Origin of the sequence: Alloalcanivorax marinus (genome assembly GCF_016906305.1) — a bacterium.
In the GTDB taxonomy this organism is placed as follows: domain Bacteria; phylum Pseudomonadota; class Gammaproteobacteria; order Pseudomonadales; family Alcanivoracaceae; genus Alloalcanivorax; species Alloalcanivorax marinus.
Genome location: NZ_JADDOL010000004.1, coordinates 1 through 54,568, shown reverse-complemented (window position 1 = coordinate 54,568; position 54,568 = coordinate 1). Strand labels below are relative to the sequence as shown.

At 61.8% G+C, this 54,568-nt stretch carries 56 protein-coding genes; 31 read left to right on the top strand and 25 right to left on the bottom strand.

Annotated elements, in window-relative coordinates; all coding sequences use genetic code 11:
• The first annotated feature begins 209 nt into the window (after positions 1 to 209).
• The 9 genes from IM760_RS04655 (at position 210) to IM760_RS04615 (ending at position 9,846) form a co-directional block, all read left to right on the top strand.
• Positions 210 to 425 carry a hypothetical protein gene (locus IM760_RS04655; protein WP_204427381.1) on the top strand — a complete coding sequence of 72 codons (216 nt, stop codon included), beginning with the start codon at positions 210 to 212 and terminating at the stop codon, positions 423 to 425.
• Positions 422 to 1,945 (top strand): DNA cytosine methyltransferase, encoded by a 1,524-nt coding sequence (locus IM760_RS04650; RefSeq protein WP_204427380.1) that lies wholly within the window; start codon positions 422 to 424, stop codon positions 1,943 to 1,945. Before IM760_RS04655 ends, IM760_RS04650 begins: the two co-directional genes overlap by 4 nt.
• Complete coding sequence (locus tag IM760_RS04645; protein WP_204427379.1) at positions 1,914 to 3,635, top strand: McrB family protein; 1,722 nt, start codon at positions 1,914 to 1,916, stop codon at positions 3,633 to 3,635. The genes IM760_RS04650 and IM760_RS04645 overlap by 32 nt, the downstream gene beginning before the upstream one ends.
• A gap of 4 nt (positions 3,636 to 3,639) precedes the next feature.
• Positions 3,640 to 5,289 carry a DUF2357 domain-containing protein gene (locus IM760_RS04640; protein WP_204427378.1) on the top strand — a complete coding sequence of 550 codons (1,650 nt, stop codon included), beginning with the start codon at positions 3,640 to 3,642 and terminating at the stop codon, positions 5,287 to 5,289.
• Positions 5,290 to 5,294: 5 nt separating this feature from the next.
• On the top strand, positions 5,295 to 5,750 hold the full coding sequence (locus IM760_RS04635) for a very short patch repair endonuclease (protein WP_204427377.1): 456 nt from the start codon (positions 5,295 to 5,297) through the stop codon (positions 5,748 to 5,750).
• Between the two features lie 53 nt (positions 5,751 to 5,803).
• Positions 5,804 to 7,603 carry a hypothetical protein gene (locus IM760_RS04630; RefSeq protein WP_204427376.1) on the top strand — a complete coding sequence of 600 codons (1,800 nt, stop codon included), beginning with the start codon at positions 5,804 to 5,806 and terminating at the stop codon, positions 7,601 to 7,603.
• Positions 7,600 to 8,346 (top strand): hypothetical protein, encoded by a 747-nt coding sequence (locus IM760_RS04625; protein ID WP_204427375.1) that lies wholly within the window; start codon positions 7,600 to 7,602, stop codon positions 8,344 to 8,346. The genes IM760_RS04630 and IM760_RS04625 overlap by 4 nt, the downstream gene beginning before the upstream one ends.
• Positions 8,347 to 8,362: 16 nt before the next feature.
• Positions 8,363 to 9,079, top strand: coding sequence for a hypothetical protein (locus IM760_RS04620; protein WP_204427374.1), 717 nt, complete (start codon positions 8,363 to 8,365; stop codon positions 9,077 to 9,079).
• Between the two features lie 305 nt (positions 9,080 to 9,384).
• Entirely contained in the window at positions 9,385 to 9,846 is a 462-nt protein-coding gene (locus IM760_RS04615) for a DUF488 domain-containing protein (protein ID WP_204427373.1), read from the top strand.
• Here IM760_RS04615 and IM760_RS04610 read toward each other — a convergent pair.
• Entirely contained in the window at positions 9,818 to 10,546 is a 729-nt protein-coding gene (locus IM760_RS04610; protein WP_204427372.1) for a site-specific integrase, read from the bottom strand. The genes IM760_RS04615 and IM760_RS04610 overlap by 29 nt on opposite strands.
• A 61-nt stretch (positions 10,547 to 10,607) precedes the next feature.
• On the opposite strand from IM760_RS04610, the gene IM760_RS04605 reads away from it, so the two are divergent.
• The 4 genes from IM760_RS04605 (at position 10,608) to IM760_RS04590 (ending at position 12,551) form a co-directional block, all read left to right on the top strand.
• A complete protein-coding gene (locus IM760_RS04605; RefSeq protein WP_239549616.1) occupies positions 10,608 to 10,934 on the top strand; it encodes a HigA family addiction module antitoxin in 327 nt (108 codons plus the stop codon).
• A gap of 97 nt (positions 10,935 to 11,031) precedes the next feature.
• Positions 11,032 to 11,694 (top strand): nucleotidyltransferase domain-containing protein, encoded by a 663-nt coding sequence (locus IM760_RS04600; RefSeq protein ID WP_204427371.1) that lies wholly within the window; start codon positions 11,032 to 11,034, stop codon positions 11,692 to 11,694.
• The gene (locus IM760_RS04595; protein WP_204427370.1) at positions 11,642 to 12,061 is read left to right on the top strand and encodes a hypothetical protein; all 420 of its coding nucleotides are present in this window, start codon (positions 11,642 to 11,644) and stop codon (positions 12,059 to 12,061) included. Before IM760_RS04600 ends, IM760_RS04595 begins: the two co-directional genes overlap by 53 nt.
• Positions 12,062 to 12,314: 253 nt before the next feature.
• Positions 12,315 to 12,551, top strand: a complete 237-nt coding sequence (locus IM760_RS04590) for a hypothetical protein (protein ID WP_204427369.1) — start codon at positions 12,315 to 12,317, stop codon at positions 12,549 to 12,551.
• Between the two features lie 51 nt (positions 12,552 to 12,602).
• Here IM760_RS04590 and IM760_RS04585 read toward each other — a convergent pair whose 3' ends face one another.
• Positions 12,603 to 13,511, bottom strand: coding sequence for a LysR family transcriptional regulator (locus IM760_RS04585; protein ID WP_204427368.1), 909 nt, complete (start codon positions 13,509 to 13,511; stop codon positions 12,603 to 12,605).
• A gap of 116 nt (positions 13,512 to 13,627) precedes the next feature.
• Here IM760_RS04585 and IM760_RS04580 point away from each other — a divergent pair, with 116 nt between their 5' ends.
• From IM760_RS04580 to IM760_RS04565, 4 genes are all read left to right on the top strand, one after another.
• Positions 13,628 to 14,044 carry a VOC family protein gene (locus IM760_RS04580; RefSeq protein ID WP_204427367.1) on the top strand — a complete coding sequence of 139 codons (417 nt, stop codon included), beginning with the start codon at positions 13,628 to 13,630 and terminating at the stop codon, positions 14,042 to 14,044.
• Positions 14,045 to 14,055: 11 nt separating this feature from the next.
• Positions 14,056 to 14,649, top strand: coding sequence for a glutathione S-transferase family protein (locus tag IM760_RS04575; RefSeq protein ID WP_204427366.1), 594 nt, complete (start codon positions 14,056 to 14,058; stop codon positions 14,647 to 14,649).
• A 157-nt stretch (positions 14,650 to 14,806) separates the two neighbouring features.
• Entirely contained in the window at positions 14,807 to 16,525 is a 1,719-nt protein-coding gene (locus IM760_RS04570) for a tannase/feruloyl esterase family alpha/beta hydrolase (protein ID WP_204427365.1), read from the top strand.
• A 132-nt stretch (positions 16,526 to 16,657) separates the two neighbouring features.
• Positions 16,658 to 17,059 (top strand): GNAT family N-acetyltransferase, encoded by a 402-nt coding sequence (locus IM760_RS04565; protein ID WP_316252374.1) that lies wholly within the window; start codon positions 16,658 to 16,660, stop codon positions 17,057 to 17,059.
• Positions 17,060 to 17,090: 31 nt separating this feature from the next.
• Here the strand turns inward: IM760_RS04565 and IM760_RS04560 are convergent, their stop codons facing one another.
• Both IM760_RS04560 and IM760_RS04555 read right to left on the bottom strand, forming a co-directional pair.
• Positions 17,091 to 18,977, bottom strand: a complete 1,887-nt coding sequence (locus IM760_RS04560) for an amidohydrolase (protein WP_204427363.1) — start codon at positions 18,975 to 18,977, stop codon at positions 17,091 to 17,093.
• Between the two features lie 149 nt (positions 18,978 to 19,126).
• Complete coding sequence (locus IM760_RS04555; RefSeq protein ID WP_204427362.1) at positions 19,127 to 19,744, bottom strand: glutathione S-transferase family protein; 618 nt, start codon at positions 19,742 to 19,744, stop codon at positions 19,127 to 19,129.
• A gap of 177 nt (positions 19,745 to 19,921) precedes the next feature.
• On the opposite strand from IM760_RS04555, the gene IM760_RS04550 reads away from it, so the two are divergent.
• A complete protein-coding gene (locus tag IM760_RS04550; protein WP_204427361.1) occupies positions 19,922 to 20,518 on the top strand; it encodes a hypothetical protein in 597 nt (198 codons plus the stop codon).
• A gap of 204 nt (positions 20,519 to 20,722) precedes the next feature.
• Here IM760_RS04550 and IM760_RS04545 read toward each other — a convergent pair whose 3' ends face one another.
• Positions 20,723 to 22,552 carry a 5'-nucleotidase C-terminal domain-containing protein gene (locus tag IM760_RS04545; RefSeq protein ID WP_204427360.1) on the bottom strand — a complete coding sequence of 610 codons (1,830 nt, stop codon included), beginning with the start codon at positions 22,550 to 22,552 and terminating at the stop codon, positions 20,723 to 20,725.
• 223 nt (positions 22,553 to 22,775) lie between these two features.
• Between IM760_RS04545 and IM760_RS04540 the strand changes: the two genes are divergently transcribed.
• Complete coding sequence (locus IM760_RS04540) at positions 22,776 to 23,471, top strand: DUF3592 domain-containing protein (RefSeq protein ID WP_204427359.1); 696 nt, start codon at positions 22,776 to 22,778, stop codon at positions 23,469 to 23,471.
• Between the two features lie 91 nt (positions 23,472 to 23,562).
• Here the strand turns inward: IM760_RS04540 and oadA are convergent, their stop codons facing one another.
• A complete protein-coding gene (oadA, locus tag IM760_RS04535; protein WP_204427358.1) occupies positions 23,563 to 25,386 on the bottom strand; it encodes a sodium-extruding oxaloacetate decarboxylase subunit alpha in 1,824 nt (607 codons plus the stop codon).
• 16 nt (positions 25,387 to 25,402) lie between these two features.
• A complete protein-coding gene (locus IM760_RS04530) occupies positions 25,403 to 26,821 on the bottom strand; it encodes an acetyl-CoA carboxylase biotin carboxylase subunit (RefSeq protein ID WP_204427357.1) in 1,419 nt (472 codons plus the stop codon).
• Between the two features lie 137 nt (positions 26,822 to 26,958).
• Between IM760_RS04530 and IM760_RS04525 the strand changes: the two genes are divergently transcribed.
• The 3 genes from IM760_RS04525 to IM760_RS04515 all read left to right on the top strand — a co-directional run bounded on the left by IM760_RS04525 (position 26,959) and on the right by IM760_RS04515 (position 29,662).
• Positions 26,959 to 27,867: a LysR family transcriptional regulator gene (locus tag IM760_RS04525; protein ID WP_204427356.1), complete on the top strand. Its 909-nt coding sequence runs from the start codon at positions 26,959 to 26,961 to the stop codon at positions 27,865 to 27,867.
• Between the two features lie 80 nt (positions 27,868 to 27,947).
• Entirely contained in the window at positions 27,948 to 28,475 is a 528-nt protein-coding gene (locus IM760_RS04520; RefSeq protein ID WP_204427355.1) for a TetR/AcrR family transcriptional regulator, read from the top strand.
• A complete protein-coding gene (locus IM760_RS04515) occupies positions 28,475 to 29,662 on the top strand; it encodes an MFS transporter (protein ID WP_204427354.1) in 1,188 nt (395 codons plus the stop codon). Before IM760_RS04520 ends, IM760_RS04515 begins: the two co-directional genes overlap by 1 nt.
• On the opposite strand, the gene IM760_RS04510 is transcribed toward IM760_RS04515, so the two are convergent.
• From IM760_RS04510 to IM760_RS04490, 5 genes are all read right to left on the bottom strand, one after another.
• Complete coding sequence (locus IM760_RS04510; RefSeq protein WP_204427353.1) at positions 29,647 to 30,465, bottom strand: ABC transporter ATP-binding protein; 819 nt, start codon at positions 30,463 to 30,465, stop codon at positions 29,647 to 29,649. The two genes, IM760_RS04515 and IM760_RS04510, sit on opposite strands and share 16 nt — an antisense overlap.
• Positions 30,462 to 31,247, bottom strand: coding sequence for an ABC transporter ATP-binding protein (locus IM760_RS04505; RefSeq protein WP_204427352.1), 786 nt, complete (start codon positions 31,245 to 31,247; stop codon positions 30,462 to 30,464). The genes IM760_RS04510 and IM760_RS04505 overlap by 4 nt, the downstream gene beginning before the upstream one ends.
• The gene (locus IM760_RS04500; RefSeq protein WP_204427351.1) at positions 31,244 to 32,254 is read right to left on the bottom strand and encodes a branched-chain amino acid ABC transporter permease; all 1,011 of its coding nucleotides are present in this window, start codon (positions 32,252 to 32,254) and stop codon (positions 31,244 to 31,246) included. Before IM760_RS04500 ends, IM760_RS04505 begins: the two co-directional genes overlap by 4 nt.
• Positions 32,254 to 33,129, bottom strand: coding sequence for a branched-chain amino acid ABC transporter permease (locus IM760_RS04495; protein ID WP_204427350.1), 876 nt, complete (start codon positions 33,127 to 33,129; stop codon positions 32,254 to 32,256). Before IM760_RS04495 ends, IM760_RS04500 begins: the two co-directional genes overlap by 1 nt.
• 77 nt (positions 33,130 to 33,206) lie before the next feature.
• Positions 33,207 to 34,364 (bottom strand): ABC transporter substrate-binding protein, encoded by a 1,158-nt coding sequence (locus IM760_RS04490; RefSeq protein WP_239549615.1) that lies wholly within the window; start codon positions 34,362 to 34,364, stop codon positions 33,207 to 33,209.
• A 257-nt stretch (positions 34,365 to 34,621) separates the two neighbouring features.
• Here IM760_RS04490 and paaX point away from each other — a divergent pair, with 257 nt between their 5' ends.
• The gene (gene paaX / locus IM760_RS04485) at positions 34,622 to 35,548 is read left to right on the top strand and encodes a phenylacetic acid degradation operon negative regulatory protein PaaX (protein WP_204427349.1); all 927 of its coding nucleotides are present in this window, start codon (positions 34,622 to 34,624) and stop codon (positions 35,546 to 35,548) included.
• Here paaX and IM760_RS04480 read toward each other — a convergent pair.
• Positions 35,545 to 36,147 (bottom strand): phenylacetic acid degradation protein PaaY, encoded by a 603-nt coding sequence (locus IM760_RS04480; protein ID WP_204427348.1) that lies wholly within the window; start codon positions 36,145 to 36,147, stop codon positions 35,545 to 35,547. The genes paaX and IM760_RS04480 overlap by 4 nt on opposite strands.
• Before the next feature lie 292 nt (positions 36,148 to 36,439).
• Between IM760_RS04480 and paaG the strand changes: the two genes are divergently transcribed.
• The 4 genes from paaG to paaK all read left to right on the top strand — a co-directional run bounded on the left by paaG (position 36,440) and on the right by paaK (position 40,344).
• On the top strand, positions 36,440 to 37,240 hold the full coding sequence (gene paaG / locus IM760_RS04475; protein WP_204427347.1) for a 2-(1,2-epoxy-1,2-dihydrophenyl)acetyl-CoA isomerase PaaG: 801 nt from the start codon (positions 36,440 to 36,442) through the stop codon (positions 37,238 to 37,240).
• A gap of 68 nt (positions 37,241 to 37,308) precedes the next feature.
• Positions 37,309 to 37,770, top strand: coding sequence for a hydroxyphenylacetyl-CoA thioesterase PaaI (paaI, locus tag IM760_RS04470; RefSeq protein WP_204427346.1), 462 nt, complete (start codon positions 37,309 to 37,311; stop codon positions 37,768 to 37,770).
• Positions 37,767 to 38,975 (top strand): 3-oxoadipyl-CoA thiolase, encoded by a 1,209-nt coding sequence (gene pcaF / locus IM760_RS04465; RefSeq protein ID WP_204427345.1) that lies wholly within the window; start codon positions 37,767 to 37,769, stop codon positions 38,973 to 38,975. Before paaI ends, pcaF begins: the two co-directional genes overlap by 4 nt.
• A 61-nt stretch (positions 38,976 to 39,036) precedes the next feature.
• Positions 39,037 to 40,344: a phenylacetate--CoA ligase PaaK gene (paaK, locus tag IM760_RS04460; protein WP_204427344.1), complete on the top strand. Its 1,308-nt coding sequence runs from the start codon at positions 39,037 to 39,039 to the stop codon at positions 40,342 to 40,344.
• 134 nt (positions 40,345 to 40,478) lie between these two features.
• Here paaK and IM760_RS04455 read toward each other — a convergent pair whose 3' ends face one another.
• Both IM760_RS04455 and IM760_RS04450 read right to left on the bottom strand, forming a co-directional pair.
• On the bottom strand, positions 40,479 to 41,096 hold the full coding sequence (locus tag IM760_RS04455) for a hypothetical protein (RefSeq protein ID WP_204427343.1): 618 nt from the start codon (positions 41,094 to 41,096) through the stop codon (positions 40,479 to 40,481).
• A 2-nt stretch (positions 41,097 to 41,098) separates the two neighbouring features.
• Positions 41,099 to 42,142, bottom strand: coding sequence for a DUF262 domain-containing protein (locus IM760_RS04450; RefSeq protein ID WP_204427342.1), 1,044 nt, complete (start codon positions 42,140 to 42,142; stop codon positions 41,099 to 41,101).
• Positions 42,143 to 42,417: 275 nt separating this feature from the next.
• On the opposite strand from IM760_RS04450, the gene IM760_RS04445 reads away from it, so the two are divergent.
• The 3 genes from IM760_RS04445 to IM760_RS04435 all read left to right on the top strand — a co-directional run bounded on the left by IM760_RS04445 (position 42,418) and on the right by IM760_RS04435 (position 43,164).
• Entirely contained in the window at positions 42,418 to 42,696 is a 279-nt protein-coding gene (locus tag IM760_RS04445; RefSeq protein ID WP_204427341.1) for a SymE family type I addiction module toxin, read from the top strand.
• Positions 42,697 to 42,808: 112 nt separating this feature from the next.
• The gene (locus IM760_RS04440; RefSeq protein WP_204427340.1) at positions 42,809 to 42,952 is read left to right on the top strand and encodes an addiction module protein; all 144 of its coding nucleotides are present in this window, start codon (positions 42,809 to 42,811) and stop codon (positions 42,950 to 42,952) included.
• Entirely contained in the window at positions 42,949 to 43,164 is a 216-nt protein-coding gene (locus IM760_RS04435; RefSeq protein WP_204427339.1) for a type II toxin-antitoxin system RelE/ParE family toxin, read from the top strand. The genes IM760_RS04440 and IM760_RS04435 overlap by 4 nt, the downstream gene beginning before the upstream one ends.
• A gap of 266 nt (positions 43,165 to 43,430) precedes the next feature.
• Here the strand turns inward: IM760_RS04435 and IM760_RS04430 are convergent, their stop codons facing one another.
• Complete coding sequence (locus IM760_RS04430; protein WP_204427338.1) at positions 43,431 to 44,336, bottom strand: LysR substrate-binding domain-containing protein; 906 nt, start codon at positions 44,334 to 44,336, stop codon at positions 43,431 to 43,433.
• Positions 44,337 to 44,497: 161 nt separating this feature from the next.
• Here IM760_RS04430 and IM760_RS04425 point away from each other — a divergent pair, with 161 nt between their 5' ends.
• Positions 44,498 to 45,211, top strand: a complete 714-nt coding sequence (locus IM760_RS04425; protein ID WP_204427337.1) for an FMN-dependent NADH-azoreductase — start codon at positions 44,498 to 44,500, stop codon at positions 45,209 to 45,211.
• A 42-nt stretch (positions 45,212 to 45,253) separates the two neighbouring features.
• Here the strand turns inward: IM760_RS04425 and IM760_RS04420 are convergent, their stop codons facing one another.
• The 9 genes from IM760_RS04420 to IM760_RS04380 all read right to left on the bottom strand — a co-directional run bounded on the left by IM760_RS04420 (position 45,254) and on the right by IM760_RS04380 (position 54,490).
• The gene (locus tag IM760_RS04420; RefSeq protein ID WP_204427336.1) at positions 45,254 to 46,114 is read right to left on the bottom strand and encodes a putative RNA methyltransferase; all 861 of its coding nucleotides are present in this window, start codon (positions 46,112 to 46,114) and stop codon (positions 45,254 to 45,256) included.
• A 362-nt stretch (positions 46,115 to 46,476) separates the two neighbouring features.
• Positions 46,477 to 46,677: a hypothetical protein gene (locus tag IM760_RS04415; RefSeq protein WP_194297389.1), complete on the bottom strand. Its 201-nt coding sequence runs from the start codon at positions 46,675 to 46,677 to the stop codon at positions 46,477 to 46,479.
• Positions 46,678 to 46,685: 8 nt separating this feature from the next.
• Positions 46,686 to 47,108 carry a PH domain-containing protein gene (locus IM760_RS04410; RefSeq protein ID WP_204427335.1) on the bottom strand — a complete coding sequence of 141 codons (423 nt, stop codon included), beginning with the start codon at positions 47,106 to 47,108 and terminating at the stop codon, positions 46,686 to 46,688.
• Positions 47,109 to 47,221: 113 nt separating this feature from the next.
• Positions 47,222 to 48,124 carry a DMT family transporter gene (locus IM760_RS04405; protein WP_204427334.1) on the bottom strand — a complete coding sequence of 301 codons (903 nt, stop codon included), beginning with the start codon at positions 48,122 to 48,124 and terminating at the stop codon, positions 47,222 to 47,224.
• 76 nt (positions 48,125 to 48,200) lie between these two features.
• Entirely contained in the window at positions 48,201 to 48,713 is a 513-nt protein-coding gene (locus IM760_RS04400; RefSeq protein WP_204427333.1) for an aromatic-ring-hydroxylating dioxygenase subunit beta, read from the bottom strand.
• An 11-nt stretch (positions 48,714 to 48,724) separates the two neighbouring features.
• Positions 48,725 to 51,577 (bottom strand): FAD-dependent oxidoreductase, encoded by a 2,853-nt coding sequence (locus IM760_RS04395; protein WP_204427332.1) that lies wholly within the window; start codon positions 51,575 to 51,577, stop codon positions 48,725 to 48,727.
• A gap of 73 nt (positions 51,578 to 51,650) precedes the next feature.
• Complete coding sequence (locus IM760_RS04390) at positions 51,651 to 52,931, bottom strand: TRAP transporter large permease (RefSeq protein ID WP_204427331.1); 1,281 nt, start codon at positions 52,929 to 52,931, stop codon at positions 51,651 to 51,653.
• 23 nt (positions 52,932 to 52,954) lie between these two features.
• Positions 52,955 to 53,455 carry a TRAP transporter small permease gene (locus tag IM760_RS04385; RefSeq protein ID WP_204427330.1) on the bottom strand — a complete coding sequence of 167 codons (501 nt, stop codon included), beginning with the start codon at positions 53,453 to 53,455 and terminating at the stop codon, positions 52,955 to 52,957.
• Between the two features lie 21 nt (positions 53,456 to 53,476).
• Positions 53,477 to 54,490: a TRAP transporter substrate-binding protein gene (locus tag IM760_RS04380; RefSeq protein WP_204427329.1), complete on the bottom strand. Its 1,014-nt coding sequence runs from the start codon at positions 54,488 to 54,490 to the stop codon at positions 53,477 to 53,479.
• Positions 54,491 to 54,568 lie beyond the last annotated feature (78 nt).

Sequence of the window (54,568 nt, the reverse complement as noted above, 5' to 3'; positions counted from 1 at the left end):
TTTTGACGATGCTGCTTGCGGAGCCTGGCTGTAGAGATATACTGTCCAAATGGCCAGTTTCTTTTGGTCGGTGTTAAGCTTTCCAAAGGGAAAACTGAGTTATATCAGTGAGATAGGGAGCCTCAGGTAACTGCTTTTCAGGATATGGTGCATAGTGGTGCAAAGTGGTGCAGAATGCACCTCAAAGCAGACCGACTTGGGAACCCTCTATGTCCAGCCCCGTAGCAGCGTCTGACCGAAAGACGGTCAGAACATCTGTGATTCTTCCGGAAGAAGCCCATAGCCAAGTGCTGGCTCTCGCCAACGCCAATCGTGTGTCGACCGCCTGGGTGATCAGGATGGCGGTGCAGCGTCTTCTGGATGAACAGCAGGGGCAACTTGAGCTGCCGTTGCCCCTCTCTTCGAGAAAGGGAACCAACCAATGAATGAAGCGTTGATTCGCCACAAACTCGGGCGCCTTGATAAAGCGGGTGCAAAGCCGCGCGTACTGGATCTCTTTGCCGGGTGCGGCGGTCTGTCGCTGGGGTTTGAAGCGGCGGGATTCGATATCCGAGGAGCGGTTGAGTTTGACCCCCAGGCGGCGCAATCTCATGGAATTAATTTCCACGGCGGCGCCCCGGAGCATTGTGATGCTATCGATATCACCAGCACCTCGCCGGAGCAGCTGTGCCAGAAGCTGAAGCTGGATAGCGTGGAAGACGCTTTCGATATTATCGTGGGCGGCCCGCCTTGCCAGGCCTTTGCCAGAGTCGGGCGATCCAAGTTGCGGGAGATCGAGGCGCACCCCGAGGCGTTTATCCGCGACCCTCGTGCTCAGCTTTACAAGAAATACCTGGAATATGTGGATGCATTCAGGCCGCTCGCGGTTCTGATGGAGAACGTGCCGGATATCCTGAACCACGGCGGCCAGAATATTGCGGAAGAGACCTGTGAAGTGTTGCAGGACAAAGGCTATGTCTGTGGCTATACGCTGTTGAATTCCGCTTATTTCGGCGTCCCGCAGATGCGCGAAAGGATGTTTCTGGTGGCCTATCGTAAAGAAGTGGCGGACGAGGTTGTCTTCCCTGCGCCGACTCATTGGGTGGATCTGCCGTCCGGGTACGAAAGTTCTCGCTCCGTGGCTACCAAAACGTTACGGAGCCTGTTCAACGAAGCGCATTGCTATGTGGAACCGACGGTGGCCAAGACGTCGCTACCTGCCGCTGTTACTGCAAAGGAAGCATTGAATGATCTGGCTCCGATCTACGCTCGTGAACTGCTCGCCAATGGTGAAATCAAGCGTGGTGCGAGACGCTTTGTGGCGCCGGTGCGTTATAGCCGTCGCAAGCCGTCTTCCTATGCTTTGCTGATGCGCTCCTGGCAAGGCCATGAGGCGCCAGAGGACGGGGTTCGGGATCACGTTATCCGTTACCTTCCCAGAGATTATGAGCTGTTTGCCCGGATGAACCCGGGTGATCAGTACCCCCAAGCCTATGAGCATGCCGTCGAGATGTTTCAGGAGCGCTTACAGGCGGAGCGGGAAAAAGGTCAGAAAATCTCTGAAAAATCCGCTAAGTATAAAGCGCTGTGGGATTCTATTGTGCCGCCCTATGATGCAAGCAAGTTTCCTAATAAATGGCGTAAGATGTGGGCCGATCAGCCCGCGCGTACGTTGATGGCGCATTTGGGTAAAGACGGCTATAGCCATATTCATTACGATAGTAACCAGGCACGTACGATTTCCGTTCGTGAAGCGGCCCGGCTTCAGTCTTTCCCGGACGGTTTTCAATTCAGCGGCACAATGAACCCGGCTTTCAGGCAGATCGGGAACGCCGTGCCGCCTCTTCTGGCGAAGGCGTTGGCGGCCACAATGATGCAGACCTTGCGGGCTTCAGCTTTTCGAGGCGCGCCAAAAGTACAAGGGGAAGTGAGGGATGACAGTCAAGCAGCGCTTTCAGCAGTTTGAAGCGGCAATAAACCAGCTGCCAGGAATAAACCCCAAGGCCTATAAAGCGAGAGGGTTTGGTTTTTCAAACAGCGCGCGGCTTGTAGAAAGTGGCCTTTTCGCCGGCACAAGTAATCTTGAAACTTATTCAAGAAAGCTCAACGCCGGCGATGAGGCACCGCTGGAACAGTTCGTGGTTTTGTCTGTGCTTAACTTCCCTCCTCAGGACGAGGTCCATTTCGCCATTGTAGTAAGTAAGGAAGCCGCTCTCCTGAGTAACGGCTTGCTAAAGCTTTATACTGAGGGTGAGGCGCTGAATAAAGCTGCTATCGAGGCAGGGAAGAAGCCGGGAAAGATCAGTAATAATGTTAAGTTTTACGTCACCGAAGACGGGTATCTCTTTTTTCAGAATGACGGCTTTTTCCTCTCTTTGAGTGATGACCCTGAAGGGAAAGAGATAGACTATGGGTGTGCAGCGAAAATAGATTCTATCTATTTTTCAATATGGCCACCGGGCCCTTCTGCCCACCGGAGTCTCATCGCCAGGGAGTTTGTGGGTTATCTCGGCACGCTTATCGGGCGAGAAAAAGTCCATGAAATCCGGGCCTGGGAAGAAGGACAGACAGTCAGCCCCGAAATGCAACGAATGCCTGCGTCAGTGCCCATCGCTGAAATAGAGAAGGGCGTTTCGAAGCTCGGCGGCCATTACCCTCATGGTGAGGTCAGAAATTACCATGCTGCAATGAATTTCCTGCAGCATAAGCACTTTTCGATTTTGTCCGGGCTGTCAGGAACCGGGAAAACCCGTCTGGCACTGAATTATGCTAAAGCAGTGCACGGAATTACGGAGCCGGACACTGAAGATCCGTTTCTCGTGGTGTGCCCGGTCAGGCCCGAGTGGACCGATCCCTCAGGGTTGACTGGATATCATGATGTCCTGTCAGATCGGTATGTTGTCCCGCCGTTCCTGGAGGCAGTCTTCCTCGCTACTGCTCATCGATACACCCCGGTATTTGTCGTTCTCGATGAGATGAATCTGGCAAGGGTGGAGTATTACCTGTCAGATATTCTTTCGTCGATGGAGGCGGGGGAGCCGCTACGGTTGCATTCGAGTAGCGTTCCGCTGGAGGGCTCTACAGGTATTTCTGTTCCCGCCTCTCTTCCTCTGCCTCATAATCTTTTCATTACGGGCACCATCAATGTGGATGAGACAACGCACCCGGTCAGCGACAAGGTGCTGGATCGCGCCGTAATCATCGACATGACAAAGATCGACCTGGATGGATTTATCGACAAGCTTTCTGAGCGCTTTCCTGAACTGGAGAGCGCGTGTCAGGCCTGCAAGGCCCCGCTAGGCGAGGTTTATCTGGCTCTCTCTGAATACGGCCTGGGGTTCGGTTATCGGGTCGCGGAAGAGGTCATACGTTACTATGCCTTTCACAAAGATTATCTGGCGGCGGCAGGAAAAGATGTTAAAGATGCAGCGGCTGCGCCTTACGACTCTGGGCCGCTTTTCGAGAAAAAAGCTGATATGGCAATCGATGATCTGATGGCGCAAAAAGTCCTGGTCAAGCTGCGTGGTTCGGAGCGTGAACGTAAGTTGCTGGATCAGCTCAGAAGTATTCTGAAAGGCATGAGCAAATCACAGTCTCTTCTGGATCGCCTCCTTGACGATCTGGACGAGTTCGGCTCCTTCCAGGCCAGCAGGTAAAGCTATGGCGGCGCTCTGGCTTCTTGAGGAATATGGGGCGGGACGACGCTGGCAGGTGTGGCCAGAGAAAGAGGATATCCCTCCCGGTCGCGTCCACGAAGCCGGCAGCTATCTGTTCTTGCTTGAGGATTGTCCCGAAGCCTCTCGAGCTGAACTACACCTGGATGATGTCGCGCTTGAACCGTTAAGAGTATCAGATAGCGATTCAGCCAGGTGGCGTTGGACTCCGGGGTTCCAGTCCGGCCTTGTGCTGCTTTCGCTTAAGATTCCGGGTGGGCCGAATCCTTCAATTGAGGTTGCGACGGATCCTGACCTGAGGAAACTCACTCGGGGCGACTTCGATACAATGGTTCGGGAAATACTCGAAGACACCAGCGCGCTCTTTGCCCTGAGCAGTTTCTATAAGGGACTCTCTGCAGGACCTGGAAGGAAAGTACCTCCGATCGCGAGGTTGCAGTTCATCCTTTCCCGTATGGTCGAACTTGAACAGGTGATCCTAAGAATCAACGCCCGGCCTCGCCATCGCCTTAAGGCAGATCAGAGGGTACTGCCCTGGCATCAAGCCAGGAAAGTGACCGGCCAGGAAATTCTGAATTCTTATAAATCCGGACCTGTCCTTCGGCAAGACATGGCGAGGTCGCGGTTGCCGGCTGCCCTGGAAGGGGCGCTGCCAGCCAACATCCGGATTCGTAATAAAGTCGGCTCGCTGGACATTCCGGAGCATCGTCAGATGTGGAGTTGCCTGAGGAGCTGGTCTTCCTGGCTGGCGGCGGTGGCGTCGCGGATAGAGCGTGCCGCCGGTGGCCCTGACCAAGAGGCGCGTGCTGCTGCCAGAACCTGGGCCCGGCGATGCCGAAAGGCGGCCGTGCGGACCACCGGATTGCTCGCTCTCCCCCTTTTCGCTGATATCCCGAAGGAACAAGTCCCGGTAAGAACATCTTCTACCTATCGAAACGATCCCTTATACCGACAGTTCTATCGTATCTGGCAGGATATGAACCGCGGACTCAGTGCGGTGTTTGGTGATTTTCTGAATCTGCCCCTTTCTCGTACCTGGGAACTCTACGAACTCTGGTGCTTCCTGCGCCTGGTCCGAGCGGCCTCGGAAGAATTTCCCGGCGATAAACCGCACACGGACGACCTGTTCTCCAGGTCATCGCCAGACGGCATTACTCTGGCTTCGCACAGTTTGTCCGTCAGTTTTTCCTCGGGCAAAGAGATTGCCTTTCAGAAGAATTTCCAGGAGTTCTGGAAAAGCGAAGATGGCGTGGGCTCTTATTCTCGAACGATGGCGCCCGACATCACGGTCGGGACTGTAGAAAAAGATAAGAGCGTTGGTCTGACCGTATTGGACGCGAAATACCGCATCGATGCCGGTCTTGGGGATGCGATCAGCTCCATTCATACTTATAGAGACGCACTGGTCCGGACGGATTCTTCCCGGGGAATTGTGCCGGTTACGAAGAACGCGTTTTTGATTTCACCGCACGTACCGAGTGCGGGTGACACCAGTAGCTACCACACATCAGGTATGCCGGACCGACTGTTCAGCGATGACTACCAATCTTCTTTCGGGTTTGGGGCTCTGACACTTAAACCGGGAATGCCATTGCATGAGATCCGAAGTCTTGCCCGGCGTTTGATGTCTGGTTGAAGAATATGGATGTTCTGACTGAAAAGCAGAGAAAGCTGAACATGCGCAGGATCGGGCCCAAGAATACCAAGCCCGAGATGCTGGTGCGCCGGGCTTTGCATGCTCGCGGGTTCAGGTATCGACTACACGACAAGAAATTGCCCGGGAAGCCCGACCTTGTGTTTCCTCGATATCGTTGTGTAATCTTTGTCAATGGCTGCTTCTGGCACAATCATAATTGCTCGTTATTTAAGTGGCCGAAGACGAACCGTCAGTTCTGGATGGATAAGTTAGAAGGTAACAGACTGCGGGATCAGCGTAAGAAGGAAGAGTTGATAGAATCGGGGTGGCGTGTACTCGTGATATGGGAGTGCGCGATAAAAGGCGTTAACCGCTTATCTGTCGATGATGCGCTGGAGCGTGCGACCACCTTCATTCGGTCGGGATCCGGATATAGAGAGATTGGAGAAAAAATGCCTTAGCCTCATAGGGGGGGGATATGGATCTTTGTTTTACAAAGCTTAGAGACGGAGATATGGATAAGCCTCCAACTCAAAGAGATCAGTTTAACAATGACGATGTAAAGCTGGTCGATGCTTTGATTCGTGAGGCCGTACAGAATTCTCTGGATGCTAAATCAGACAACGGAAGCAAGGTTTTTATTAAAATAAAAATATTGGAATTTGAAGAAAAAAAGATTCCCGATCTTCATGAATTTTTGAAGAAAGATGAGCTTAAAAAGCATTTGGAAGCCTCGAGGCTCGACGGCGATGTCTTCAATGCCCGGCCCGTAAGGGCCCTGCTGATCGAGGATTATGGTACCAGTGGCCTGACTGGTAGCATTGACCTGAAAGATGAGAATCCTTTCTCTGATTTTTGGCGATGCATAGGTGTCTCTCATAAAGGGGGGCGAAATCTGGGGCGTTGGGGTTTGGGCAAGCTTGTATTTTCCGGCGTATCCTCAATCCGGACTTTCTTCGGAGTCACCAAACAGGAGGGCGGGCATCCTGAACCGCTTCTCATGGGGCAGGCGGTGCTGTTGAATCACTCTATTGATGGTGACCGCTACGATTCGCATGGCTTTTATTCTCAGAAAGTTGAAGAAAATGGGGGTTTGCAAATTCCGGTAGTTGACCCGCAAGAGGTTGGGCGATTTTGTGACTTTTTTGGTGTGGAAAGAGCGGAAAAGAACGGCCTCTCAATTTTGATTCCCTATCTTATTGAGGGTGTGGACGAGAGAAAATTACTAGATGCTCTTATAAATAATTATTTTTTCCCGATTCTTTTCGAAAAGCTGGTGGTAGAAATCAATGATAAGTTGGTGGATTCCTCCAGTTTTTATAAATATGCAAAACTGCATGGAGGCAATAACTTCTCAGAGCAAATGATAAGCTTTGTAAAGGAAATGAAAGAAATTCAGGGATCAAGCACGGTCGGGTTGGATCTGACCAGTCGCTCGATGCGAGAGGGACTGGGGGGTGCGGTTTCGAGTGAAGAAGGAGACGAGCTTAGAAATAAATTGAGCAGTGGCGCTCTTGTTGACCTGAAATGGCCAGTCTTACTGAAAAACAAGAAAGGTGAAGAGTTTTTTACTCATTTCAGTATTTATATGAAAAAGGCATCGGATGGGGGTGGAGGTGCGCTGTTTGTTCGCGACGCAATAGTACTTACTGCTGAGAAAAAACACTTCAGGGGGCCTGGAGTTTTTGCAGCTATGGTCGCTGATGATGCATCTATTTCTGATTTTCTCGGTGATGCAGAGAACCCGGCTCATACAACCTGGTCCGGTACGGCAGAAAAAGTCTCCCGGAACTGGAAGTCGGTGTCAGGAAAACTTAGAGAGGTACGCCGGGCTCCGCAGGAGCTTTATAATTTTTTGTTTGGTGCGCTTGAGCACCGGGATGACAATGCTCTTTTAGACCTTTTCTCTCTGGAAGGTGAAGAGAAGGGCAAGATAGCAGAGGGGCGGGGAAGAGATAAGACTGGAAAGCCTGCCAGTATTCCACCACCAAGAGCCAAATCATACCGGGTTAGTCGGCATGCCGATGGGTTTTCTATATCTGGAACAGGGAAGCATTCACGCGAAGATGGAATCCTGGTTTTAAAAGTACGAATTGCTTATGACGTACTGAGGGGGAGTCCTCTCTCGAAGTTCAGTGACATGGACTTTGATTTGAGAAAGGGAGCAATAAAAATAAAGCCCGAAGGCGCGACTTGTTCTGTCGAATCAGCGAATAGCTTCGTTATTGAGGCTGGTGCTTCAGACTTCAAAGTGGTTGTGACGGGGTTCGATACAAATCGCGATTTGTTCGTTTCCGCAATGAGGTCGTCATGAGTCACAGGATTAACCATACCGGGCGTCGCAAGTTACGCCACGAGGGGTTGAATATAACCCTCGTGGAGACTTCCGATGGTAAGCCGCTATCGTTCAATGCGGATCTTCGCATTCCTGAAGATTTGCAAATCGTACAGAATCACAAGGTGTACGTCGAGGCTTATGTGAAGGCGTCTTGCAAGCGTTTTGACTTCGGCGTCGCCAACCGGATAACACCTCCTACTGATTTGTCTTTGTCAGAGTTGGATTCCGGAGCCAATGTTCTGTTCCGAGTGAAAGTTGTCGATGAATCCGACGGCGTAGCGCGGATAGCTGCGCTTGCTGATAAGGTCAGGCCTAAGAATGAAAGTGACGATAACAATCGCAAACCCCTGCTGCCGCTGGTGTCTAAAGATCTGGGCGAACAACTATGGGTGTTGGCAAAGGATGAGGGTGCGGAGCCGATATTAAATATCAGTAACGCTATACCTGACTTTAAAGACAGGATTGTTAACGATCCTTTGCTGAGAGCGGCGATATTTCCTCATGTTATAAGAGAAATTGCATTTATTTTGTATGGCGATGAAGGGGAGGAGGATGGATGGGTAGAAAGGTGGAAGGAATGGTTCAGAATTAGTCTGGCGGCTGATTTTGATCACGACCTGGATGAAGAGGAAAGGAAGACTGCTGTAGAACAGATCGTTGATCGGTTTTGTGAAAAGAAAAGGTTTGTTAGCTCTGCCAAGGCACTTATAGATAAGTAAAGATCGGGGAGGGTATATGGATGTGATCCGCACTCTCAATGAAGAAGGCGTCAAGAAGTTTTCAGATTACCTTGATCGGTTAACGAGCGATCCGGAAGCGTCGCCGCCGCTGAATCTTCTTAAAGATGGGGAATTTTCTGAGCCTTTTGATACTCGGGTTTCGATAGAGGCGCAGTCATTCGGTGATGCGTATGAATTCGGTGAGTACTTGAGCCAGGTTCTTGAGCCAGCGAATACGTCCGCGATTTCACTGGATAGCGGGCTTTGGAGTTGGCTCGCTCTTTATTATTTCGATTTTTTATGTCCCAGAGATGATTTGGGAAGGCGGAGGCCTTTGGAGAAATCATCTTATGTTCTTGACTCTGATTTCAAGTTCAGGAGGTACTATCGTCACGCCGTTCGCACGCCATGGCTCGCTGTCGAATTGCACGGCGAGAAGGCGAAAGTGCTGTTGATAACGTCAGGGAAAGGCCGCCGAACGGATATTGCTGAACAGCTTGGTGCGTATCAGGAGATATTTGCTTCAAAGACGATTATTAAGGCGGCCTATAATATGTACTACGATAACGAGAAAGGGATGCTTAAACGCGGGGCGGGCGGAAAAGGTCCAGGATCCCCAAGGCGCCTTTCCGCTATCGTCCGTCAGCTTCAGTTAACCTATGACTTGTATGACTGCTCTGTGCCGAATTTCATGTCTATGCTTCCCTCAGAGTTTGGTCGATGGGCGAAGTGAACATTTCGGAGCGGATAGAAAGTTTCTTTCTGGTTTAGTTGTTTTCTCTTTAAGGTTACTGCGTGGCTGATGGCGGTCCGGGCCACCCTGAAAATGTGGCTACTTTGTAGGGATGCCGTAAGCTTTAATGCCCGTCTGATACGGATTGCAAAAGCTGCTGAGGGAGCCTCGTAAACTTCGCAGAGTCCCGGCTCGTGAGCGTAAATCTCAGGCGGCTTGCGGGGTAAGAGATCGGACATGGACAGGGGCCGTTGGCCCATGGACAATGCTCTGCCAGAAGTGCTGTCATTCCGCAGGTAAATACTATGTTGCTCTACACCGCCGGTTATGAAGGTGTTGATATCGAGGCCTTCGTGCAGGGTCTCAGAGAGGCCGGTGTCGACCAGATCATTGATGTGCGCCAGTATCCGATTTCCCGTAAGCGGGGCTTTTCGAAGACGGCGTTCTCCGAGAAGCTGGCTGAGGCCGGTATCGCCTACCGCCATATCCGGGAGCTGGGGTGCCCCAAGCCGATCCGGGAGCAATACAAGCTTGATGGCGACTGGCCCCGGTATGAGAAGGACTTTCTGCGTTACATCAAGAGCCAGGAGGCAGCCCTGAATCAAGTGGTGGATCAGTCACGTGCTACGTATTCCTGCCTGATCTGCTTCGAGGCGGACGCCACCTTCTGCCATCGTCGCCTGGTGGCAGAGGCGAGCCAGAAGATTCAGCCTCGCCTCACTATCGATCATCTGTCGATCAGAAAAGAGCCTGCTGCGGCTCTTTAGGTGGATAGATCAGGCTGACGATCAGCCACTGATGCCTGTGCCGGTGCATATTGCCCATTAGAAAGAGCAAGTCGGTTTCCCCCATTTGGCGTATTAGCTTATCCCGGAACGGTGCTTGCCAGCCTTGTGGGCCGTGTTGTGCGATGAGTTTTCGATACAGGGCGCAGGCTTCCCAGTCCACGATTTTGTTCTTATAAATTTGTGGTCCCGCCGGGGTTTCGCACTCGTAGTGGTAGTGAAAATCAAAGGGGATCTTCTGTAGAACACGAACGCTGCTTCGGGTCTCTTGAAAAAGCTCACCTTGTTTCTGGAGCTGCATCAATTTATCCAGCTCCTCCTGGGTCCAGCCCTTTTCCTTGGTGGGGTTAATTTCCAACTCCACCAATTTCTTGGGGCGGAGTAAGCCGAGTGAGATGTCTTGTTCTACTCGGGCGCCCTCCAGATCATCGAAGCTGCTAAAGATGGGGATTGATTGTATCGCTTGCCGGCGTTCTAGCCAGCCTTGGCGTGTAGAAAGCGGCTCTTGACGCTCCAGGTCGTCGACGTAGATGCGGTGACTTTCCGGGCGATGATCGTCCTTGGTCTTCTCAATCCTTGCGTTGATCCATTGCCATTTTCTGAATTTCTGCTCCTCGGTGAGGAACCGGAAAGGAACGGGATAAAGCCGGATCAGGCGCCCGGTCTCTTCCATGCCGGCCACGCAGGATGTTTCAGCGTATCGCTTGCTCGGTGATGGGTAGGTCTTGCACAGAATAAGAATATTGGCCCTTCGAGTAGCCATAACATCCCCCAACTTCTCCTTGTCAGTGTTGTTTTTATCCCTTTTACGATATCGCTATTGGGTAAGCAATAATTTGTGTCTCTTCCGCAATAATCGCCTCGCCAAGGAAATCGGCGTACCTGCGCAGCACATCGGCGATATCGTCGCCGGCAAGTGCGCCATCACCGCGGATACGGATCTGCGGCTGTGTCGTTTCTTCGGCCTGTCCCGTGGTTATTGGCTGCGGGCGGAGGTGGCGCACGATACCGAGGCGACCGAGCGTGAGCCGATTGTCCTTTGTACTGGAAGTAGGCGGGGCGGTGTTTGAGCGCTGTTGCTGGCTGGGTACCCAATTTGGGGTTCTGGGGACTCGATATGAGTTTTCTCATATGAAGATACTCATATTGGGTTTATAGTTACCCATTATGGGTATAAATCACAGTATCGAAACCAATCCCGGCCGCCTCTCCCTGGCCGACGCCTTGTTCTCCAGCACCCAGCAGCGGGTGCTCGGGCTGCTGTTCGGCCAGCCGGAGCGGAGCTTCTTCGGCGCCGAGGTGATCGGCCTGCTGGGCATGGGGTCCGGCGGGGTGCAGCGGGAGCTGAAGAAGCTGGCCGATAGTGGGCTGGTCCGGGTGTTTCGGGTGGGGAATCAGAAGCACTACCAGGCCAATCCGGAATCGCCGATCTATGCCGAGCTGGTGGGGCTGATTCGCAAGACCGTGGGGCTGGTAGGGCCGCTGCGGGGGGCGCTGGCGGCCTCTCCGGAGGCCGTCGATCTGGCGCTGGTCTACGGCTCGGTGGCGAAGGGTGGGGCGACGGCGGAGAGCGATATTGACCTGCTGCTGGTGTCCGATACCCTGACTCTTGAATCGGCCTACGGGATGCTGGCCGATGTGGAGAGCACCTTGGGGCGGCCGGTCAGTCCGACGTTGTACACCAACGCGGAGTTCGAGAAGCGGCTGCGGGACGGCAATCCGTTCCTGCACAAGGTGCTTTCGGGGGACACCATACTGTTGCAAGGACGCTTACCCGATGACTTCCGATCCTCTGGAGAATCTGGCCCGCACCGGCCAGCTGAAACCTGAACCACCCGCCCAGGCCGAGCTCAACGGGCTGTTCCTCTCCGGCCAGCGCCGGCTGGCCGACGCCGAGCAGGAAAGTCTGAGCCTGGAGAGCCGTTTCGATCTGGCCTACAACGCCGCTCATGCCCTGGCGCTTACCGCCCTTCGCTTGCAGGGCTACCGCTCGGAAAGCCGCTATCTGGTCTTTCAGTGTCTCAAGCACACGGCGGATTTGCCGAACGCTCAGTGGCGGGTGCTGGACCAAGCCCACCGGAGACGCAATCTGGCTGAGTACGAAGGCCATCTGGAAGTTGACGAATCGCTGGTGGCCGCGATGATTCGGGTGGCCCGCGATGTCGAAGCCTCGGTTCGGTTGCGCCTGCAAGGTTGACGACTGGCAGGAATCAGGTTTAACGGCTCAGAACACAGAAAGCGAGAAGCCCCGGTGCATCCACCGAGGCTTTAACGCCGAACTCGTCCGGCGTCCCACTCCATGTCCAGTTATGTCGCCGGCCCAAGCCGCCCGCGCCGCCGCCTTGCCGGGCGGCGGCTTTAGCATTGGGTGTAAGTGTGTGGTTACTCAGGTCTGCAGCTCTACTTCGGTGGTGTGATAGTCTGACGGTCTGCTTAGGAGGTGCTTCACGATGGCAACGATACTGAGCCCTGAAGATTGGCAAGAGCGTGCGAAAGCCGCTGGTACGAGCGGTGCTATGAGTGTTCGCGAAGAGAAGGCGAAGTACTCATCGGCCGAGGAAGAGGAGTCGCTGGTTAAAACCACCCTTCCTTTGGAGCGCCGTACCGTCAGCGATGAAGCGTATCGCAGGATCTATGAGCAAGCCGCTCGCGATCTAGAGCTGATTCGTCACGGTCAACATGGATGATTTCGCACGCCTGAGCGATGACCTCACGATCGTAGCACTTCCCGCCCCGCGCTAACCCTCATCCCCGACCGCCTCCGCCAACCGCTCCCTCAACGCCCCCTCCACCGCCTCCATAAAATGCCGCACCCGCGGCGACAGCAGCCGGCTGTGCGGAAACACGAACTGCACGGGCATGGGCGGCGGATTGTAGTCGCTGAGCACGGGCACCAGGGTGCCGCGTTCGAAGTCGCGTTGGGCCTGGTAGCTGAGCACGCGGCAGAGGCCGAGGCCGTCGCGGGCGGCGGCGAGTTGGGTGCCGACCTGGTTGGCGCGAATCAGTGGGTCGATGCGTTGGGGCCAGGGTTTGCCGTCCACCTGGAAGTACCAGGTGCTGCCGGCGGGGGCGAAGCAGACGGTGGGCCAGTGGGCGAGGTCCTGGGGGTGTTGGGGGTGGCCTCGTTGTTCGAGGAGGTGGGGGCTGGCGCAGAGGACGTAGCCGGTGTGGCCGAGCGGGCGGGCGATGAGGGTGCTGTCGGCGAGGTGGCCGATGCGCAGGGCGAGGTCGAAGCCTTCTTCGAGCAGGTCGGTGACGCGGTCGAGGAGGGTGAGTTCGGCGCGCATGTGGGGGTGTTGTTTGAGCCAGTGGTTGAGCAGGGGCGTGAGGTGGAGGTGGCCGAACATCACCGGGGCGGTGATGGAGAGGGTGCCGGCGGGTTCGGTGCGGTGGCTGTCGAGGCGGGCTTCGGCGGTGTGGATGTCGGCGAGGATCTGGCGGCAGTGTTGCAGGTAGTCGCGGCCTTCGTCGGTGAGGGCGAGGCGGCGGGTGCTGCGGTTGAGCAGGCGCACGCCGAGGTGTTGCTCCAGGCCGGCGAGGGTGCGGACGATGGCGGCGGGGGAGCGGTCCAGTTTGTCGCCGGCGGCGGAGAGGCTGCCCTGGTCGACGATGGCGACGAAGGTGCTCATGGCTTTGAGTTTGTCCATGGGAGGCGCGCGGCTCCATCTTTGCGAAAAGCTGAATAAAGCTAACAGGTTGGCGCCATTTATTGAATCCAGTGTTTGGCGTGTACTGGGCTCCCCGTTTCGCAGAGGAGCCAGTGATGAAACAACCGCAGCCCATTCGCGAGTACGACCATGTGGGCATCCGGGTCAGCGATCGCCAGGAGGCGGTGGCGTTCTACGAGCAGCTCGGGTTCACGGAGGTGCGCCGCTTCGAGCGGTTCGAGGCCAACGAAATGGAGACGCCGGGTGGTGTGCGCATCAATCTGATTTTCAACGGCACGCGGTTGCCCCATGGGCGCAACGTGCTGCTGGACGAGCCGGTGAAGCTGCCGGGCGTGACCCATCCGGCGTTCGTGGTGGACGACCTGTATGCCTTGAAGGATTGGCTGGATCAGGCGGGCATCGAGATCACCGAGGGCATCCATCGCCTGGGTCCGCGCCGCATCACCCTGTTTATCCGCGACCCGGATCGCAATGTGCTGGAGTTCAACCAGCTGCTTCCGGAAGCCGAATAAGGAGTCTCGCCATGAAACTGTACGATATGGAATTGTCCGGTAACTGGTACAAGGTGCGCCTGTTCGCCGCTCTGGTGGGCATCGAGCTGGAGCTGGTGCCGGTGGATCTGGCCGCCGGCGAGCACCAGCAGTCGCCGTTCATTGATCTGAACCCCTGGGCCCAGGTGCCGGTGTTGCAGGACGGCGATGTGGTGTTGCGCGATTCCCAGGCGATCCTGGTTTATCTGGCGCGCCGGTACGGCGGGCACCAGTGGTGGCCGGACAGCGCCGCCCACCAGGGCGAGGTGATGCAGTGGCTGTCCACCGCCGCCAACGAGATCCACGCGGGCCCCAATGTGGCGCGGTTGATCGACAAGTTCGGTTACCCGCTGGATAAGGCGCGGGCCCTGGCGGTGAGCGACCGGGTGTTGCCGCTGATCGAACGGCACCTGAGCGAGCATCGCTGGCTGGCCCTGGGCCGGCCGACCCTGGCCGAGTGCGCGGTGTTCCCCTACATCGCCCTGGGCTGGGAAGGCGGCGTGAGCCTGGAGCCGTACCCGGCGATCCGCGCCTGGATCGAGCGCATCAAGGCGTTGCCGGGGTTCGTGGCGATGCCTGGCGTGTAACAAAGGGCGATAGCCGAAAAGCACCTTTATGTTTATTCACTAACGTTCGAGTGAATATAGTCGCCGGCCGTCCTATGATGCCAGAACACCGTGCCCGCTCCGGGCACGGTGCCAAGACAGACAACCCGACCAATAACGACAACACCGGGAGAGCATCATGAAAACAACAAACGGCCTGCAACGGCTGGGCATCACTCTGTGCGGTTTGTCCGCCCTGGCCCTGGTGGGCTGCGGTGGCGACAGCGACCACGACGACGTCGAACAACCCCAACCCCGATCCTTAAGCTGCGAGCAGTTGCCCGGGCTGGCGATTCCCGCCGATGCGTTCGCGCTGGCGACCTCCGGCGGTGAGGTGACGGCGGCCACGGTGGTGGCCGCCAGCGGCAGCGGCGCGGCGGCGTTGCCGGAGCACTGCCTGGTGGAGGGGCGCATCGCGCCGGTGGACCCGGCGGCGCCGGACATTTTGTTCAAGGTGGTGTTGCCCGCCGACTGGAACAAGAAAGCGCTGATGTTCGGCGGCGGCGGTTTCAACGGTTCCATCCCCAATATCACCGGCAATATCGCCCAGGGTGCGGTGGACCAGCCGCTGCCGGTGGCGCGCGGCTACGCCACCTTCGCCAGCGACTCCGGGCACCAGGCCAATGCGCTCGGGTCCCAGGACGGTCGCTGGGGGCTGAACGACGAGGCGGTGGACAACTTCGCCGGCGATGCGCTGAAGAAAACCCGCGATGCGTCGGTGTTCATTATCAAGCAGCGCTACGGCAGCGCGCCGGCACACAGCTATTTCGCCGGCGGTTCCACCGGCGGACGCGAGGCGCTGACCAGCATCCAGCGCTGGCCGGACGATTGGGACGGGGCCATCGCCTGGTACCCGGCCTGGAACGACGCGGAAGCGCTGCTGGCCGGCCAGCATTACAGCCGCGCCCTGTCCCAGCCCGGCGCCTACCCGAGCTTCGCCAAGCGGCAGTTGCTGCTGGACGCGGCCCTGGAAGCCTGCGACGAGCTGGACGGGCTGGCGGACGAGTTGATCAATGACCAGCGCCAGTGCAACGCCATCTTCGACCCGTCCACGGCCATGGTGAACGGCAATCCGCTGCGTTGCCCGGGTGGCGGCGACGACGGCGACAGCTGCCTGTCCGACGCGCAGATCAACGCTCTGAAAGCCATGGACCAGGGAGTGACCTTCAACTTCCCGCTGGCCAGCGGCGAGACCGGTTATCCTGGCTCCAATGTGTGGGGCGCGGACCTGGGCATCGACACCAGCACGCCGATCGGCAACACCATCACCTTCCTGAACTTCGGCTACACCGCGCCGGTGTTTCCGAACATGCCGCAGTACGCGCCCTACCTGAGCGTGCTGGTGGATCAGTGGGTGAAGTACTCCGTGGCCCGGGACGCCTCGTTCAACTCCTACAACCTGGACCCGATCAATCCGGCGCCCCAGTACGCCCAGCGCATCAGCGAACTGAGCGTGGGCCTGAACGCGGGCACCAATATTTCCGCGTTCCAGGCGCGCGGCGGCAAGCTGCTGCTGGCCCACGGCATGTCGGATGTGCTGGTGAGCACCCGCGCCACCGAGATGTACTACGGCCGGCTGCTGAATCAGATGGGCGCGGAGAAAGTGGATTCGTTCGTGCGCTTCTATGAAGTGGCGGGCTTCGGCCACGCGGCCAGCCTCAGCTTCAACGCCACCTGGGATTCGCTCACCGCGCTGGAGGACTGGGTGGAAGACGGCACCGCGCCGGAGAATCAGGTGACCACGGACACCGTGGGTGCCCCGGGCCGCACCCGGCCGCTTTGCGATTACCCGGCCTGGCCGCGCTATATCGACGGCGGCGATCCGATGGAAGCGGCTTCCTTCGAGTGCGTGGAATAGCCGCGTTTCCCGTGGCGTACGCCGGGGCGGCCACCGGGCATATGGCCATCCGCCCCGGTTTTCTGACATGCTTCGGGGATGCTGACGTTCAAGAGTGTTTCACCGGACGCCGTCCCTTTACCGTTGCTTCTGGTGGCGGATCCGTCCGAAGAGCGCATCCGGGATTACTTGCCGGGGGCTTTGTGTCTGGTCGCCGAGGAGGCCGACGTGGTGGTGGGCGCCTGTGTGCTCAACCGCCTGGACGACGCCACCCTGGAGCTGTTCAACATCGCCGTGGACCCGGCGGATCAGGGCCAGGGCATTGGCGCGGCGTTGTTGCGGCGCGCCCTGGACGAAGCCCGGGCTCGAGGCTTCCGTCGCGTGGAGCTGGGCACCGGCACCTTCGGTTACCAGCTGACTTTTTATCAGCGCGCCGGTTTCCGGGTGGAGGCGGTGGTGAGGGACCATTTCCTGACCCACTACGACGAGCCGGTAATCGAATCCGGCCTTCAGCATAAGGATCAGCTGCGGCTGGGCCTGGCGCTTCAACCTTAGTGTTGACCCCGGCGGCGCCGGGGTCCCGTGTTCAGTGCCGGGCGCCGGTGAGGCGCTGGAAGATCACTTCCAGACCCGGGGCGAAGCAGCCGTCACCACCAAAGTGGCCTTCCCCGCGGTGGGCGTGGTCATGGGCCGCCAGGGCCGGGGCCAGGCCGAGTGCCGGGGGCGCGTTGAGAGCCGTGCCGGCTTCCCGGCGGTAGAGGCTTTCCCCTTCCTTGATGGTCTCTTCCACCCTCAGGTCGATCAGCGTTTCCGGCTTCACGGTTAAAGGGTTGTCCGAGAGCACCACGAAGTCCGCCAGCTTGCCCACTTCGATGGAGCCCTTGCTGGCTTCCTCGAAGTGCTGCCAGGCGGACCACAGGGTCATCGCCTTCAGCGCCGTCATCACGTCCACTTTCTGGTTCTCGCCCAGCACCCGGCCGCTGCGGGTGGTGCGGTTCACCGTGGCGTCGAGCACGCGCATGGAATCCGGCAGCGCCACCGGGGCGTCGTGGTGGGTGGTGAAGCGCATGCCCCGCTCGCGCAGCCAGCCGGTGGGGGAGATGTTCTCCGCCCGCTCCGGGCCGAGCACGGAATCCCGGTGCCAGTCGCCCCAGTAGAAGGTGTGCATGGGGAACAGGGACGGGAAGATGCCCAGTTCCTGGAGTGCCGGGATCTGGTCCTTGCGCAGGGTCTGGCCATGAATCAGCACCGGGCGCACGTCCACGCCGGGCACCCGGGCCTCGGCTTCACGCCAGCCCATGATCATCTGGTCGATGGCGCGGTCGCCGTTGGCGTGGGTCAGCGTTTGCCAGCGGTTTTCCAGGGCTTGCGTGTAGACCTCCACCACCTTGTCGTCGTCCACCACGCCGTAGCCGGCGTAGTCGGCGCCCTTGCCTTCCGGCGGCTGGTAATAGGGTTCGGTGAGCCAGGCGGTCTTGCCCTGGGGCGAGCCGTCCAGGGTCAGCTTGATGCCGCCGATGCGGAAGTGGTTGTGGTATTGCGGCGTGCTCTCCACGTTGTGATAGAACGGCGGCACCATCAGCTCCGCCACCCCCGGGTTAAGAATGTCCGGGTAGGAGACGATGTCCGCGCGCAGGGCGCCGGCATTGGCCGCCGCTTCGGCGATCTTTACGTGCATGGGGGCGCTGCGGCCGTCCTGCAGCGTGGTGTAACCGTAGCGGGTGTAGAGCTTCTCGCCTTCCTGCAGCATGGCGATGGCCTGCTGCGGGTTCATTTTCGGGAACAGTTTGCCCAGCGCCATGAAGAAGGCGTTCTCTTCCAGCAGGCCGGTGGGTTCCCCGGTGGCTGGATCCTTGACGATCACGCCGCCCTTGGGGTTGTCGCTGTCGGCGGTGATGCCAAGTTGCTTGAGGCCGGCGCTGTTGACCACGCCGAAGTGGGCGGACTGATGAATCACCAGCACCGGCTGATCGGTGCTCACCCGGTCCAGCTCTTCCCGAGTGGGATGGCGTTGTTCGGTCAGTTGCGAATCGTCGTAGCCGAAGCCGTAGATCAGGCCGAATTGTTCACGCAGCACCGAGTCCTTCGAAAAGGTCTTCAACGTTTCGACCATGGACGCCACATCGGTGACGCCGCCGTCCGGCGGCGGCAGCAGGTTGGCGCTCATCGCCTGGAAGCCGACGAAGAACACATGGCCGTGGGCGTCCACGAAGCCGGGCAGCAGGGCGCGGCCTTGCAGATCGTGGACGGCGGTGGCCTCGCCCTGGTAGCGCAACACCGCCTTGCGTTTGCCCACGGCGACGATGCGCCCGTCGCGCACCGCCACGGCTTCCGCCTGAGGGTGCGCGTCGTCGATGGTGATGATCGGTCCGTTCAGCCAGATGGCGTCCGCCGGCTCAGCCGGCGGTGCGTGCTGGCACCCCACCAGGGCCGCCAGGCCAATCGCCGGCAGCAGTCGTTTGAAGAAAGTCATGGCTCTCCCTCTTTCGTTATCGTTGTTTTCGGTCGGGCGTTTTTGTCCCGCCCGGCCTTATCATACGCCCTCGTACCGGGTTGCGGTCGGCTTCACGTTGCGCGCCGCCTGGATTGCGTGCGCCGGGCTGTCGGTCCGCACATGAGTATTCAGGTCAGAGGCGTCATTACCGCGCTCTGGAAGGCCGGGCGGCCACAAAGGCGCTCGTACCAGGCAGTGAGGTGGGGCAGGTCCGGGCGTTCGATGGGCATCGTGAACCAGGCGTAGGCCAGACACCCCAGCGGGATGTCGGCGATGGTCAGGTCCTCGCCGGCCAGGAACGGTCGGTTGCTCAGCGCCTCGTCGGCGATCCGCATCAGCCGCTCGCACGCCAGCCGGCCCTGCTCCATGGCGGCGTTGTCCCGTTCCTCCGCCGTGCGGCGTACGCGGTTCCAGAACAATTGTTTAAAGGGTTCGGCGAACGAGAGCGAGGCCCAATCCATCCATTTTTCCGCTTCGGCCCAGGCGACGGCGCTGTCGGGCAGGAACGGCGGCTGGCCATGGCGGCGGGCCAGGTAGCGCACGATGGTGTTGGATTCCCACAGCACCAGTCCATCGTCCTCCAGGCAGGGGACCAGGCCGTTGGGGTTCATGGCTTTGTATTCCGGGGTATCCACGCCCCCAAAGGCGCCACCCACTTCGATGTGTTCCGGCTTCAAGCCCAGTTCCGCCGCGCACCACAGTGCTTTGCGTACGTTGGTGGAGTTGGCGCGCCCCCAGAGTTTCATGGTGTTTGTCCTGATCATGAAGAAGGAACGCAGAGGCTACCATGCAAGGCGAGGCGCCGCCTGTCCCCCGGGACCGCTTCACGATTCGAAGTCGGCTTCGTTGCCTGAGCATCGCCGCTTGGGTAGGTTGGCCCTTCCTTTTTAGTGTTTGCTCAATGGATAGCGGTGGAGTACGGGATGTCGTCGTTCGGTCGTTGGTTGGCGTTGTCGGTGATCGGTGGCGTGGCGTTGCTGATGGCGGTGGCCCGCTGGGGCGAGCCGGCCCGGGCGGAGGAGCGAAGCGGCTGGTTGTACCAGCAGTTCGGCGATCAGGGCGTGGTGCTGGGGATGCTGGCCATGGGGCTGGTGTTCCTGGTGCTGGGGCTGATCGGCATGGCGCGCTCCGGCCGCGCCCTGTGGCGCCACCGGCAAGCGGGCAGTCCGTCTTCGCCGCCCAGCGCCGCGACGCCCGGTGGCGTGCGTCTGGCCGGCGGATTGCTGCTCACCGGCGGCGTGCTGTGGACGGTGTTTTACCTGGGTGGCAAGGCCCGCGCCCTGGCCACCGGCGCGGCCGCCGTGGAGTACGGCTATCTGGCGGTGCTGGTCGGGCCGCTTGCGGTAGCGCTGGGGCTGTTCTATCTGCTGGTGCGGCCCGGCACGCTGCAGGGCGTGCAGGCCATGAACCGGCGCGAGCGGCTGTGGTTCCTGGTGTTCCTGGCCGTCGGCATACTCGCCGGCGTGGCGCTGGGCGTCGGCCTGCCGGCCTGGGCGCCGATGCTGGCGGGCGGTCCCTGAGCGCGGTGGGGTTCCCGTGGATTTGGTAGGAGCGACTTTAGTCGCGATTTACCGCGGTACTATTTTCATCGCGACCAAAGCTTCATCGCGACTGAAGTCGCTCCTACACCAAGGCCTTCAATTAGGGAGCCACGTCCTGTCGTGGTCGGCGGGCAGCCCATAAAAAAGCCGGGCGGAAACCTCCGCCCGGCTTGATCGCTCTGGCTAGCGCAGGTCGGTGACGGACTTGAGGCTGTACTGGTTCGGGTCCAGGGCCGGCAGGGTCTGGTCCGGCAGCTCTTCGCGGAAGTACTCCAGCAGGGGCACCACGTAGGTGACGTTGGAGTTTTCGAAGGCGTCCGGGTTCGCCGTTTGCACCTCGCCGAAGGTGACGTAGCCGTCCTTGCCCTGGCCGGTGAAGGAGTTGGTGGCCACCGAGTAGGTTTCGCTTTCCACGATGGGCGCCCAGTTGCCGTTGTCGTCGCGCACTTCCACGTTTTCAATGCCGGTGCCTTCCGGGGCGCCGAGCGTCACGTCGTAGCGCAGGCCGGCGGCGTAGGGGAAGGCGCCGGTGGAGGCGGAGATGCCCTGGGCGTAGTCCAGGCCTTCGTTGAGCACCTTGACGATCTGCGCGCCGGTCATGTCGATGGTGACCACGGTGTTGGAGAACGGCAGGATGTCGTAGGCGTTGGCCACGGTGAAGGTGCCGTCGTTCAGTGGCGCGCGCACGCCGCCGGCGTTCTGGATCGCCACGTCGGCCTTGGGCAGATACTTCAGGAAGGCGTCGGCCACCACCCAGGCGGTGTAGCTGCCGGTGGGCGTGTCGCCGGCGTTGAACGGCGCCGGGATGCGCTCGAAGGGCATCGGCTCGGTAACCTGGCCCAGGGTTTCCTGCTTGAAGCTTTCCATCTGCTCTTTATAGGGCGCCAGGATGTCCAGGATTTGCCGGGATTCCTCGGCGGTGCGGATGGTGGTGAGATCGTCGATCACGCCGTTGATGCGGGCGGTCTGGTCCGCGTCGGCGGTGACCCAGGCGCCGCCGGCGTCCTGCACCTGGTAGGGGCCGCCCACCAGCAGTTCCATGTTGCCGTCGATGTCGGTGACCACGCCGTCCGCGTCGAAGTCGATGTTCAGCCGCCCGAGGCCCTTGGCGTATTCCCAGGCTTGCACGATGTACACCGGCTTGCCGTCCGGGTCCTGGACCACGGTGGGGTAGTCACCGTCCACCTCCAGGCCCATGGCCGCCAGTTCGCCGGTGGAGTCGAGCACGTTGTGGGTGTCGCCGCCAATGATCACGTCGATGTCGCGCACATTTTCCGCGAGCACCTGGTCGAACTCATAGCCCAGGTGGCTGAGCACGATGAACTTGTTGATGCCCTGATCCTTCAGCGCGTAGATGTGGTCGCGCACGGACAGGATCTCGTCGTCGAATTCCACCGCGTCGGTGACCAAGGAGGACTCCCGGGTCTTCTCCACTTTCAGCACGCCGATCACGGCCACCTTCTCGCCGTCGATCTCCTTGACCACGTAGGGCTTGATGTCGCTGTTGAACAGCGGGCTGTCCACGGTGGGGCGGATGTTGCCGGTGATCACCGGAAAGTTGGCGGTTTCCAGCAGGTCGCGCAGGTGCGCTTCGCCTTCGTCGAATTCGTGGTTGCCGAGCTGGTAGGCGTCCAGGCCCAGGGTGTTGAACACCTTGAAGTCCACTTCGCCCTTGAACAGGCTGAAATAGAGGGTGCCATTGAGCTCGCCGTTGTTGAGCACCAGGGTATGGTCGTTCCGGTAGTCGTTCATGGCGGTGATGATGCGCGGGAAGCCACCCAGGCTCAGCCGAACGGGTTCGCCGCCGGGCTGGTTGGCGTCGTAGTCCAGGTTCAGATCGTAGCTCTGGCCTTCGAAGTAAGAGTGATGGTCGTTGGTGTACAGAACCTGCAGGTTCAGGGGTTTGGCGGCGTCGGACGTGCCGCCGTGGTGGTCATCATCGCCACCGCAGGCGGCGAGAAAAAGTGACAAACCGGTGACGGCAAGGGCGGAAAAACGGAATTGGAAAGGCACGGTCGGCTCCCATGGCTTCTGCGTGGAGGATCAGCGCGGGAGGTTAGTGGGGCCGTGTGACAGGCCGGTGGCAGTTTCTTTGCCGTGGCTTTCGCGTCCTGCTTCGCGGCGCGTTTTCGTGCGTTACCGCTCGGCACCCCGCGGGGTAAGCCGGTAAAGTGCCGCGCTCGAACCACCAGGGCAACGAGACAAAGCAAGGCATGAATGGGGGAGAGCATTCCGTATGAAAGTGACCACCGTGGCGGGCGCCGGGCTGCTCGCGTTCGGCGTGCTGGCATTGGCCGGCGGCGGCACAGCCGCCTGGAACAGCGCGCGCTTTCTGGAGACCGCGGTGACCGCCGCTGGCGTGGTCACCGATCTGGTGCCCAAGCGGGACAGTGAAGGCGACGTGCTGTACAGCCCCAAGGTGCATTTTCGGGATCGGGAAGGCCGGAGCGTGGTGTTCGTGCCCAATATGAGCAGCCGCCCGCCGGCCTACGAGGTGGGCGAGCGGGTGGAGGTGCTGTACGCACCGGGGCACAGCGAGGACGCGCGTCTTCAAGGTTTCTTTTCGCAATGGGGCGCGCCCCTGATCGCCGGCGTATTGGGCGTGATTCTTTGCGTGGTGGGTGCGGGTTTCCTGCTGTGGCCGAGGTGGAAGGCGCGCAAGGTGGCCTGGCTGCGCAACAACGGCCGGAAGGTGGCCGCCGAGCCGGTGGAGGTGGTGCTGGATCATTCCATCAGTATCAACCATCGCCATCCTTACCGGATCGTGTGCCAATGGCGGGATCCGGCGAGCGGCGAGACGCATGTGTTTCGCAGTGACGCGCTGTGGACCGACCCGGGTCCGATGCTCGGCCATCAACCGCTCACCGTGTGGGTGGCGCCGGACGATCCGCGCCGCTACCACGTGGAGCTGCCGTTCCTGAAAGAATCCTAAAAAAGCGCCGCGACGGTTAAGGCAAACGTCGCGGCGGTGAAAACGGCGCCCGGGCGGGCGCCGGTGGAGTGGGTCCCGGTAACGGGAAAAATCAGCGCACTTCGATCAAGACTTCCCCCGGGGTCACCCGGTCGCCCTTGGCGACGAAGATCCCTTTCACGGTGCCGCCGCTGGGGGCCTGCACCTCGGATTCCATTTTCATCGCCTCGATCACCAGCACCGGCTGGCCGGCTTTCACTTCGTCGCCTTCCGCCACCAGCACCTCGACGATGTTGCCGGGCATGTTGGTGGTCACGTCGCCGGGGCCGCCGGCCTGCTTGCGGCCGCCTTCTCCGTCGCCTTTCTGGTAGGCGTTGAGCGGTTCGAAGATCACTTCCTCGGGCATGCCGTCCAGGGTCAGGAAGAAACGGCGCTTGTCGCTGCCCTTCAGGCCCACCCCGGTGATCGCCACCTGATAGGTTTCGCCGTGGACGTCGATCATGAACTCGGTGGGCTGGCCGGCCACCTCGGCGCCGGCGGCCTGGCCGCTGTCCGGCGGCAGCAGCGGCTCGGGTTTCAGGGTGCCGGCGGCCCGTTCTTCCAGGAAGGCGCGGCCGATGTCCGGGAACATGGCGAAGGTGAGCACGTCCTCTTCGTTGCCGGCCAGCTCGCCGATGTCCCGGCGCAGCTTGCCCAGCTCCCGGGGCAGCAGGTCCGCCGGGCGCTGGTCGATGACCTCCTCGTTGCCCACGGCGCGCCGTTGCAGGGTGGCGTCCACCGGCGCCGGGGCGGCGCCGTAGTGGCCCAGCAGATAGCGCTTCACTTCGTTGGTGATGGTCTTGTAGCGCTCGCCGGCGAGCACGTTCATCACCGCCTGGGTACCGACGATCTGCGAGGTGGGCGTGACCAGCGGCGGGTAGCCCAGGTCCTGGCGCACCCGGGGAATTTCCGCGAACACCTGGTCGATCTTGTCCAGGGCGCCCTGTTCCTTCAGCTGGTTGGCCAGGTTGGACATCATGCCGCCGGGCACCTGGTTGACCTGCACGCCGATGTCCTCGCGGGTGTAGTCGCTTTCAAACTGGTGATACTTCTTGCGCACCTCGCGGAAGTAGTCGGCGATGGGTTGCAGCTTTTCCAGATCAAGGCCGGTATCCCAGGGCGTGCCTTTCAGGGCGGCGACCATGGATTCCGTGGCCGGGTGGCTGGTGCCGCCGGCGAACGGCGACAGGGCGGTATCGATATGGTCCACGCCGTTCTCGATGGCCTTCAACTGGCACATCGGGGCGAGGCCAGAGGTGTTGTGCGAATGCAGGAACAGGGGCAGGTCCACCGCGTCCTTGAGGGCGGCCACCAGTTCAGCGGTGGCATAAGGGGTCAGCAGGCCGGCCATATCCTTGATGGCGATGGAGTCGCTGCCCATGTCCGCCAATTGTTTGGCCAGCGCCACGAACCGCTCCGGGGTGTGCACCGGGCCGGTGGTGTAGCAGAGCGTGCCCTGGGCGTGCTTGCCGTTTGCCTTCACCGCGCGCAGGGCGGTTTCCAGATTGCGCGGGTCGTTCATGGCGTCGAACACCCGGAACACGTCGATGCCGTTGGCGGCGGCGCGCTCCACGAAGGCGTCCACCACGTCGTCGCCGTAGTGGCGGTAGCCGAGCAGGTTCTGGCCGCGCAGCAGCATCTGCAGGCGGCTGTTGGGCAGTGCCTCGCGCAGCTTGCGCAGCCGCTCCCAGGGGTCTTCCTTGAGAAACCGCACGCAGGCGTCGAAAGTGGCGCCGCCCCACACCTCCAGGGACCAGAAGCCGGCGGCGTCCAGCTGCTCGCAAATCGGCAGCATGTCCTCGGTACGCAGACGCGTGGCGATCAGGGATTGGTGACCGTCGCGCAGGACCACGTCGGTGACTTTGATTTTCTTGCTGTTTTTCGCGTTGGTATTCATGGCGAATCTCCTGCGCTTATAGCCCGGTGTGAGCGGCAATCGCGGTGGCGATGGCCAGCGCGATTTCTTCGGGTTTGGTCTTTTCGGAGTAGTCGAGCAGTTCCGGGTGGGTGTCCACGTAGCTGGTGTCGAACTGGCCGCTACGGAAACCGGGATCGTCGAGAATCTTCAGGTAATAGGGGGCGGTGGTTTTCACCCCTTGCAGGCGCATGTCGTTGATCGCCCGCTTGGCCCGCTCCAGCGCGTCTTCCCAGGTCAGGCTCCAGGCAATCAGCTTCAGGCACAGGGAATCGAAGTGCGGCGGAATGGTATAGCCGGTGTAGATGGCGGTATCCACCCGTACCCCCGGGCCGCCCGGCGCGTAATAGCGACTGATGCGGCCGAAGCTGGGCAGAAAGTTGTTCTTCGGGTCTTCCGCGTTGATCCGGAACTGCAGCGCGAACCCCTGATGGCGCACGTCGCTCTGCCGGTAGGCCAGCGGTTCCCCGGCGGCGATGCGGATCTGCTCGCGCACGATGTCCACGCCGGTGATCTGCTCGGTGATGGTGTGCTCCACCTGCACCCGGGTGTTCATCTCCATGAAAAACACCTGATTGCCGGTGAACAGGAATTCCACGGTGCCGGCGTTGGTGTAGCCCACCGCCTCGGCGGCGCGCACCGCCAGGTCGCCCACGTAGGTGCGCTGCTCCGGGGTGAGCTGCGGGGAAGGGGCGATCTCGATCAGCTTCTGATTACGGCGCTGGATCGAGCAGTCGCGCTCGAACAGGTGGATGGTGTTGCCGTGGTCGTCGGCGAGGATCTGCACTTCGATATGGCGCGGGTCGACGATGCACTTTTCCAGGAACACATCGGCGCTGCCGAACGCCTTGGTGGCTTCCGAGACCACCCGTTCGTAGTTGCGCGCCAGCTCGTCCTCGTTGTCACAGCGGCGGATGCCGCGACCGCCGCCGCCGGAGGTGGCCTTGAGCATCACCGGGTAGCCCACCCGGTCCGCTTCCCGGCGGGCCTCGTCCAGGCCGCTCAGGTTGTTTTGCGAGCCCGGTGTCACCGGCACGCCGGCGTCGATCATCGCCTGGCGGGCGCGGGTCTTGTCGCCCATGCGCCGGATCACCTCCGCCGAGGGCCCGATAAAGGTCACGCCCCGCTGGGCGCAGATCTCCGCCAGCTCCGCGTTCTCGGAAAGAAACCCGTAACCCGGGTGCAGGGCGTCGCAGCCGGTCTGCACCGCCATGTTGACGATATGGTGCGGGTTCAGATAGCCGGCCAGCGGGTCGTCACCCAGGCTGTAGGCTTCGTCGGCGCGCTTCACGTGCAGGGCGTAGCGGTCCGGTTCGGTGAACACCGCCACCGAGCGAATACCCAGCTCGGCGCAGGCGCGCACGATGCGCACCGCGATCTCGCCACGGTTGGCGATGAGGATTTTTCTTATCGGCATGCTGCGTCTCCCGAGGGCCCCTGGGGGCGTCAGTGACCGCACGGTACCGGGAAAATGGCGGGGCAAAGAAATTGATATTACTATGAGGCAACATAACCAATTACTTATAAGTAAGTGCACGCTTACTCGTTAAGGCCATGAGTACCGCCTACCTAAGCCGCCTGACCCTGCGCCAGTTACGCATTTTCCTGACCGTGTGCCAGCAGGAGAGCTATTCCCGCGCCGCCGAGGAACTGGCCCTGACCCAGCCGGCGGTGAGCGCCCAGGTGCGCAACCTGGAAGAACTGATCGGCGAGCCGCTGTTCGATTACGTGGGCCGCCGGCTGTCGCTGACACCGGCGGGCCAGGCCATGCGCCGGGCCGGCCAGGACCTGATGCAGCGCCTGGGGCAGGCGGAAATGGAGCTGGCGGAACTGCGTGGGGTGATGCAGGGCACTCTGTCCCTGGCGGTGGAAAGCAGCGCGCAGTACTTCATGCCCGACCGGATCGCCGCTTTCTGCCGGCGTCATCCCGAGGTGGAGGTGCGCATGCGTGTCATGAACCATGGCGAGGCCCTGAAAAGCCTGCGCGAGGAGCGCCACGATCTGACCATCATGGGCCTGGTGCCCGACGACCGGCGCCTGAGCTTCGTGCCGTTCCGGCAGAACCGGCTGGTGGCGGTGGCGCGGCCGGACCATCCGCTGGCGGGGGTGGGGGATGTGTCCCTGAACCGCTTTCTGGCGTTTCCGCTGCTGGTCCGGGAGCCCGGCTCCGGCAGCCGCCGCGTGTTCGAGGCACTGTACCAAAGTCGGGGGCTGCGCCCGAGCCGCTGCCAGCAACTGGGCTCCCTGGAATCCATCAAAGCCGGTGTGCGTGCCGGTTTGGGTCTGGCGGTGCTGCCCCGGGAAGCCTGCGACGACGACCTGGAGGCCGGCCGGCTGGTGACGCTGATCGTGGAGGGCCTGCCCCTGAAGCGCTCCTGGTGCGTGGTGCATCCCCGCGCCCGGCAACTCACGCCGGTGGCGGAGGCGTTTTTCCAAGCGCTGACCGTGCCCGAGCGCGGGTGACCGGCGGCTGAGTTTGCCGGGGGTTCAATGCGTCGCCATCACGCTTGCATGAGGTAAAGTGATCGTTTTACCCTGCGCCGATGGATCACCGCAGCAAGCTTCTCAAAGCCGCCGAGCAGTTGTTCGACCGCCACGGTTTCACGGCCACGGGCATGGACCGCCTGACCCGGGACGCCGGGATGTCCAGTCGTACCCTCTACAAGCTCGCCGGCAGCAAGGCCGCGCTGATCGCCTCGGTGCTCACCGAGCGGGATCGGCGCTTTCTGCAACGGATGGACGTGGACAGCCTGGAAGGGCTGTTCGACGCGCTGGCGGACTGGATTCGCGCGGAAGGTGCCCGGGGTTGTCTGTTCCTGCGCGCCCACGGTGAAACCGGCGGGAACCAGGCGGCCATCACCGCCGCCCTGTGGGCGCACAAGCAGGCCTTGTTTGAACGCATCCAGGCGATCCTGGCGGCGGAAACCGGGGGCCGCGGGGACCCGGTGTTGGCCGAGCAGGTCATGATTCTGCACGAAGGCGCCACCGCGGCGGCGGTCTATCGCGGCGTGGACGCGGTGGCAGCCGCCCGTGCGGCGGCCATCGCCTTGGTGCGGGCGGGACCTTCCTGATGAAAGCGGGCGTTTCCCTGGGGGCCACCGGCTTCGCCCTGATCGCGGTCTGTTATGGCTTTGCCCGCTTCGCGTTCGGGTTGTTTCTGCCGCGCATCAATGCGGATTTGTCGCTGTCGTCCACCCTGGGCGGGCTGATCGCCGGGGGTTCATTTCTGGCCTATTGCGTGGCCATCGTGCTGGCGGCGCACCTCACCGAGCGCCTCGGCCCGCGCCGGGTGGCGGCGGCGGCGGCCCTGGTGGCCGGGGCGGGGATGACCGGCATCGCCCTGGCGCCGTCGGGGCTCTGGTTGGCGCCGGCGGTGATGCTGGCCGGCTCCAGCACCGGCCTGTCATCGCCGCCTCTGGCGGCGGCGGTGTCCAGGGTGGTGGCGCCGGCGAGGCAGGCACTCACCAACACCGTGATCAATGCCGGCACCAGCGCCGGGGTGATCCTGTCCGGGCCGGCGGCGTTGCTGGCCGGCGCCGATTGGCGCCTGGCCTTCGGGCTGTTCGCGGCCACCGCGTTGGTGCTGGCCCTGGCGGTGGTGTTCAGTGTGCCCGGGCGCCCCGGTAAAGCCTCCGCCTCGGCGGACCCGCGGTCGTTGTACCGGCGGTTGCCGGTGCGGCTGGTGGCGGCGGCGTTTCTGGCCGGGGCGGGCAGCGCCGCGCTCTGGTCGTTCGGCGGTGAACTGGTGGCCCTGCGGTTGGACTGGGACACCGGCGACGCGGGCCTGCTGTGGATCGCCATCGGCGTTGCCGGCGTGGTGGGCGCGGTCGCCGGGCGTTGGGTGGACCGGTTCGGCATCGACCGGGTGCATCGGGTTTTTCTGGTCATGCAGGCGGCGGGCATCGTGCTGGTGGGCGCCGGCTGGACCACGCCGGCACTGACCCTGACCGGCGGCGCGCTGTTTGGCGCGGCCTATATCACCCTGACCGGGATCTATCTGGTGTGGGGCGTGCGGGTGCTGCCGGACCGTCCGGCCAGCGGTCTGATGGTCGGCTTTCTTACCGTGGCCATCGGCCAGACCGCCGGCGCGCCGGTGTTCGGCTTCTTGATGGATCGGTTTCCGGCGCTGCTGCCGGTGACCCTGTTCGCGGGCGTGACGGTGCTGGGGCTGTTCGCCCGCGCCGGCAAGGATATGCCCGGCGCGGCCGATGCCGATGCCCGCGGGGCGGGCCTGGCCGAACCTCAGCCGCCCAGGTAGGCGGCTTTGACGCTGTCGTCGTTGAGCAGAGTCTGGCCGCTGCCGGTGGCGACGATGTCGCCGGTCTCCAGCACATAGCCCCGGTCGGCGATGGCCAGGGCTTCCGAGGCGTTCTGCTCGACCACAAAGATGGTGATGCCCTCGCGTTTCAGCTCGGTGATGATGCCGAAGATCTCCTCGATGATCAGCGGCGCCAGGCCCATGCTCGGCTCGTCCAGCAACAGCAGGCGCGGTTTCGCCATCAGCGCGCGGCCCATGGCCAGCATCTGCTGCTGGCCGCCGGACAGATTGCCGGCGTGCAGGCGGCGCTTTTCCTTGAGGATCGGGAAGCGCCGGTACATGGCTTCCAGGTCGTCGGCCACGCCCTTGTCCCGGCGCCGGCTGAAGGCGCCCAGCATCAGGTTGTCCTCCACGGACAGGCCGGCGAACACCTGGCGGCCTTCCGGCACCTGGACGATGCCCCGGTGCACCCGGTCGGCGGCCTTGCGCCGGTTCAGGTTCTCGCCATCGAAGGTGACGGTGCCGCCGGTGAGTGGCTGCAGGCCGGAGATCACTTTCAGCAGGGTGGACTTGCCGGCGCCGTTGGCGCCCACCAGGGCCACGGTTTCGCCGGGATGAATGGCCACGTCCAGACCGTGCAGGGCCTCGATGCGGCCGTAGCCGGTGCGGATGCCCTTCAGGTCCAGCAGCGGTGTGCCACGGGCGGCGTCGGTGCCGTCCGCGCGCTCGCCGGCGGGCCGCGGGTCGTCGGCCGGGCGCGCCCGTTGCTGGGTTTGCGGGTCGGCGGTCACGGTGGTGATCATGCGGTGGCCTCCTCGCGGGAATGGCGGTTGCCCAGGTAGGCGTCGATGACGTCCGGGTTGGCGCGAATCTCCTCCGGCGTGCCCTCGGCCAGCTTGCGGCCGTAGCAGAGCACCAGCACCTGGTCGGAAATGCTCATCACCAGCTTCATGTCGTGCTCCACCAGCACCACGGTGATGCCCTTGTCGGCGATCCGCCGGATCACGTCGCGCAGGGCGTCGGTCTCGGTGCGGTTGAGGCCGGCGGCGGGCTCGTCGAGCAGCAGAATATCCGGCGAGGCCGCCAGGGCGCGGGCGATTTCCAGACGCTTGAGCGCGCCGTAGGGCATCGCCGAGGCGTGGTGCTTGATGTATTGCCCGCAACCCACGAATTCCATCAGTTCGGCGCATTCTTCGCGGCACCGTTGGTCCGCCCGGCGCAGGGCGGGCAGCTTGAACAGGGAGGTGAAGGTGCCCTGTTTGAGGTGCCGGTGGCGGCCCAGCATCACGTTTTCCAGGGCCGTCATGTTCTGGCAGATCTGCAGGTTCTGGAAGGTGCGGCACATGCCCAGCGGCGCCAGCTCATGGGGCTGGTGGCCGGCCAGGCTGCGGCCGTTGAGATGCACGCTGCCGCTGCTGGGCTGGTAGAGCCCGGTGATCAGGTTGAACAGCGTGGTCTTGCCGGCGCCGTTGGGGCCGATGATGGAGTGGATGCGGCCTTTCTCCACCTGGAAGCTCAGGTCCTCCACGGCGTGCACGCCGCCGAATTCCTTGCCCAGCTTGTCCACGGAAAGCAATGCGGTCATGAGGCCTCCTTCTGGAAGCGGCGCGCCAGGGTCGGCACCAGGCCACGCGGCATGAAGATCATCACCACCATCAGGATGGCGCCGAACAGCACCATCTCCAGCTCCTGGAAACCGGTGAGAAACTGCGGAATCAGCAGCAGGATCACGGTGCCCAGGATCACGCCGTAGGTGGACGCCATGCCGCCCAGCACGACGATGGTGATCAGCTCGATGGAGTGGGTGAACGAGGCGATATTGGGCGTGATAAAGCCGCCGTAGTAGCCATACAGGCTGCCGGCCAGGCTGGCGTAGACGGCGGAGATCACGAACACGCGCAACTTGAACTTGCCGGTGTCCACGCCGGCCACCTGGGCGGCGATTTCCGAGCCGTGCAAGGCGCGCAGGGCGCGGCCCAGGGGCGAGTCGATCAGGTTGAGCGCGAACAATACCGACAGGAACAGAAAGCCGGCGGCGATGCCGTACCACACCTGCGTGCCGGTGATGGCGACACCGAACAGGTCGTAGCTGCCGAACACGCTGAGTTCATGGCCGAACAGGCTCAGCGGCGCCACCGGCAGGCCGTCCGGTCCGCCGGTGAGCTGGTCCTCGTTGTTGATGACGATGGCGGCGATGACGCCCAGGCCCAGGGTGGCCATGGACAGGTAGTGGCCCTTCAAATGCAGGATCGGCTTGCCCACCAGCCAGGCCAGCACCGCCACGCCCACCGCGGCCAGCACCATGGCCGGCACCGGGGTGAGCTCGAACTGTTGCACCAGCAGGGCACTGCCGTAGGCGCCGGCGGCGTAGAACGCCGCGTGGCCCAGGCTGATCTGGCCGGCGTAGCCCACCAGCAGGTTGAGGCCCACCGCCACGCCGGCGGTCAGGGCGATCTTGATCATCAGGTCGTAGTGGTAGTCGTTGCCGGCCAGAAACGGCAGCACCAGCAGGATCACGGCGAGCACCGTCAGCCCCGGCCATTTGGCGGTGGCGCGGACCCGGGACGGGCTTTGCGGAATCGCTTCGCTCATTACACTCGCTCCACGGCGCGGCTGCCCAGCAGACCGTTGGGCAGGAAGAACAGAATCGCCAGGATGATCACGAAAGGCACCGCGTCCTTGTAGTCCGACGAGATGTAGCCGGCGGTATAGGCTTCGGCCAGCCCCAGCAACAGACCACCGAGAATGGCGCCGGTGCTGCTACCCAGCCCACCGATGGCGGCGGCGATAAAGCCCTTGAGGCCGAGCATGATGCCGATGTCGTAGGAGGTCAGGGTGATGGGCGCCACGATCACGCCGGCGGCGGCGCCGATCACCGCGGAAATGCCGAACGCCATCATCAGAATGGCGCCGGTTTTAATGCCCATCAGGCTGGCCGCGTCCTTGTTCATGGACGTGGCCAGCAGTGCCTTGCCCAGGGTGGTGCGGGTAAAAAACAGCCCCAGGGCGGTGACCAGCACGGCGGCGATGCCGAGAATCCACAAGCTCTGGGTAAGCAGGATGGCACCGCCCAGGTTGATCGATTCGGTGGCGCTGAAATTCGGCAGGGCGTGATATTCCTTGCCCCAGAACACCTGCGCCAGCCCGCGCAGAAAAATGGACGCGCCGATGGTGATGATGATCAGCGTGACCACGTCGGCGTTCTTGGCCGGGGCGATGGCCAGGCGGTGCAGCAGGATGCCGGCCACGCCGGCCATGGCGATGGCCAGGGGAATGGCGAAATAGATCGGCACGCCGGCGTCCATCAGGACCACGGTGCCCATGCCGCCGATCATCAGAAATTCGCCCTGGGCGAAGTTGATCACATGGCTGGCGTTGTAGATCAGGGTGAAACCCAGGGCCACCAACGCGTAGATGGCGCCCAGGGTGACCCCCGAGAAGGTGAACTGGAAAAACTCGCTGAACATGATTCTGCCCGGGAAGGTCGTGGGGGAAGGGCGGGGAAGATCGCGGCGGCGGCGCCGCCGCGATCAGGCGTGAGGACTTATTCCGTCAGCGCCCAGTCGCCGTCCTTCACTTCGAGGATGCGGAAGGATTCGGCGGTGAGGCCCATATGGTCCTCGGGGCTCATGCGGTAGGTACCGGTCACGCCCACGGCGCCGTCGATGTTTTCGAGGGCGTCGCGCACCTTCGCCTTGTCGGTGCTGCCGGCCTTCATCAGGGCCTGGACCGCCAGTTGCAGGCCGTCGTAGGCATAGGCGCCGAAGGTGGACACCGACTCGTTGTAGTGGCTTTCGTAGTCGTTCTTGTAGCGGTTCAGGACGTCGTACTGCGGGTCGGACTTCGGCAGCTTGTCCGCCACCAGCAGGGCGGAGGCGGGCAGACGCAGGCCTTCGGCGGCGTCACCGGCCAGTTCCAGGAAGCTGTCGGAGGCCACGCCGTGGGACTGATAGAAGGGAATCTCGATACCCAGCTGCGCGTAGTTGCGGGTCACGATGGCCGGGCCCTGGCCGAAGTCGAAGTTCAGGATCGCCTGCACGCCGTCGGTGTTGCGGATGCGGGTGAGCTGGGCGGTGGTGTCGGTGTCCTTCGGGTTGTAGGTCTCGTCGGCGACGATCTCAATGCCGAAGTTGCCGGCTTCTTCCTTGGTCACGTTGCGGCCGGAGGCGCCGAAACCGCCGGTGCCGGAAATCAGGCCGATCTTGGTGAATCCACGGTCCTTCATGTCCATCAGGATCCGGCGCGCGGCCTGGCGGTCGGACTGCGGGGTCTTGAACACCCACTTCTTCACCGGCGTGGTGATGGTCTCGGCGCCGGCCAAGGAGATGAACGGCACGCCGGCCTGTTCGATCAGCGGCACCGCCGCCATGGTGGCGCCGGTGGTGGAGCCGCCCACGATCAGATCCACCCGGTCCTGGCGCAGCAGGCGGTTGGCGAAGGTGCGGGCCTTGGAGGCGTCACCGGCGTCGTCGTAGTGGATCAGCTCCAGCTTCTTGCCGAGCACGCCGCCGCTGCCGTTGATCTTGTCGATGTAGAGTTCCAGGGTTTTCAATTCCGGATCGCCCAGGAAGGAGGCCGGTCCGGTAACAGAAAGGAAGGAACCGATTCGGATGGTGTCGGCGGCCTGGGCCGGCACGCTGGCCAGGGTCAGACCGAGAGCGGTGACCGCGCCGGCGGCCAGCTGTTTCAGCATTCTTTTCATTATCGCACCTTTAAACGTATGCCAGTTGTTCTTATGGCGGGCCCGCGATGTCCCATCCGGGCCCGACGATAGGCACAGGTATAAAGCGATACGCCATACAAGTCAATACGGCGTTTAATGTGTCATAAAAGTGGACCTATGCCGCCAAGTCCCCGTTTTAGCGTGGAATTCGTGTGTTGTTTGTGTCATATAGAGGGGCCGTTTGGTAGTATGTCGAATCTTTTCGAGGGCCCGTTGGCGCATAAGGGGATAGGGTTTTGGACCTGCAGTCCGATCATCTGGAAACGCTGATCAAACGCTTTCAGCAGCGCCGGCCGCTGCGCACCGGGTCGCTGATCATCACCGTGTTCGGCGACGCCATCGTGCCCCGTGGGGGCACCGTCTGGCTGGGCAGCCTGATCGAATTGCTGGCGCCCATGGGTGTCAACCAGCGGCTGGTGCGCACCTCCGTGTTCCGGCTCACCCGCGAGGGCTGGCTGATCGCCGAGAAGGTGGGGCGGCGCAGCTATTACGGCCTCACCGGCGCCGGCCGGCGGCGCTTCGAAAAAGCCTTCAAGCGCGTGTACTCCGGTGGCCAGCCGGCCTGGGACGGCGCCTGGACCCTGGTGATCCTCAATCAACTGGACGCCGACCGCCGCCGGGACGTGCGCCAGGAACTGGAGTGGATGGGCTTTGGCGCCTTCGCGCCCACGGTGCTGGCGCACCCGGGCGTGGACCGCGCCGAGCTGAACGCCTCCCTCCAGGAGCTGGGCGCCCTGGACGACGTCATTCTGTTCCAGACCGATACCGTGGATCAATTCGCCACCCGACCTCTGCGCCGTCTGGTGCGCGAAGCCTGGAACCTGGATCAGCTGGCCGAGGGCTACCGGGACTTTCTCGATCAGTTCCGGCCGCTCTGGAATCAGATGCGCAAGGAGCGGACCCTGCCGCCCCGGGAATGCTTTCTGGCGCGCACCCTGCTGATTCACGAATACCGGAAATTGCTGCTGCGCGACCCGCTGCTGCCCGATGAACTGCTGCCCGCCGATTGGGAGGGCCGCGCCGCCCGGCAACTGGCCCGCAACCTTTACCGGCTCACCGGCCAGGGCGCGGAAACCTGGATCAGCCAGCACGCGGAAACCGCCCAGGGGCCGCTGCCGGAGGCCGGCGACGGCTTCTACCAGCGGTTCGGCGGGCTCGACTAGCCCGCCGCTTCCTCCCCTTTGGGGGCGATCTTGTTGGTCCGCATGCGCGGGCGGTCCGCTTCCTGCTCGGTGAGCGGGTCGCAGGGCTTCATCGCTCGTTGATAGCGACGCGCCAGCTCCTGGTATTCCAGGGTGCCCTCGTATTTCCAGCGCACCTCTTCCTCGCTGAGCTCGCGTTTCACCACCGCCGGCGCGCCGATCACCATGGAGCGCGGCGGGCAGGTGAACCGCCCTTTGACCAGGGCGCCGGCGGCGACGATGGACGACTCGCCGATCTCCGCATAGTCCAGAATCACCGCGTTCATGCCCACCATGGCGTTACGGCCGATGCGGCAACCGTGCAGCACCGCGCCGTGGCCGATGTGGCCGTCTTCCTCGACCACGGTGTCGGTGCCGGGGAAGCCGTGCATCACACAGGTATCCTGCAGGTTGGCGCCGCGTTCCAGAATAAGGCGGCCGAAGTCGCCGCGCAGGCTGGCGCAGGGGCCCACGTAACAGTCCGGGCCGACGATCACGTCGCCGATCAGCACCGCGGTGGGGTCCACATAGGCGTCCGGGTGCACCACCGGGGTGATGCCTTCAAGCTGATAACAGGGCATGGCGGGTCTCCAGATAAAGCGGGGTCGGGGCCGTAGAGGCAGGCTGGATAAGCTACATGACCTGTAATGCGCGATCAAAGGGGTAATCGTGTAACATGAACAGGTGGGGCGAGGGTGTTGTTTCAAGTTATTGTTTTAAAATAAAAAAAGAACAAAAAAAGACAAGAAGAGTGTTTTCTGGTGCGTAAATGCGATACACGAATATGTGTCTTATGTATTGACTGGTGTCATGTTTGAGCTATGCTCGGAAACACCTCACACGTCATCTGTCATGAGAGATAAGAGACGCACCATGGCCTACGACACCATCGAATTTTCGCTTCGCGACGGCGTGGCCACCCTGGCCCTCAATCGGCCGGACCGCCTCAACAGCTTCAACGAAGCCATGCATCAGGAAGTGCGCCAGGCGCTTACCGAGGTGCAGGCGGCGGTGGAAGCCGGCGACTGCCGGGCGCTGCTGCTCACCGGCAACGGCCGTGGCTTCTGCGCCGGCCAGGATCTGTCCGACCGCAATGTTGCTCCCGGCGACGAGATGCCGGACCTGGGTTACTCCATCGAGACGTACTACAACCCGCTGATCCGCACCCTTACCGCCCTGCCGGTGCCGGTGGTGTGCGCGGTCAACGGCGTGGCCGCCGGTGCCGGCGCCAACATCGCCCTGGCCTGCGACATCGTGCTGGCGGCGCGTTCCGCCAGCTTTACCCAGGCGTTCGCCAAGATCGGCCTGGTGCCGGATTCCGGCGGCACCTGGCAGCTGCCCCGTCAGGTGGGGCTGGCCCGCGCCAAGGGCCTGGCCATGCTGGGCGACAAGCTCGGCGCCGAGCAGGCCGAGGCCTGGGGCCTGATCTGGCGGGTGGTGGACGATGAGGCCCTGCGCGACGAGGCCGCCCGCCTGGCCGCCCATCTGGCCACCCAGCCCACCCGCGGGCTGGCGCTGATCAAGCAGGCGCTCAACGAAAGCGGCACCAACGACCTGGACACCCAGCTCGACCTGGAGCGCGACCTGCAGCGTCAGGCCGGCCGCACCGCCGATTACCGCGAAGGCGTCGCCGCCTTCATGGAAAAACGCAGCCCGAAGTTTTCGGGTCAATAAGTCAATAAATACATACGCAGAGGAGCCTTGGCGGTTCTGGCGCCGGGGTTCCCAGGGAGAGCAGTACCATGCCCGAATCCTCCGCCACGGTGGATGCCGGCGCCCTGGCACGGCAATGCGCCGACGCCATGTTTGCCCGTGACCGCGCCAGCCAGGCCCTGAACATGCAGGTTGAGAGCGTGGCGCCGGGCCGCGCCGTGCTCACCATGCCGATCACCGAGACCATGATCCAGGGGCACGACTCCTGCCACGGGGGCTATATTTTCACGCTGGCGGACTCGGCCTTCGCCTTCGCCTGCAACACCTACAACGACGCCACCGTGGCTTCCGGTTGCTCCATCGAGTACGTGGCGCCGGGTAAGCTGGGCGACACCCTGACCGCCGACGCCCGGGAGCAGACTCGTAAAGGGCGCACCGGCGTTTACGATGTGCGCGTCACCAACGGCGACGGTGAGCTGGTCGCCCTGTTCCGCGGCAAGTCCTACAAAATCCGTGGCCCGGTGATTCATGAACAGGAGGGCGACGCATGAGCGACGCGCTGATTTTCGATGCCATCCGTACCCCGGTGGGCCGCTACGGCGGCGCCCTGGCCGCCGTGCGCGCCGATGACCTGGGCGCGATTCCCATGAAGGCGCTGATGGAGCGTCACGCCGACGTGGACTGGAGCGCCGTGGACGATGTGTTCTACGGCTGCGCCAACCAGGCCGGCGAGGACAACCGCAACGTGGCGCGCATGAGCTCGCTGCTGGCGGGCCTGCCGGTGGACGTGCCGGGCGTCACCCTGAACCGCCTGTGCGGTTCCGGCATGGACGCGGTGGGCAGCGCCGCCCGCGCCCTGCGTTGTGGCGAAGGGCAGCTGATGATCGCCGGCGGCGTGGAGTCCATGTCCCGGGCGCCGTTCGTGATGGGCAAGGCGGAGCAGGCGTTTTCCCGCCAGGCGGACCTCTTCGATACCACCATCGGCTGGCGCTTCGTCAACAAAATGATGAAGGAGCAGTACGGCATCGACTCCATGCCGGAAACCGCCGAGAACGTGGCCGAGCAATTCAAGGTCAGCCGCGAGGACCAGGACGCCTTCGCCTTCCGCAGCCAGCAGAAGGCCGGCCGGGCGATGGCCCACGGCACCTTCGCCGACGAGATCGTGCCGGTGAGCGTGCCACGCCGTAAGCAGGACCCGCTGGTCGTGCGCGACGACGAACACCCGCGCCCGCGGACCACCCTGGAGGCGCTGGCCAAACTGCCGACGCCGTTCCGTCGCGAAGGTGGCAGCGTCACCGCCGGCAACGCCTCCGGCGTCAACGACGGCGCCTGCGCCCTGCTGATGGGCAGCGAGGCGGCGGCGCAACGCTGGAACCTGAAGCCTCGCGCCCGGGTACTGGGCATGGCCACCGCCGGGGTGGAACCGCGCATCATGGGCATCGGCCCGGCGCCGGCCACGCAAAAGGTGTTGGCCACCACCGGTCTGAAGCTGGCGGATATGGATGTGATCGAGCTGAACGAAGCGTTCGCCTCCCAGTCCCTGGCGGTGCTCCGTGAGCTGGGCCTGCCGGACGACGCCGAACATGTGAACCCCAATGGTGGCGCCATTGCCCTGGGGCATCCTCTGGGCATGAGCGGCGCGCGCCTGATCACCACCGCCCTCCACGAGCTGGAGCGTCGCCAGGGTCGCTACGCGCTGTGCACCATGTGCATTGGCGTCGGCCAGGGCATCGCGGTCATCATCGAAAGAATCTGAAGCAACGCAGCCGGGCGCGGCGCGCCCGGCCATTAGAGAATAAAGAGAGGCGGAGATGGATATGCCATTCAACCTTGAGAACCGTTTCGACTCGGTGGAGATGAGCGACGTCGCCCAGCTCCGCGAACTGCAGCTCGATCGCATGCGCTGGAGCCTGACCCACGCTTACAACAACGTGCCCTTCTATCGGAAGAGCTTCGATGACGCCGGCGTGCACCCCTACGACCTGCGCAGCCTGGACGACCTGCGGCACTTCCCGTTCACGGTGAAGAACGACCTGCGCGACAACTACCCGTTCGGCATGGTGGCGGTACCCATGCGCGACGTGGTGCGCGTGCACGCCTCCAGCGGCACCACCGGCAAGCCCACGGTGGTGGCCTACACCCAGAACGACATCGACGTCTGGTCCGACGTGATGGCGCGCTCGATCCGCGCCGGCGGCGGCCACGCCGGCGACAAGGTGCACGTGGCCTATGGCTACGGCCTGTTCACCGGCGGCCTGGGCGCCCACTACGGCGCCGAGCGTCTCGGCTGCACCGTGATCCCCATGTCCGGCGGCCAGACCGAGAAACAGGTCCAGCTGATCAACGACTTCAAGCCGGACATCATCATGGTCACGCCCTCCTACATGCTTAACATCGCCGACGAGATGGAGCGCCAGGGCCTGGACCCGAAAGCCTCCAGCCTGCGAGTGGGCATCTTCGGCGCCGAGCCCTGGACCCAGACCATGCGCGAGGAACTGGAAGCGCGTCTCGGCATTCACGCCCTGGACATCTACGGCCTCTCCGAAGTGATGGGCCCCGGCGTCGGCATGGAATGCATCGAAACCAAGGACGGCCCGACCATCTGGGAAGATCACTTCTATCCGGAAATCATCAACCCGGAAACCGGCGAAGTGCTGCCGGACGGCGAATACGGCGAGCTGGTGTTCACCTCGCTCAGCAAGGAAGCCCTGCCGATCATTCGCTACCGCACCCGCGACCTGACCCGGCTGCTGCCCGGCCAGGCCCGCCCCATGCGCCGCATCGACAAGATCACCGGCCGCAGCGACGACATGCTGATCATCCGCGGCGTGAACGTGTTCCCCACCCAGGTGGAAGAACAGATCCTCAAGATCGAAGCCCTGGCCCCGCACTACGAAATCCACGTGGAAAAGGAAGGCAACCTGGATCACGTCACCGTGCGCGTGGAACTGAAACCGGAAGCCGCCCCCCAGGCCGAAACCCTGTCCGTGGAAGTGATCAAGGAGCTGCAGCACCGGGTCAAAACCCACATCGGCATCAGCACCAAGGTGGACCTGGCTGCCCCCGGCACCCTGGCCCGCTCCGAAGGCAAAGCCAAACACGTCTTCGACAACCGCCCCAAATAACCCCGCCCGAACGCGCGCTCACCGCGCCACCGGCCGCGCCGCCACCCCGGCCGCGACCGGCCCTCCAAAAGCCGCCCAAAAGGCGGCTTTTGTTTTTTTATGATAAATTTCTTGGTTTTTATATCGACGGGTTTTTACTGCGCGACGGCTTCGCCGATGTTTTTCAAGTTGGCAATATAATAAGCTAGGTAATGTTTGTTTGGTGTAAGGCGCGGGACACTGTTCAGCAGATGGCGGCCGGGGCTTAAATTACCCAAAGGCAAGGTTCCATAGGTCCGTAGTAGCATTCTTCCGTAAGACTTCCTGCTTTCATCTGAGTTATGTGCTATTTGGTTTCTAAGGATCTTCATGTCAGCCAGTATTCTTGTCGAAGCTGAAATTGGGTCGCATAGAGGGTACCCCTCTTTAAGATAGGTTTGGGATCTTTCAATAACGGTGTTCGGTGTTGACCAATCTAAGAATGGCATTGAAGATCTAATTAAATCTCTAGAATGGTTGTATGTCTTGGGTTTTAAAAAAGATTTTGGCTTTTTCCCAGATAGGCAAGGTTTCTCTAGTGTCGCAAGAAGAAAAATTTCCTCGATATAGTTTTCGTAAGCGCGAAAGGCTGACATGAAAAGCCCCTCGCTAAGAAGCTCAATCTGGTTCTTAGAGAATCGAGTTTCTTTCTGATTTATTTCGTCTAGTTTCGATAGCGACTTCATTTCTTTTTCGAAATCCCTATAAGCTGCAGAGATTTTTACTCTAGCCATGTCTAACCTTTGATCGCTTCAATTATCTGATCACATATGAACTGGCTTCTAAAAATTCTTCTGCTTGTGTCTGTGGTTGCTCTTCTTGAGTAGTCGATAAACTTTTGATAATTAGGGCTTTCGTCATCTTCGTCGTAGCGATAGCTTATCTCGTCAAGTCTTACTCTTGCCTTTCTTGTGTTGTTTTTTATATTTACTTTGGGTGTTTCCTCTAGTCCTTTGACGCCAGATATGAAGTGCGCTATAGAGCAAAATAGAGAATAAAATAAGTGAATTCTGCTGAAGTTGCTGTTTTTTAAGTCGAGTGCTGAATATATCTCTCCAATCACACTCATTGTCTGGTGAAAAAGCTCTTCTTTTTTTTCTAAAGGTCCTTCTTCATCTTCTAAGCGTTTATAAAGAGTTGGTATATTTTTGTTGGTCTGTATGCCGTCCACAAGAGCAACGAGCAAGTCAGATGCTAAGGTCGCCTCGGCCATCCTGGAGACTTGAGACTTGGAAAGAATTCCGGCTAAAACCCAATAATCGACATAGTCGTATCCTAGTTTGTAAGCTGTTTGTTTGAAGAAACCTAGATATTTCGCGTTGAGTTGTTCTTGGTTGTTGAGTCGAACTGAGAAGGTGTTTAATCTTGCGAAGATGTCAAGGATGTCGGCATAGGAGGCATCGAAAAGTAAGTCAACACCTACTTCGTATTTCAATATTTCATGTTTTAGTTGATCGGGAAGGCTGGAGTATTTTTTTCCAGCGTATTCGTGGTGGTGGGCTTTTGATATTTTGAATCCATCATCCAAAAATTCGAGTATTGCTCTTAATCGCTGTTGTCCATCAACAACAACGCGGATGTTTCTTGTTCCCTTTAGCTCCTGCGTTATCAAAACTTTTGGGATTGGCTTTCCGCGTATTATGGTGTCAATAAGGTAGGATTTTGCTTTTTCTCCCCACACTGAGCGTCTTTGGAATTCAGGTGACAAATCAAGTAGGCCTGATGAATCCCACTCAATGAAGTCAGATACACTGTATACTCGAGTGTCAAACTTTTTCATCTTCGCTCCTGGTGTGGGCTGAAATTAATAACATAAGAGCCAATCTAGTCTGTTCTCATGCGATTTTCTAGGATTGGCGGTTCAATGTTTAGTGCTTACATGTTTTTAAGATAATTCTTACAAGGCGAGGTGAAAAAATATTACTTTTTGCACTGTTCAGAGATGGTAGAGTTGTTCTTGGAGTATTATGTCGCCATCCGCGACCTGAAGGCGCCGCTCCTGAGTGCTGCAACACTCAGGGCGGCTAACCACAACAGACTGACAAGGAGTCTATCATGGCTAAGCGCAATCATAAGCCAGAGCATCATGTGGCTGAAACCCCCTCCAACCTTTCCTCTCGCCCTCTGCCGTATTTCCGCAAGCTGAAAGTACGTCGTGGATATTACGAACAGCCTTATAGTCCGTCGCCCTTTGGGTTGAGTTACGCACCAAAGCCGCCGGTCCCGTGGGTGTATATAGAGGGTTATTGGCTGAATCAGGCGGGGTTTGAAATCGGCACTCCGCTGGATGTGGAGGTCAGCCACGGGCGCATCGTTCTGACTGCCCGCACTTGATAAGAGGTGGAAGAAGGAGCGGGAGGCCGCTTGCGGTATGGCCTTCCGCTCTGGTCTGCTCCGCTGTCCAGGGCTACTCTGTATGAGAAGTCTTGCAACGCGGTGTAGATCGATGAGTTCAACCAAGGACATTATCAATCAGGCGCTGGACGATCTTTGGGCGGAAGAGGCGGAAGCCCGCCTTGATGCCTATGAGCGTGGGGAGATTGCTACCGTCTCCGTGCAGGAAGCGATGGCCAAGTACGATAAGGAATGAACGTCAGGATATTGGCGGTGGCTCCGGATGAACTGGATGATGCCGCCGCTTATTATGATTTGGAGCGCCCCGGTCTCGGGCGGGGGGGGCGTCTTGAGGTCCACCGCTCTTTGAACCGCATCGCCGCTTTCCCAACCGCGTATCAACCGATTTCCCGAAGAATGCGGCGCTGTCTGGTGCCGAAGTTCCCCTATGGAATCATCTATCACTAAGACCATTCGGATCGGAAAGTCCTTGTCGTAGCTTTCTCCCACCTTCATAGAAAACCGAATTATTGGCTATCGCGCCGATCATGATGACGTTCTTTTTCTACATGGCCGCCGCCCCGGCGAGATCGCCGGTTGTTTTTCCGTGTGGGCTTGGTGGCGGCTGGATAAGTCGCTGCTCTGGCTGTGGGTCGTGGAGCACCGGGCACCGGATCGGTGGGACCTGCTGAAGCCGCTGCTACAGCGGTGATCCCGAATACGTAGGAGCGGCTTTAGCCGCGATCCTCTCCGAGCCCCACCTGAAAACCCAGCACCCAACCCCGTACCGCCTGGATCGCCGGTTCCTTGAGGCGTTCTGGCGGGTAGACCAGGTGGAAGGGCTCGCCGGGCAGTTCCGGGCCGAAGGGTTCCACCAGGCGGCCGTCCGCCAGTTCCTCGGCGATCAGGGTGCGGCTCATCAGGGCGATGCCCTGGCCGCCCAGGGCGGCGGCGATGGTGTGGGTTTCGTCGGAAAACACCAGACCCTTGCTGATGTCGAGGCCGGGTACCCGGGCGAGTTTTTGCCAGGCGGGCCAGCTGAGCAGGGCGCCTTTGTGGTTGGGCGGTTCGTAGTGGATCAGGGTGGTGTCGCGCAGATCGTCATGGGTGCGCACACCCAGGGTCGGGCTGCAGGCGGGCACGAAGGTATTGTCGAACAGCTTTTCCGCACGCAGGCCGGGCCAGTGGCCGGCGCCGTAACGGATCGCCAGGTCCGCGGCCACACCATCCAGGGGTACCAGATGATGGGATATCTGCAGATTCAGGTTCAGGTCCGGGTGGGCGTCGCGCAGCTCGCAGACCCGGGGCAGCAGCCAGCGCGCCGCCACCGCCGGGATGGTGGAGAGGGTGACGGTATGCTGTTGCGGCGCCGGGCGCAGGCGCGCCACGGTGTCCGCCAGGGCATCGAAGGCGTCGCTGGCGGTGGCCAGCAGCTCGCGGCCTTGCACCGTCAGTTCCAATTGGCGGGGCTTGCGGATGAACAGTGCCAGGCCGAGTTGCTCTTCCAACTGGCGAATCTGGTGGCTGATGGCGGTGGGCGTCACCGACAGTTCCTCGGCGGCCTTTTTGGCGCTGCGGTGGCGGGCCGCCGCTTCGAAGGCGCGCAGGGCGGAAAGTGAAGGCAGTTTTCGGGCGGTCATGGCTTGGCCTGATGGATGAATTCTGTTTTGCCATTCCGGCAAGAAAAGGTCGTTTGTCGCTGAACTGAGCGTCGGTTTTCATGGTGCGGGTGTCAAGCATGGGTGAGGCAGTTTCACCCAGCTGCGAACCCGAACCGAGGCCCGAACCAAGGAGAGAACCGATGACCCGCTTACTGCATCTCGACGCCAGCCCCCGCCCCGGCCGGGCCGGGACCCATGAGCACGGCTCCCTGAGCCGCCGCCTCAGCCATCATTTTATCGAGCAGTGGAAGGCCGCCCGCCCGGAGGACCCGGTGATGCGCCGGGATCTGGGAGCGCGGCCGCCGTCGCTGCTGACGGTGGACTGGATCGAGGCCGCGTTCACGCCCGCCGAACGCCGTTCGGCGCCTATGGCGCAGGCTCTGGCGGAGAGCGATATCCTGGTGGATGAGGTGATCGCCGCGGATGTGCTGGTGTTGGGCGTGCCGCTCTATAACTTCAGCTACCCGGCGGCGTTCAAGGCCTGGATCGACCAGATCGTGCGTCTGGAACGGACCGTGAGCTTCGACGCGGAGAACACCGAGGAGCCGTTCGTGCCGCTGCTCGCGGACCGCCCACGCCATGCGGTGATTCTGGCGTCCCGGGGCGGCCACGGGCAGGGTGCCGGCGGCCCCATGGCGCACATGAACTTTCTGGAAGACAGCGTACGCACGGCGATGACTTTCATGGGCATCGAGCAGGTCCATGAAGTGGCCATCGAGTTCCAGGAGGAGGGCGGCGAACGGTTGCAACAATCCATCCGCGACGCCCTGGCGGAGGTGGAGAACCTGGTGGCCCGCCTGCAATCGGCCTCGCGGGGTCCGGTCTCGCGGGGGCGGACCTCGGTAACGCGTTGATTTAATGGATTTGGGTGCCCTGATTGACCCGCATTCCCTGCCTTAAAAGGGTGCGCTTGCCGCGTCACGCTCGAATCGCATCAGGCGTACATCCACGGTGACGGTGAGCGCTTCAAGCGCTGCCGCTCGCGCCCGGCCTTCGGCGCTGGCGCGATAGAGATGCGGGGTCATCGCCAACAGGTCGGCGATGGGTTGCGCGCCGGCCAGCTTGAGCGGATAGCGGATCGTCTCGGTCCCCAGCAAGGTAAAGCCCGGTGGCGTTTCCGGGCTGCCCGCGCGCTCCGGCTTGAGTGTCGGGTAGATGATCTCGCGCAGCTCACGCAGATGATCAAGCCCGGCATCGACCTGTAACAGCAGCCCACCGGGTTTCAGCGCGCGGGCGAACTCGTCATACATGGGAAAGCCGAACAGGCACAGCAGCCGGTCCAGCGTGGCCGACAGCACGGGGAGCCTGGCGTTGCTGCCCACCACCCAACGGGCGCGCTTATCCTGTTTCGCGGCGGCCAGCACCGCCGGCTTGGAAATATCCAACCCGAGCAGTGCCAGGGGCGGCTTTCCGTCGGCGAAACGGGCCAACTCCCGCAGATAGTGGCCCTCGCCGCAACCGGCATCGAGGCAGTGAGCCATCGCATCGGCGGGTAGCCCTTCCAGCGCCGCGCGGCTTACCGCTTCGGCAATCGGCCGGTAATGACCGGCGGCGAGAAAGCGCTGACGGGCCGCCACCATATCCGTGCTGTCGCCGGGGTCCCGTGAACGCTTGCGCTGGACCGGCAGCAGGTGAACGTAGCCCTGGCGGGCGATATCGAAACTGTGGCCGCTGGCGCAGCACCAGGTGCGGTCACATTGCCGCAGTGGCTCGCCATCCAACGGGCAGGCCAGCGCCTGAAAAGGGGTAATGTTCATGGTTGGCCGTGCGCCCTGCGTAATGCTACGAAGAGCCCATCCAATAAACGGGCCCTGACAAGCTCCATTCTACCCTGTCTGGTGGGGTCGGACCTCGGGCTGGTGGGGTCGGACCTCGGCAACCCTTTGATTTAACAGAGGCCGATGCCCTTATTGGCCCGCATTTTCTGCCTTACGAGGCTTTTTTGGGGAGCAAATCGATGCTTTTAGCGGACGGCTGCTCTCTTAGACGCCGTTTTCGGGCCCCATATAGGCGTTCTAAGGGCCAAAAACCCGCTTAAAAATCGGGAAAGTACTTATGAATCAATAAGTAGCCGAGGTCCGACCCCGTCTAGCCCCTAACCGTAGCCCCGTCTAGCCGTCTAGGGGAGGGCGATCCAGATCATCAGGAGGCCGGCGGCGAGGCCGAGGAAGAACAGGCCCCAGAGGGTGCCGATGTTGGTTTCGTCGCCGAATTTGTCGGAGAGTTTGATGGCGCGGGCGAACAGGGCGATGCCGGACACGGCGCCCAGGATCAGCAGCGCCAGGCCGACGATCAGCAGAATAATGTCAAAGGTTGTCATGGCGGTCCTTATTCCACGTCGAATTCGCGCACGCCTTTGGCGGTGCGACATTCTTCCACGTACTGGCGCAGTTTCTCGCGCAGTTCCTCGCCGTTCTCGATGGCCCTGATGACCACCACCGGGCTGGTGCGGTCGGAGGTCCGCAGGATCACGTTGCCAAGGGAAAACAGCCGCAGGAAGAAGGGCTCTTCAAACTGATAGTCGCGGACCCGGTAGAGTTCCAGTTCGTTGGTTTTGCGGTTGAGCACGCCGTAGCGGGTGCGCAGCCGCTGGGTGGTGAGCTCGTACTTGGTGTACTTCACCTCCAGCCAGCGCCACAGGGCGATGAACAGGGGAATCACCAGAAAGAACAGCAGCCCGCACACAATGAAAGTGCCCAGGTTGACCACCTGGGAAGGGGTGCCGTACCAAACGTCCTTTTCTTCGCGCATGACCATCTCTTTGTCTTCGATAGCCGGTTTGTACCATTGAAGGGCGCCGGACTCGACCGGTGTTTCGCTTTTTGCGGTGAAATTTTGCCGGATTTGACGCCGCAACCGACCGGTCAGGGGCGGGCGCCCCGATGAAACAAGAGGGTGCCGGCGGCCACCAGCGCCACCGCCAGCCCGAGAAATGGCGGCGGCGCTTCGCCCAGGGCGAGGATGGCGATCAGGGTGCCGACCACGGCGGCCACGGTGCCGATCTGGCTGAGATAGACCGGCCCGGCCATCTTCTGCAGCACAAAATAGAACGAGTAGAGCACTGCGAACACCGCCACCTCGATCCACAGCAGCAGCGTGGTTTCGCGGCTGGCCAGCAGTTCGCCGCTGCGTCCCGGCTCCAGCAGCAGCACGCAGGGCACCAGCATCAGGGCGGCGCCGATCTCCATCAGGCCGGCCAGGAACAACGGCGAGGTGTTGGCCGGCCAGCGCAGGGAGCGGTACACATTGCCGGCGGCCAACATCATCGGCATGGCCAGCACCAGCAGCGCCCAGCCCGGCGAGGCGCTGGCGTTGCCGGCCTTGGCGGCGGCCAGCAGCAGCCCCCCGGCGAGCCCCAGGGCGACGCCGGTGAGCCGCGGCAGCCGTATCCGTTCCAATCGCATCACGGTGGCGATGATCCAGGTGAACAGCACCGGGAAGGCAAAGCTCATGGACAGGTAGCCGGCGCCCACATGGCGCACCGCCAGAAAGCCCAGGGCGGTGGGCGCCGCCAGCAGAAAGCCGGACACCAGACCGTATTCCAGGGTGCGCCGGTTGATCGGCATGGGCTGGCGGGCCAGGGCGGTGAGGCCGATCAGGATCAGGCCGGCGCCGCCGATGCCCACCATCAGAAAGGTGAGCCGGGGCGCGCCGGCCTGGTCCGCCAGCTTGGCCAGGATCAGCGACAGGCCGAGGAAGGTGCCGACCAGCAGCAGGCAACCGAAGGCGGCCGGTCCGGCCCTGCCGGTGCCGGGCAGGTTGGACATGATCCTCTCCATGGCGTTAGAGAAAAAATGGCATTAGAGAATAAAAAAGGCGCGCCACCGGGGCGCGCCAAGAGGGTTACACGGGATAGACCAGGTCATTGTTCAGCAGCAGGTTGTCGTAGATCGCCCGCCGTTCCTGGAGCTTCAGTTCGCCGTTCTCGAATACGAACCGGTCCAGGTAGCAGCCCACCTGGTGCAGGGTGGCGGTGGGCTGGTCCATCAGAACCTGGGTGAGCATGTAGTTGGCGCCGGCGACGATGGTGCCGTCGTCCTGGGGCTCGGCGTAGGTGTTGGTGACGAAGTGGCGCAGGTAGCGGGGCGCGAACATGGAGGTTTCCAGGATCGCCAGGGCGCGGTCCTTGAGCATGCCCTTGCCTTCGCAATAGACCAGACCCACGGGCAGTTTGGCGTCGTGGTTTTCACGGCCGGACACCACGTAGCAGGCGTCCTCGGTGAAGAACTCCACCCAATCGTGCAGGCGCCCGTCGTCCAGGGCGCGGCAGTAGTCGGTGTTGAAACGCTCGATGGCGTGCACCAGTTGTCCCTGGTCGAGCCCGGGAGCGGCCTGGTCTTTCTTGATCGCTTCCATAAAAGTCTCCCTTATTCGATGTCCAGGGCCCGGCGCCAGCTTTGGTACATGGCGCGGATGGCGGATTCGGAAATCAGCGTGTCGGCGGTGCCGGCGGGGGTGTCCGGGTCCAGCGCCACCAGGTGCTCGCCCGGTTGGGTGCGCTTCATGCCGTCCTGGACGAACTTGATCGCTTCGTTGTCCTCCAGGCCGAGGAAGCCGGCCGGGCCCATCAGGTTGCCCTGGCGCAGCCGGTGGCGGGTCATTTCCTCGTCGTCGTCGGCGAAGCCGAACATGGTCCAGTTCATCACGAACTCGTCGGGGCCGCTGGGCACGATCTGGCGCACGCCCAGGGTGTTCATTTCCCGCTGCACGATCAGGTTCGGCCAGACGGTGAGCATGGTCACGCTCCACTCCGAGTTGAACTCGGGGATAAAGTTGAGCATGTCCTCACGCTCCAGCTGGAACTCCGGCCGGTAGGCGCGCATCTCCTTGCGGTTTTCCTCACTGACGTTGGTGCCGTCGCTCTTCGCCGACGCCATGGCACCGTGCAGGCCGGTCTCGTCGCAGATCATCTGCGATTTGTTGCCCGCCACCAGCAGACCGAAACTGACCAGGAAGGTGTGCAGCAGGGTGGCGTGGTAGGGGTCCTTCAGATTCTCATGGTAGAGCTTCCAGTTGCCGGGCAGGGAGTTGCGGTAGTAGCCCAGCAACTTCAGCTCGCGGCCGTCGAAGGTGGCGTCGAACTCACGCAGCATGTCCGGCCCCAGATAGTCCTCCAGCGGTTTCATGTCGTGATCGAAGGACGCGAACACCACGCCGTGGCGGGTGGTGACCTTGAGCTTGGTGGGGCCGTGGTCGCAGGTCTTGAAGTCCTTGGGCATGCCGCCCTTGCCGTCCACGCCGCGCCGGAACGGCACGCCCGCCAGATTGCCCTTCAGGTCGTAGGACCACTGGTGGTAGGGGCAGACAAATTCTTCCGTATTGCCGCGCAGGTCGCGGCAGAACTGGGCGGCCCGGTGCGAGCAGCGATTGACGAACACATTGATGCCACCGTCTTCGTCGCGGCTGACCACCACCGGCGTCGGGCCCACGTTGCTTTGTTTGAAATCGCCGGCGTTGGGGATTTCCACTTCCAGGGCCACGTAGTTCCAGGTCGGGCCGTGGAAGATTCGTTCCACTTCCAGTTCGAAAATGTAGGGGTCGGTGTACACCCAGTCCGGCACGCGGGTCAGACCTTCCCGGGGCCAGACGTAGTAGTTGGACAGATCGCTCATCGTTCCTCTCCGGAGTGGGGCGGGCAGTCGTGCATCACCGGCGGCGCCGGCGGTGTTTTCCAGAAGGCGATTCAAGGCGTCCACGGAAAGCCCGTGGCGCAGCCATTCACGGCCACGGCGAATGGCACCGGGATCGTTGAATGCGATTACTCCGGTGAGGCGTTCGCCGTTGTGGAAATACAGGGTTTCGGAACCGTTCGCTCCCGGTCTGGCGACCATCTGGTCGTCCGCCGTGGGCAGGCCCAGCATCTGGATGTTGTGCCCGAACTGGTCGCTCCAGAACCAGGGCACGGCGTCGTGGGCGGTGTCCTGCCCGGCCATGGTGCGGGCGGCGGCGGCGGCCTGTTCCTGGGCGTTTTGCCAGGACTCCAGCCGCAGCAGGGTGCCGTCCTCGCGGCGGGTGACGGCCACATCGCCGGCGGCGAATACGCCCTCCAGGCCGGTGCGGCCGAAACGGTCCACCACGATGCCGTTTTCGATTTCCAGGCCCAGGCTCTCCGCCAGGGCGGTTTCCGGAATCACGCCGATGCCGACCAGGACGCTGTCCGCCTGGAGGGTGTCGCCGTTATTCAGTTTGAGGGCCACGCCGCCGTCGGCGGCTTCAAAAGCGGTGGTCTGCACATCGGTGAGGATGCGCACGCCGTTCCGTTCCGCCAGCTTGTGCACGCGCAGCGCCGCCATCGGATGCAGCGCCCGGCTGCAGATGCGCGGCGCGGCCTCCACGAGGGTCACTTCGCAGCCCCGTTGGCGGGCGGCGGAGGCCACTTCCAGACCGATAAAGCCGCTGCCGATGATGGCGATGTGCCGGCCGTTCTGAAGAGCGCGCTTGAAGGCGATGGCGTCTTCCAGGGTGCGCAGGCTGTGCACCGCGGACAGGTCGGCCCCCGGGATCGGCAGCGGCCTCGGCGAGGCACCGGTGGCCAGCAGCAGTTGGTCGTAGGCGTGGGTTTGGCCGTCGCTGGCGGTGAGCGTTTTCCGTTCCGCGTCGATGGCGGTCACGGCCACGCCCAGGTGCAGCTCGATGTGCAGTTGCTCCGCCGCCGGCCCGTCCAGCAGGGTGGGCCCGTGAAGCGGCGCTTCACCGAGCAGGATCGCCTTGGACAGGGGCGGGCGCTCGTAGGGCAGCGCCTGTTCGCGGGCAAACAGCTTCACGGTGCCGGTAAAGCCTGCGTCGCGCAGGGCGCGGGCGGCGCTGGCCGCGGCCTGGCCACCGCCGACGATGGCGAAGCAGCGCTGATCGCGCTCCTCGGCCATGGCGATGCGGTTGTCGGCGGGCGCCTCGCTGATCTCGGCGGGGCGGGTCACGTCCACGAACACCTGGCCGTCTTCCACCTTCACCGCGTAGGTTTCCAGATCCTTGCTCACCGGGCCGGACAGGGCTTTGCCGGTGCGCACGTCGAACACCGCCTGATGCAGGGGGCATTCCACGCAGCCGTTCTCCACGAAGCCGTCGCTGAGCAGCGCGTACTGGTGGGTGCAGATATTGCCGGTGGCGAGATAGTCCTCGCCGAACCGGTAGAGCGCCACCGCGACGTTATCGATGGTAACGGCCATGACGCCGCCGTCCGGGGACAGTGCGTCGGCGCCCTTCACTGGGGTCCAGGTCATGGTGATCAACCTCGCAATTTAATCAGTATACTTCCTAATAATTCAAAAAAAGTCCACCTTCTTACCCGGCTCTTTAATTGAGCAGACCGGGCAGGAAGGTGGAGACGGACGGAAACAGGGTCACCAGCAGCAACACCGTCAGGTTGACCAGCAGGAACGGCCAGACCCCGGCGATGATTTCGGTGACCGGCACGCGCAGCGCGCTGGAGGCGACGAACAGATCCAGGCCGAACGGCGGCGTGATGGTACCGATGGCCACGTTCAACACCACGATGATGCCGAACTGCACCGGGTCCACGCCCAGGGCCATGGCCACCGGCGCGAGCACGGGAACCAGCACGATCTGCATGGACACCGGGTCCATGAACATGCCGGCGATCAGGAACACCACATTGACGATCAACAGAAACTGCAGGGCGCTGATGTCGGCGCCGGCGATAAAGGCGCCGATGGCCGCCGGCACGCCGGCCACGGTGACCAGATAGCTGGCGAAGCTGCCCACCGCCAGAATGATGAACAGGGTGGTGGTGATCAGCGCCGAGGACTCGGCCACCCTGGCCACGCCATTCCAGCTCAGCGCCCGGGTGATCAGGGTCTCCACCAGCAGGGCGTAGAGGGCGGCCACGGCGGCGGCCTCGGTGGTGGTGAACAGGCCGCTGTAGATACCACCGAGAATAATGATCGGCATACCGATGGGCAGCAGCGCCGCTTTCACCGCTTTGCAGCGTTGTTCGCGGCTGGCTTTTTCGCCGAGCCGCGAGGTTTCCTTGCGGCTTTTCAGATGCACGTAAACGGTGAAGGCGCCGGCCAGCACGGTGCCCACGGCCAGGCCGGCGGCGAACAGATCGATGATCGAGGTGCCGGTGAGCCAGCCGTAGATAATCAGCGTGATGCTGGGCGGCACCAGCAGCGAGATTTCCGCGGTGGCGACGATCAGGCCCACCGCGAAGGAACGGCTGGCGCCGGTGGCGATCAGTCGCGGAAACAGAATCTTGCCCAGGCCGGCCACGGTGGCCGGCGCCGAGCCGCTCACCGCGCCGAACGCGAAACAGGCGCCGGTGGTGGTGTGGCTGAGCCCGCCACGGCGATGGCCGATAAAGGCTTCGACCATGCCGGTCAGGCGCGCGGCGATGCTGCCGCGCGCCATCAGCTCGGCGGCGAACACGAACAGCGGAATCGCCAGCAGAGTGGATTGATTGATGCCGCCGATCATCTTCTGAACCATGACGATGTCCGGCAGGTTTTCCAGGAACAGGTGTTTGCCCACCAGCCCGGATACGCCCAGCACCAGGAAAATTTCCGCGCCGGCCACGAACAGGGCCACGGCGACGACGGTGATCAGAACAGACTTCATGAAAGGGTCCTCGGCCGTCGGGGTCAGTCGGCGCTGTCGAGCGCCGGCCGGTGCGTGGGGAACAGAACGTAGCGCACGTAGCGCAGTGTCAGCAGCACCATGCCCAGGGGCAGGGCGGCGTACAGCCAGCCCATGGACACGTCGAGGGTGTTGCTGACCTGGCCGGTGGCGATGATGCGCTGCAGGAACTGCCAGCCGAGCACGGTCATGTAGGCGCAGAACAGCGCGCCGATCAGGTCCAGCACGCGCTGTATCCAGACCAGCAGCGAGGCACCGATAAACCGCTGCAGCAGGTTCATGGACACGTGCCGGCCTTTGTCCATGGTGTAGCCGAGACTGACGCACACCAGCCACACCAGGATGAAGCGGGACAGCTCGTCGACGCCGTCCAGGTGCCGGGCCAGGCCGGGGGCCAAGTTATGCAGCAGCACATTGATGCCGTAAAGAATCGGCAGCGCCAGCATCAGGCACACCAGCAGCGCGCGCTCCACGCCGGCCAGGGCGCTCCAGAGTTTTGTCCACATCGTCCCGCTCCCGGCGCGCCGTTATTCGGTGATGTCGCTGTACACGCTTTCGTACAGGTCGATCAGCGTCTGGCCCTTGTCGCCGGCCTGGTCCAGGAAGGCGTCCCGGGCGGCGGGGTACATTTTCTCCCGCAGGGCCTGCTGCTCGGCGTCGTCCAGCTCATTGATGGTGAGGCCGGCGGCTTTGATTTCTTCCAGGGCCTGCTTCTGGTTCTCGCCTTTCACCTTGGCCAGTTCCAGGGCGTTATCGACGAACACCTGACGCACGGTTTTCTTGTCCGCGTCGGACAGGCCGGCCCAGAAGGTGGGGCTGAACAGCACCACGTTTTCCACCACGCCGTGGGCGGACAGCAGCAGGTATTTCTGAACTTCGTGGAATTTCATGCGGGCGATGGAATCGAGCGGGTTTTCCTGCCCGTCCACCACGCCGGTTTGCAGGGAGGTGTACACATCACCGAACGGAATCGGCATGGCCTGGGCGCCCACGGCTTCGAACTGGGCGCGCAGTACGCGGGAATCCATGATGCGGAATTTCTGACCCTTGAAATCGCCGATGCCTTCCAGCTTCTTGTTGGAGGTGAAGTGCTTGAAGCCGCCGGGCCACAGGGCCACCGCTTCGAAGCCTTTTTCCTTGAAGGAGTCCAGCAGGGCGCGGCCGAACTCGCTCTTGCGCAGGGCGTTGGCTTGGTCGTCGCTGGTGGGGATCAGGTAGGGGATGTCGAGGATCGACACCAGCGGATTGAAGCCGCCAATGAACGCGGCGGGCACCACCACGGCGTCCTGCATGCCGAGCTGAACCGCCTCGGTCATGGCGCGGGCGTTGCCGAGCTGGGAGGAGGGGAATACGGAGAATTCCACCCGCCCGTCGGTGCGTTCGGCGATCTGTTCGGCGCTCAGTTTGAGTACCTGGTCCAGGGGCTGGCCGGAGGCCTCCACATGGCCGATGCGGGCGGCGGCGTGACCGATGCCGGGCAGGGTCAGAGCCAGGGTGGTGGCGAGCAGAATAGCGTGGCGTAAGGCTGCGTATGCTTTCATTTTTTCAGTACCTGTACAGAGTGTGACCTTCCCCCCGAAATTAAGACCATGAAGACGATGAGATTTCCAGTTACCCTG

Excerpts from the sequence above, each read along its gene's own strand:
- IM760_RS04520 (WP_204427355.1), top strand. The coding sequence starts at position 27,948 with ATGGATCACCGCAGCAAGCTTCTCAAAGCCGCCGAGCAGTTGTTCGAC.
- IM760_RS04435 (WP_204427339.1), top strand. The coding sequence starts at position 42,949 with ATGAACGTCAGGATATTGGCGGTGGCTCCGGATGAACTGGATGATGCC.
- IM760_RS04575 (WP_204427366.1), top strand. The coding sequence starts at position 14,056 with ATGAAACTGTACGATATGGAATTGTCCGGTAACTGGTACAAGGTGCGC.
- IM760_RS04430 (WP_204427338.1), bottom strand. The coding sequence starts at position 44,336 with ATGACCGCCCGAAAACTGCCTTCACTTTCCGCCCTGCGCGCCTTCGAA.
- IM760_RS04620 (WP_204427374.1), top strand. The coding sequence starts at position 8,363 with ATGGATGTGATCCGCACTCTCAATGAAGAAGGCGTCAAGAAGTTTTCA.
- IM760_RS04490 (WP_239549615.1), bottom strand. The coding sequence starts at position 34,364 with ATGAAAAGAATGCTGAAACAGCTGGCCGCCGGCGCGGTCACCGCTCTC.
- IM760_RS04580 (WP_204427367.1), top strand. The coding sequence starts at position 13,628 with ATGAAACAACCGCAGCCCATTCGCGAGTACGACCATGTGGGCATCCGG.
- IM760_RS04405 (WP_204427334.1), bottom strand. The coding sequence starts at position 48,124 with ATGTCCAACCTGCCCGGCACCGGCAGGGCCGGACCGGCCGCCTTCGGT.
- IM760_RS04540 (WP_204427359.1), top strand. The coding sequence starts at position 22,776 with ATGAAAGTGACCACCGTGGCGGGCGCCGGGCTGCTCGCGTTCGGCGTG.
- IM760_RS04585 (WP_204427368.1), bottom strand. The coding sequence starts at position 13,511 with ATGGACAAACTCAAAGCCATGAGCACCTTCGTCGCCATCGTCGACCAG.
- IM760_RS04640 (WP_204427378.1), top strand. The coding sequence starts at position 3,640 with ATGGCGGCGCTCTGGCTTCTTGAGGAATATGGGGCGGGACGACGCTGG.
- IM760_RS04655 (WP_204427381.1), top strand. The coding sequence starts at position 210 with ATGTCCAGCCCCGTAGCAGCGTCTGACCGAAAGACGGTCAGAACATCT.
- IM760_RS04390 (WP_204427331.1), bottom strand. The coding sequence starts at position 52,931 with ATGAAGTCTGTTCTGATCACCGTCGTCGCCGTGGCCCTGTTCGTGGCC.
- IM760_RS04505 (WP_204427352.1), bottom strand. The coding sequence starts at position 31,247 with ATGACCGCATTGCTTTCCGTGGACAAGCTGGGCAAGGAATTCGGCGGC.
- IM760_RS04420 (WP_204427336.1), bottom strand. The coding sequence starts at position 46,114 with ATGAACATTACCCCTTTTCAGGCGCTGGCCTGCCCGTTGGATGGCGAG.
- IM760_RS04380 (WP_204427329.1), bottom strand. The coding sequence starts at position 54,490 with ATGAAAGCATACGCAGCCTTACGCCACGCTATTCTGCTCGCCACCACC.
- paaK (WP_204427344.1), top strand. The coding sequence starts at position 39,037 with ATGCCATTCAACCTTGAGAACCGTTTCGACTCGGTGGAGATGAGCGAC.
- IM760_RS04455 (WP_204427343.1), bottom strand. The coding sequence starts at position 41,096 with ATGGCTAGAGTAAAAATCTCTGCAGCTTATAGGGATTTCGAAAAAGAA.
- IM760_RS04595 (WP_204427370.1), top strand. The coding sequence starts at position 11,642 with ATGACTTCCGATCCTCTGGAGAATCTGGCCCGCACCGGCCAGCTGAAA.
- paaG (WP_204427347.1), top strand. The coding sequence starts at position 36,440 with ATGGCCTACGACACCATCGAATTTTCGCTTCGCGACGGCGTGGCCACC.
- IM760_RS04630 (WP_204427376.1), top strand. The coding sequence starts at position 5,804 with ATGGATAAGCCTCCAACTCAAAGAGATCAGTTTAACAATGACGATGTA.
- IM760_RS04510 (WP_204427353.1), bottom strand. The coding sequence starts at position 30,465 with ATGATCACCACCGTGACCGCCGACCCGCAAACCCAGCAACGGGCGCGC.
- IM760_RS04525 (WP_204427356.1), top strand. The coding sequence starts at position 26,959 with ATGAGTACCGCCTACCTAAGCCGCCTGACCCTGCGCCAGTTACGCATT.
- paaI (WP_204427346.1), top strand. The coding sequence starts at position 37,309 with ATGCCCGAATCCTCCGCCACGGTGGATGCCGGCGCCCTGGCACGGCAA.
- IM760_RS04590 (WP_204427369.1), top strand. The coding sequence starts at position 12,315 with ATGGCAACGATACTGAGCCCTGAAGATTGGCAAGAGCGTGCGAAAGCC.
- IM760_RS04395 (WP_204427332.1), bottom strand. The coding sequence starts at position 51,577 with ATGACCTGGACCCCAGTGAAGGGCGCCGACGCACTGTCCCCGGACGGC.
- IM760_RS04515 (WP_204427354.1), top strand. The coding sequence starts at position 28,475 with ATGAAAGCGGGCGTTTCCCTGGGGGCCACCGGCTTCGCCCTGATCGCG.
- IM760_RS04560 (WP_204427363.1), bottom strand. The coding sequence starts at position 18,977 with ATGACTTTCTTCAAACGACTGCTGCCGGCGATTGGCCTGGCGGCCCTG.
- oadA (WP_204427358.1), bottom strand. The coding sequence starts at position 25,386 with ATGAATACCAACGCGAAAAACAGCAAGAAAATCAAAGTCACCGACGTG.
- IM760_RS04570 (WP_204427365.1), top strand. The coding sequence starts at position 14,807 with ATGAAAACAACAAACGGCCTGCAACGGCTGGGCATCACTCTGTGCGGT.
- IM760_RS04645 (WP_204427379.1), top strand. The coding sequence starts at position 1,914 with ATGACAGTCAAGCAGCGCTTTCAGCAGTTTGAAGCGGCAATAAACCAG.
- IM760_RS04550 (WP_204427361.1), top strand. The coding sequence starts at position 19,922 with ATGTCGTCGTTCGGTCGTTGGTTGGCGTTGTCGGTGATCGGTGGCGTG.
- IM760_RS04450 (WP_204427342.1), bottom strand. The coding sequence starts at position 42,142 with ATGAAAAAGTTTGACACTCGAGTATACAGTGTATCTGACTTCATTGAG.
- IM760_RS04615 (WP_204427373.1), top strand. The coding sequence starts at position 9,385 with ATGTTGCTCTACACCGCCGGTTATGAAGGTGTTGATATCGAGGCCTTC.
- IM760_RS04625 (WP_204427375.1), top strand. The coding sequence starts at position 7,600 with ATGAGTCACAGGATTAACCATACCGGGCGTCGCAAGTTACGCCACGAG.
- IM760_RS04410 (WP_204427335.1), bottom strand. The coding sequence starts at position 47,108 with ATGCGCGAAGAAAAGGACGTTTGGTACGGCACCCCTTCCCAGGTGGTC.
- IM760_RS04445 (WP_204427341.1), top strand. The coding sequence starts at position 42,418 with ATGGCTAAGCGCAATCATAAGCCAGAGCATCATGTGGCTGAAACCCCC.
- IM760_RS04480 (WP_204427348.1), bottom strand. The coding sequence starts at position 36,147 with ATGCCCTGTTATCAGCTTGAAGGCATCACCCCGGTGGTGCACCCGGAC.
- IM760_RS04500 (WP_204427351.1), bottom strand. The coding sequence starts at position 32,254 with ATGAGCGAAGCGATTCCGCAAAGCCCGTCCCGGGTCCGCGCCACCGCC.
- IM760_RS04440 (WP_204427340.1), top strand. The coding sequence starts at position 42,809 with ATGAGTTCAACCAAGGACATTATCAATCAGGCGCTGGACGATCTTTGG.
- IM760_RS04400 (WP_204427333.1), bottom strand. The coding sequence starts at position 48,713 with ATGGAAGCGATCAAGAAAGACCAGGCCGCTCCCGGGCTCGACCAGGGA.
- IM760_RS04495 (WP_204427350.1), bottom strand. The coding sequence starts at position 33,129 with ATGTTCAGCGAGTTTTTCCAGTTCACCTTCTCGGGGGTCACCCTGGGC.
- IM760_RS04600 (WP_204427371.1), top strand. The coding sequence starts at position 11,032 with ATGGGTATAAATCACAGTATCGAAACCAATCCCGGCCGCCTCTCCCTG.
- IM760_RS04555 (WP_204427362.1), bottom strand. The coding sequence starts at position 19,744 with ATGAAACTCTGGGGGCGCGCCAACTCCACCAACGTACGCAAAGCACTG.
- pcaF (WP_204427345.1), top strand. The coding sequence starts at position 37,767 with ATGAGCGACGCGCTGATTTTCGATGCCATCCGTACCCCGGTGGGCCGC.
- IM760_RS04635 (WP_204427377.1), top strand. The coding sequence starts at position 5,295 with ATGGATGTTCTGACTGAAAAGCAGAGAAAGCTGAACATGCGCAGGATC.
- IM760_RS04415 (WP_194297389.1), bottom strand. The coding sequence starts at position 46,677 with ATGACAACCTTTGACATTATTCTGCTGATCGTCGGCCTGGCGCTGCTG.
- IM760_RS04530 (WP_204427357.1), bottom strand. The coding sequence starts at position 26,821 with ATGCCGATAAGAAAAATCCTCATCGCCAACCGTGGCGAGATCGCGGTG.
- IM760_RS04650 (WP_204427380.1), top strand. The coding sequence starts at position 422 with ATGAATGAAGCGTTGATTCGCCACAAACTCGGGCGCCTTGATAAAGCG.
- IM760_RS04385 (WP_204427330.1), bottom strand. The coding sequence starts at position 53,455 with ATGTGGACAAAACTCTGGAGCGCCCTGGCCGGCGTGGAGCGCGCGCTG.
- IM760_RS04425 (WP_204427337.1), top strand. The coding sequence starts at position 44,498 with ATGACCCGCTTACTGCATCTCGACGCCAGCCCCCGCCCCGGCCGGGCC.